The organism is Neobacillus niacini NBRC 15566 (genome assembly GCF_001591505.1).
In the GTDB taxonomy this organism is placed as follows: domain Bacteria; phylum Bacillota; class Bacilli; order Bacillales; family Cytobacillaceae; genus Neobacillus; species Neobacillus niacini.
In genome coordinates, this window is sequence record NZ_BCVA01000023.1 from 1 (window position 1) to 57671 (window position 57671).

Below are 57671 nucleotides of genomic sequence, written 5' to 3' on the forward strand. Positions count from 1 at the left end.
TGGTAGTTGATTGTTGGCAAGCGACTGGCAAGTCTGGTCTCCTTGCTAACGATCAATATAAAAAATGGTCTGGTAGTTCAGTTGGTTAGAATGCCTGCCTGTCACGCAGGAGGTCGCGGGTTCGAGTCCCGTCCAGACCGCCATACATATGGCTCAGTAGCTCAGTCGGTAGAGCAAAGGACTGAAAATCCTTGTGTCGGCGGTTCGATTCCGTCCTGAGCCATTATAAAGGGGAAGCTTACAAATTGTAAGCTTCTTTTTTATTTGTAACAATTGTAATGCTTATGTAATAAAATATCCAAATATTTACAGCGTCTTATCGAAGTGTGTCTTTATTTGTAAAATATGGTCATAAACTAATACTTTTACAAAACATTGGTATAATAACTTTTACCTACTAATATAGGAGAAATATCATAGATTAGCACCTATCATTACAACTCCTATGAATGTAGTAAAATGTCAGGTATTATACAATTTTGTTACATTATCAAGACTAATCGCTATTTTTTTAAAAATTATGGTAAAGTTATAAAGTAGAAAAAGAGGGAAATTTCTTTTGTAGTGATAAAGTACTAGATTTAGAGAGTTGTTTCCGTAATTTAGGAGGATTCCAATGTTATTTTTTAATAAAGGAAGTAAATCAAGTAAATTCGTGAAAAAACAATCCTTGAAAACTGCTGTTATGACAGCGTTTACCGCTTCCGCACTATTAATTAGCAGTGTTTCAGCTAGTGCTGCAGGATCAATTAAGTTAACAACGGTGTACCATGTATACCATAATCAACAATATATAGGCACTGTTTCGAATAAAGAGGTTGTTGAAAAAATTGTCGAAGAAAAAGCAGATCAGTTTCAAGAATCCACTAAGGATTTAAACCTAGAATTTGGCTCTGATATTGAGTACATAAAAGAACAGGTTTTTCATTCAACAGCAAATGATACAAAAACGATTCAAGACCTTGAGAGTGTTATCCAGCTCCAAGCTGAAGCTTCCTCCATCGTCATCGATGGACAGGCGGTTGCTTTCTTAGAAAACCAAGAAACTGCAGAAGATGTTATTAATCGGCTTAAACTTAATTATGTAACTCAAGCTCAACTAGATGAATTAGAAGCTAGAAAATCTGCACCTATAACAGAGTTACCCGCATTGAAGGAAAATGAAACTCGTATATTAGACGTAAGAGTATCTAAAAATGTTTCATTTGATTCAGAAAAAGTAACGCCAGACAAAATTATGTCTGCTGAAGAAGCAGCTACCTTTTTACAAAAGGGGACGTTAGAAGAAAAGAAATATGCTGCCCAACCTGGTGATGTTCTAGGGACGATTGCCAATAATCATGGCTTAACTTTAGCAGAATTTCTTGCATTGAATCCAGGTCTTACAGAGGGGTCTGTTGTAAATATTGGCCAAGAGGTTAATGTGACAGCTTTAAAGCCATATCTTGAGATTATTGTTGAGAAAGAAGAAAATCGAAAAGAAGCTATTCCGTTCGCAAATCAAGTAGTAGAAGATGGTAATATGCCAAAAGGCGAAACAAAAGTACAGCAAGAAGGTAAGAATGGAGAACGTTCTGTAAATTATCGTGTTTCAACACAAAATGGTGCAACCATCAGCAGTGTAGTCACAAGTGAGACGGTACTTGCAGAGCCCGTTAATCACATTGTTGTAAAAGGTACAAAGGTGATTCCTTCACGTGGTAGTGGCAATCTTGCATGGCCAACTGTTGGAGGTTATATATCCAGCCAGCAAGGTCAAAGATGGGGCAGAGCCCACAAAGGAATTGATATCGCTAGACCTAGCAATCGAACCATAAAGGCAGCTGATAATGGTAAGGTCGTATCTGCGGGCTTTGATAACGGCGGCTATGGTAACAAAATTGTTATTGATCACCAAAATGGTCTGCGCACCGTATATGCTCACCTGGCATCCATTAATGTTAGTGTTGGACAAACGGTTTCACAAGGCTCAGCTATTGGTGTAATGGGCTCAACTGGAAACTCAACTGGAGTACATTTGCATTTTGAAGTGTACAAAAATGGGGCCCTTCAAAATCCATTAAATTATGTTCATCAATAATTAAACAATACAAAAGAGTCTCTACTAGTACTAGAGGCTCTTTTGGTGTTAAATACTACTAATAGATGAATTACAGTTGAAACCATGGTAAAGTAAATTAGAGTAGAAATGCCATTTAACTGATTCAATAGATTATTTAAAAACAAAGGAGCAATGGGTATGGAAAAGAAAATTCTCGTAGTGGATGATGAAAAACCGATTGCGGATATTTTGCAGTTTAACTTAAAAAAAGAAGGTTACGATGTGTACAGTGCTTATGATGGAAATGAAGCACTGGCCATGGTAGAAGAAGTACAGCCAGACTTAATTCTCTTAGATATTATGCTGCCATTAAAGGATGGAATGGAAGTTTGCCGTGAAGTCCGTAAGAAATACGATATGCCGATTATTATGCTGACAGCAAAAGACTCAGAAATCGATAAAGTATTAGGTCTCGAGCTTGGTGCAGATGATTATGTGACAAAGCCTTTCAGCACAAGAGAACTAATTGCAAGGGTAAAGGCAAATTTACGCCGTCATCAAGTGGTTGTCTCTCAAGCAGATGAAGAAGTCGAAACAAATGAAATTGAAATTGGCTCCCTTACGATTCATCCAAATGCATATGTCGTTTCAAAACGCGGTGAAACAATAGAATTAACACATCGTGAATTTGAATTGCTCTACTATTTGGCTAAACATATCGGTCAGGTTATGACAAGGGAACACCTGCTGCAAACCGTTTGGGGCTATGATTATTACGGTGATGTCCGAACAGTAGACGTAACGGTTCGCCGTCTGCGTGAAAAAATCGAAGATAATCCAAGCCATCCTACATGGATCGTTACCCGCAGAGGAGTGGGCTACTATTTGCGTAACCCTGATCAGGAGTAATGCCCCACATGAATAAGGTTAGTTTTTTTCGCTCTATACACGTAAAATTTGTCATTATCTATGTCCTGCTTATTTTAGTGGCGATGCAAATCATCGGCGTTTATTTTGTCAGGCAGTTAGAAGATACATTAAGGACAAATTTTCAAAATTCCTTAAAGGAACGTGTTAATTTACTTGCCTATAATGTAGTCGAAGAGATGGAAAAGAAAAGAACGCCTGAAGACCCTACTCTTGAAGAAGAAATCAGAAAAATACTGCGTGATTTTGAATCGGCAGATATATCTGAAGTGAGTGTAATAGAGGGTAAGACTCGAAAGATTATTGGGACATCAGATCCGAATCAGGGTGTCGTAGGACAACGTACCACGGAACTCCTCATTACCCAATCCCTTAATTTAGAGGAAGATCAAAGTAATATTCGAATTGAGCCCCATAACCTTCATCGTATTTGGGTACTATCTACTCCAATTAAGTCGGGGGATAAAGTAATTGGTGCCATCTATCTTGTGGCAAAAATAGAAAATGTTTTTACCCAAATGAAAACCATTAATGGGATATTTGCCACAGGCACTGGTATTGCCTTAGCGATTACAGCGATATTAGGAATACTTCTCGCCCAGACGATCACCAGACCAATTGTTGATATGCGAAAGCAGGCATTGGCGATGGCAAAGGGGAACTTCTCGCGTAAAGTCAAAGTATACGGTCAGGATGAAATCGGTACTTTAGCGATGACCTTTAACAATTTAACAAAAAAATTGCAGGAAGCACAGGCAATGACCGAAGGAGAAAGAAGAAAGCTTTCTTCTGTTTTATCGTATATGACAGATGGTGTTATTGCGACTGATCGTAAAGGCAGAGTGATCTTAATTAATGATCCAGCGGCAGAAATGCTGAATGTTTCACGTGAAACAGTTCTCTCACAGCCAATCGTTTCTTTATTAGGGCTAACGGATACCAATACATTTGAAGATTTATTAGAGGAAAAAGAATCATTAATTCTTGATTATAGTACGAAAAAGGAACCTTATATCCTCCGTGCCAATTTCTCAGTCATTCAAAAAGAGACGGGTTTTGTTAATGGTTTGATTGCCGTCCTTCATGATATAACGGATCAGGAGAAAATTGATGCGGAAAGAAGAGAGTTTGTGGCCAATGTATCACATGAGTTACGAACTCCGCTTACAACGATGAGAAGTTACTTAGAGGCATTGGCAGACGGTGCATGGAAGGATGAAGAAATTGCGCCCAATTTCCTGGAAGTAACGAGGACGGAAACAGAAAGAATGATTCGATTAGTCAATGACCTCCTTCAACTCTCTAAATTGGATAGCACGGATTATCGACTTAACAAGGAATGGGTTAACTTTGTCGATTTTTATCATCGAATCATCGACCGGTTCGAAATGGCCAAGCAGCAAAATGTAAGCTTCAAAAGGCAGCTGCCGGACCATGCTATTTTTGTAGAAATAGATGAGGATAAAATGACACAAGTTCTTTACAATATCATCTCAAATGCAATGAAATATTCTCCCGAAGGCGGACAAATTACTTTTTCGATTAAAGAGGAAGAAGAAAAAATTATTGTCAGTGTTTCGGATCAAGGTGTAGGGATTCCAAAGGAGAATATCAGCAAAATCTTTGATCGTTTTTATCGTGTTGATAAAGCAAGAACGAGAAAGTTAGGCGGTACAGGATTAGGCTTGGCCATTGCAAAAGAAATGGTAAATGTTCATGGCGGTATGATTTGGGCTGCCAGTGAAGAGGGAAAAGGAACGGAAATTTCTTTTTCACTGCCATATGAGCAAACGGAAGAGGATGAATGGTCATGAAATATGAAAATAGTAAATCAGCGATCTTAACCTTTCTCGTTCTGGTTAGTATTGTTTTAACTTGGAATCTTTGGACGTACCAGCCCAATTTTGACATTATGAAAAATAATAATTATGTGGAAGAAGTAACGTTAAAAGAAAAACTCGATCTTCACCAAATTATTAGTCCGGACCTTGTTCTTTTTCATCGAGATGACCAGCATTTTGGGACCACAAATGCAGTAGATCTTGATAAAATTATGAGTGAAATAAGAGAATGGTCTATCTATGATGTAAAAGATTATTCGGAAAATGTAAGGGACATTAAAGAATTAGTTCATGGAAATGGAAATGCTGAACTTGTATTTCCAGCAGATGTGCCTATCGAAATCTACCGAAGTGTATTAAAATTTGAGGAGAAGAAAATTCCTGCTTTCAATTTTAATCGAATTGTTATTAATGTTGAGAATTCAGAAAAGGCAAACGGTACGGTGTACTTTGTTTCTTCTGATTATCAGCAAGTTTATATTAGTCATATTTCACCAAGTTTATTAAACGATTTTAACCGTAATTTTTTTAGAAATGCTGAGCAGTACCAGCCTTATTTCTCCTTTGACGCTTCAGAACAACGGAAGGTCTTTATCCCTGATGGAAAGCTGGAAATGATGGAATTCACCTATTTACCTGTGGTGTTAAACTCAGAGGCGTTCAAAGAGGCATTGTTTAGTGACCCCAATTTCGTACAAAGGGGCACTGTCTTAGGGGTAGAAGAGTTTAGTGACGTCTCCAGTAAGATGACAGTGAATAATGATACCAATATGCTGCTCTATGTGAACCCTACAGGAGGGCCCAATTATGTGGACAACTCTTATGATTTATTAAAGAGGAGTATTGATTTCATTAATGGACATGGAGGCTGGACAGATCCTTATCGTTATGTAGCAAAGGATGAAAAAAGAAAATCTGTTAAATTCCGTTTATATAGTATCGATGGCTATCCCGTCTTCAATGAAAGCGGGATGTCAGAAATTGAAGAAGTATGGGGCAGAGATGAAATTACGAAATACGTTAGACCTAATATATCTTTAGAGCTTCCATTAACTACAGAAATGGTAAAGGTAACCCTTCCATCCGGTACTTCTGCATTGGAATTTCTCAAAAGCCGAAAGAATTTTAAACCGGAATTACTAGAACAACTCGTTTTAGGATATCGGATGTCAAAGGACACAAGCGAAAATAAACTGATTCTCCTAGAGCCGGCTTGGTTTTATCGATATAACCAAACATGGGGACAAATCACGAAGGAAGACCTGGGGGGATTGCTGCGTGGATTGGAGTAAAATAAAAACAATCTTTATCATCACGTTTTTGATTTTAGACGTCTATCTCTTGTTTCAATTTATGAAGATCCGGGACGCTAATAAATACGAATACATTACACCAACCTCCATTGAAGAAATGCTAGAGGTAGATGAAATCAGCTATAAGGAACTGCCAAAAGGTCCATTTAAGGATCAGTATCTAAGTGCAAAGCCAAAGTTGTTTACGAAGGATGATACGACTAAACTAAAGGGACAAACCACGTCTCTTAAGGAACCTAGCACGTCTCTGCATGTCAAATTAGATAAACCAATTCCTTTAAACGCAAAATTTGAGGCAGCTGATATTACTGCTTTTATAAAGGATAATGTGTTGTATGGTGACCACTATCAATTTTGGAAGAAGGATGATAAGAAAAACATCATCACCTACTTTCAACATTATGAGAATATGACGTTATATGAAAATTTAAGCGGCATGCTTACATTTCATATTGACGACAATAACCAAATTGTATCTTATGAACAAACGTATTTAGAGGATATTGAAAAAATGACAGAAAAGGAGGAAATCCTCCCTCCTTTAAAGGCATTAGAAACCTTACACCAAAAAGGTGTGCTGAAGCCAAAAAGTAAAATTACAAAGGTTGAACTGGGCTATTCCTCATTAATTCAGCTTTCAGCTTCACAAGCGTTAGCGCCAACATGGCGTTTTGTGGTGGATGATCATGAAAGTCTGTTTGTCAATGCATTAGAAGGACAGATTATAGAATTTAACAGCGATGAAAATAGGGATGTGGAGTGAAATCAAATGTCATTACGTTATAGCATTTTAGCGAGCGGAAGTACGGGGAATTCGCTTTATGTTGAATCAGACGAGCATTCCTTTTTAGTAGATGCCGGTTTTAGCGGGAAACAAATGGAGGCATTTTTTCAGCATATAGATCGTGATATAAGTAAATTATCAGGAATATTTGTTACTCATGAACACAGCGACCATATAAAAGGGATTGGCGTGTTAGCACGTAAATATAAGCTGCCAGTTTATGCAAATGAAAATACATGGCGTGCAATGGAGCGGTTAGTCGGGGATATCCCTACTGAACAAAAAATGATTTTTAGCACAGAAAGTGTAAAAAGCTTTGGGGCAATAGATATTGAATCTTTTGGAGTATCGCATGACGCGGCAGAACCCATGTTTTATGTATTCCACCACTCGGGTAAGAAATTGGTCTTGATTACAGATACGGGCTATGTGAGCGACAGGATGAAAGGAATCATTTCAAATGCAGATGCCTATATTTTTGAATCCAATCATGATGTTCAAATGTTAAGAATGGGTAGATATCCTTGGAATATAAAACGAAGGATTCTAAGCGATCTTGGACACGTTTCAAATGAGGATGCGGCGATTGCTATGAGTGAGGTCATCGGAGACAATACCAAACGAGTGTACCTTGCCCACTTAAGTCTCGACAACAATATGAAAGACTTAGCAAGAATGTCAGTAGCCCAGACACTTCAGAGTCAGGGGCTAATCGTCGGTGAGGGGTTTGATCTCTATGACACGGACCCTAAAGTACCTACTATTTTAACTGCAGTTTAAAGAATAGCTGAAGCGCCTAGGCGTTGAAGCTAGACCATTTAAAGAACAAAGATACCTCAATGTTGGTATCTTTGTTCTTTTTTTTATAAAATAGTTTTGGACAGAGTATAATTGTAACTATAAGCCAAAATATTAATTAGTTGCTTATGAAAGGGAGACGTGGTGAAAATGGGTTACTATGATGATCATTCACAAGGGCGTAACCAAAAGATGAATAGGAACAGAGGCAGTTTTCTACTTGCAAGCATTGTTGGTGCGATACTTGGGGCAATGCTAGTTGTTATTTCAATTCCGGCATTATCGAATCAAGGTTTCCTTCCTTACAATGTACAGCCCAATCAAAGTGAATCTGCAGGGACAAATGATAATCAAGATAATTTTATTCAGCAGCAAGTGTCATACGATGTAAATACGGATACGACAAAAGCCATTGATAAGGCTGCCGATGCGGTAGTTGGGATTAATAATATACAAACATCAAATTTTTGGTACGACGAGGGCGGAGACAACCAAGGACCTGCGGGTACCGGGTCAGGTGTCGTTTATAAAAAAGCAGGAAATAAAGCTTTCGTTGTAACCAACCAGCATGTAGTTGAAGGAGCTACACAGTTAGAGGTAACCTTAAATGATGGCACGAAGATACCTGCTAAACTTCTCGGTGGAGATGTTTGGACGGACTTAGCTGTTCTTGAAATTGACGCAGCTAAAATTAATAAAATTGCTGAATTCGGTAACTCGGATGCCTTAAAGATGGGTGAGCCGGTAATGGCGATTGGAAATCCATTAGGTGCTACCTTTTCAGGATCGGTTACACAAGGCATTATCTCAGGGATTAATCGGACAATCCCGGTTGATATTAACCAAGATGGAATTATGGATTGGCAGGCAGAGGTATTGCAAACAGATGCAGCTATTAATCCTGGTAACAGCGGTGGTGCCTTAATTAATATTGCTGGACAACTTATAGGGATTAACTCAATGAAAATTGCCCAAAATGCTGTTGAGGGGATTGGATTATCTATCCCGATTAATTACGCAAGACCCATCATTAATGACTTAGAACAATTTGGCGTGGTCAAACGGCCATATATGGGAGTCGACTTAAAGTCAGTGGCTGAAATTCCTGGTTACTATCAAGAAGAAGCATTAAAATTACCAAGGGATATTACTTATGGAGTTGCTCTTCGTCAAGTTGTACCGAATTCACCGGCTGCACAGGCTGGGTTACAAGAGCTGGATGTCATTGTAGAGATGGATGGAAAAACCATACATGACGTAATTGATCTCAGAAAGCATCTATATCAAGAGACAAAAATTGGCGATCAAATGAAAATCAAATATTATCGAGAAGGAAAACTGCAAACGACCACGATTACCTTAGCGGAAGACAGGTCGTAAATGGGAAAGCAGAAAGGTGTAATCGCACCTTTCTGCTTTTTTATGGTATAGTGGTTGATTGTATGAAGTAGTTTGGATAGTAAATAATAAGAGAAAAAGTATACGGGAAGGAGACGTTAAATTGATCTATTGCTGTGAGGAACATGTAGATTTGGCATTGGATAGCGTTGTGAATGAATTTGAAACGTTTCCAGTTTTATCAAAAACAACTGGGGATAACTTATCAACAGGTTGTGAATATTGCCAAAATAGAGCTGTATATATTGTGGCGAACAAATGATTCCATACAAGATGTGGATAAAAAATGTGGACATGTGGATAACTTTTGTGGATAAGTTGTTTGTAAACTGTTTGTAACATCAAAAAAGAGGGTTGTGGATTGTGAATATCTCAATAATCACGGTTGGCAAATTAAAAGAAAAATATTTAAAAATGGGAATTGATGAATATTTAAAACGATTGAATGCATATGCGAAAGTGGAGGTCATTGAAGTAGCGGATGAAAAAGCACCTGAAGAATTAAGTGAGTCTGAAATGGTTCAGGTTAAGCAAAAAGAGGGAGAGAGAATTTTAGCTAAGATTAGCCAGGATACATATGTAATAGCCCTAGCTATTCATGGGAAAATGCAATCTTCTGAGGAGCTTGCCGATACATTAGATAAACTAGCCACTTACGGAAAAAGTAAGATTGCTTTTATTATCGGAGGGTCATTAGGGTTAAGTGAAGAGGTATTAAAAAGAGCAAATGAACATCTATCTTTTTCAAAAATGACTTTCCCCCATCAATTGATGAAGTTGATTCTTATAGAGCAGATTTATCGAGCATATCGGATAAATCGGGGGGAACCTTACCATAAGTAAATGAGGTTTTTTCAATCAAAAGGAAGGACCCACATTATGATTATCCGTAACATTGACTATTTTAGTTGTTCTATTCCTAAAGACCTATAATTTTTCAAAAATGGGACTAGAACCTTTATGAAAATTTAAAAAAGTTACCGACAATTAGGGATAATAATAAACTTAGTATATTTGTAGAAATTTTAGTTTATTTGACATAAAATGAAGGATATAGTAGAAAAATATAAAAGTTTGGAAAAGGGAGTTTTTCATGAATAAAATTGCACTCGTCATTGGGGGATGCAGGGGTATTGGCAGGGCTATAAGTTTGGAACTTTCGAACCAAGGCTTTTATACTTATGCTACCAGCAGGAATCCAATGCATGTAAAGGCTATGAATGGGGTTACTCCTATTTATTTAGATCTTACAAATCAGGAATCGATAGATAATGCATTTGCCGAGATTGAAAAAAATCACGGAAAACTTGATATTCTAGTGAATAATGCAGGCATGAGTATACCTAAACCATTTGAAGATGTCAATGCAACTGAATTAGAAAGTGTTTTCAGGACAAATGTTTTTGGCCCCTTTTTATGCACTCAAAGGGCTTTTCCGATGCTAAAACGTGGTGGCGGGAGAATTATAAATATCACATCTATTTTAACTAAAAGGGCCCTCCCGCAAAATTCAATCTATACAGCCTCCAAACTAGCGTTAAAGGGATTTGGAGATGTACTTTCTGAGGAATGGTTCAAGTATAAAATACTCACTACGAATCTTGTATTAGGTGCTACATACACAGACCTGTGGAAGGATGTTCACGATGTATCTCCTAAAGATATGTTGAATGTTCAAGATGTTTCTCGTGCTGCAGCCTTTATCGCTGCTTCACCACTAGATGTAAGAATCGACGAAATGATGCTTACTCCTCCAAAAGGAATTGTCTAGACACTTTTAAAAGATTGAGGTGAATAAAAATAATGGTTCATTTAAGTAGACTAGTAACTTTTTCTGCTAGCCATTTTTATCGTGTACAGCATTGGTCTGATGAAGAGAATAAGAGAGTATTTGGATTATGCAGTAACATCCATGGTCATGGTCATGATTATGTAGTTGAGATCATGGTGAAGGGGAAGGTCAATCCGAAAACAGGGATTGTAATCAATACAACGGAAATAAAGGATATTGCTCGTCAATTTATTGGAAATGAACTAGATGGAAAATTTCTCAATCATGAACATCCTTATTTTAAGGATCATCAACCAACTACAGAAAATCTCGTCAACTATATATGGTCTTTGCTAGAACCACACTTGCATTCGTGTGAATTGCATAAGATTCGATTATATGAAAACGATATACTATTTTCAGAGAAGGGAAGGGACAACATGATTCATTTAACAAGAAAATATCATTTTTCTGCTGCGCATCGACTGCATAGTAATAAGTTATCAGAAGAAGAGAATCAATCCTTGTTTGGTAAGTGTAATAATCCTCACGGCCATGGCCATAATTATTATCTCGAAGTGACAGTAAAGGGCCAACCCGATCCTACGACAGGAATGATCATAAACCTAAGTGACTTAGACAGTATAGTTGAACAATTGGTCTTGGAGAAATTTGATCATAAGCATCTGAATTTAGATACAGAGGAATTTAAGGATTTGAATCCGACAGCAGATAATATGGTTGTAGTAATATGGAATCTTCTGGCTCCGTTTCTGCCGAAATTACATAAAATTGGCCTCTGGGAAACAGAAAAAAATTACTTTGAATACTATGGTCCTGGTGATGAATAAATTGGAGAGACCACATGTCATTAAAAACTAAATTATCTATTATTTTCTCTCTAGTCGTAACAGTTATCTTGGTTCTAAACAATTCACTCTATTATACCTTCACCAAAAAATTATTGCGTGATGACCAGGAAAAGCAGGTAGAGTTATTAGCCAAGGAAATTAGTATTACAATTGAAAATTCACAGTATGGATCACAAATTGTCGAGGATTTAATTGGGGAAAAATTAAGAATTGCTGCCATTGCTGCTCAAAATAAGCTGCCCAGCAAATTAGAGGATGTTACAAATGAGGAATTAGAGGAAATCTCTAAAGAACTTGGTGTATCGTATATTACGCTTCTTGAAAGACAGAAAGAAGATATTAAGGGTGTAAAGTCCTCGGATCCGAATGAACGTGATATGAGCACCAAAGATTGGGGATATTGGTATACAGCTTTTAATCAATTGTTTGATAAAAAGGAAGTGACGATAGCGGAAGGGCAAAAACTTCCCAACTATTGGTCTGGACCCTTTAATACTTCTTATACCGATCCTAATCATGTCGATAAATGGGGTTACTATCATGATGGTTCCACGGATTATATCATTAATCCCTATGTCCGGGATAATCAAATTATTGATTATAGTAAACAAGTAGGACCTGAATCTAGTATTAATAAAATATTGGAAAACTCTAGTGCACTTTTGGAAATCACGGGTTTCAACCCTCGAACATTTGGAAAACCACCTATATATACAGAAATAAATGGGCAAAAGTATATTGATTATGTTAATGAAGATGTCCAATTTGGAAGCTACACGTACAAGGATAAACAGAATGATACCGCTAATGTACAAAAAGCCGTGTCAACAGGGAAAATGGTAACCGTTGAAACCGAAGTTAATGGAAAGCATGTTTTAAAAAGCTTCATTCCCATTCAATCAACTACTCCTTATGTAATAAGCGTGGTAACTGATTACCAGTTTATCACGGATATTTTAAACCAGCAGTTATTTAATAACATCATTATTTCAATTGCTGTTTTAATTTTCGTTTTAATTTTAAGTAATCTTTTAGCCAGTTACATAGTGAAACCTATTAATCACGTACTTCATAAAGTAAATGAGATTGCAGCTGGGAACTTTGGGGCTCAAGTGGATATTAGGCGCAGAGATGAATTGGGAGTTCTAGCCAAACAAGTAAATGCAATGTCACTTAACCTAGAAAGCTATACAAAGGAATTAACAGAAAAAAATGTTGAGATTGAATACCACGCGTTTCATGATTTCCTCACTGGTTTACCCAATTTACGTTCATTCACGCATCAATTCGAAAATATTATCGGGCAATCGCAACAAAACCAAAACCCTATCGCTGTTTTGTTTGTTGACTTAGATCGATTTAAATTTATCAATGATATGTTTGGACATGCTGCAGGGGATTACCTACTAAAGGAGATTGCGGCTCGAATTTCAGAGAATATAAAGGATATCGATATTGTATCTCGTATCGGAGGAGACGAATTTATCATTTTAATGCCTCATTGTTCAAGAGAGGAGGCAGCCATTAAAGCACAAGTTATCATTAATCAAGTCTCTAAACCTTTTATCTTTGAAGGAAATGACCTGTATGTAACACCAAGCATTGGGATTAGCTTATATCCTTATGATGGGAATAATGCAAATGATCTCCTAAAGAATGCAGATGTAGCGATGTATCGTGCGAAAGAACAGGGTAGAAATACCCACTACTTCTATACACCAGATATGAATGATTTAATAGATCGTCGTCTCAAATTGGAAAAAGGGTTACGCAAAGCATTAGAACGTTCAGAGTTTGAATTGTTCTACCAACCGCAAATTGACTTGAAAACCGGAAAGCCAGTGGGGAATGAAGCCCTCATCCGTTGGGTCCATCCTGAGTTGGGACCGATATCACCTATGGAATTCATTCCGTTATCTGAAGAAAATGGCCTTATCGTTCCCATTGGTGAATGGGTATTAGAACAAGCGTGTGAGCAAAATGTGCTATGGCAGCAAGCGGGTTTTCCTCCTATGCGCGTTTCTGTGAACCTATCCGCTCGTCAGTTCCAGCAAAAAAATCTCGTGGAACGGGTAACAACCATTATTAAAAAAACAGGTCTGGATCCGCAATATCTTGAGCTGGAAATAACCGAAAGCATTGCAATGTATAATGAAGAATATGTAATTTCAAAACTAAATGCATTAAAAGATATTGGGATTAAGATAGCCATTGATGACTTTGGGACCGGTTATTCTTCCTTGAGTTATCTTAAGAAATTCCCAATTGATACATTAAAGATTGATAAATCCTTTATGAGAGATTCTGACCTTGAAATCTGTTCGACAATCATCGCGATGGCTCGCAACATGAAATTAAATGTGATTGCAGAAGGGGTAGAAACCAAAGAGCAAGTTGAGTTCCTTAAAGATCAGAAGTGTAATGAGGCACAAGGGTATTTCTTTAGTAAGCCTCAATCGAAAGCGGCTATAGAAGCTTTCCTTAGGACGATTTAGCTATTGTTACGGCGAATGAATAGCTCATAAGAAAACACCTCCTTTCAATCGAAAATATATTTGTCGGTTAAGGAGGTGTTTTTCGATGTTAGAAATGATATGAATTTAATAGCTTATTTTAAAAAGGAGAGAAAAATGATAAACGAACAGCTTATTTCATTAATAAATAAATACCCCGATTTGGCACAAGGTCCCATAAATGAACATCAATATGATCAAACCAGTCAAATTATCCATGGAATAAAAAAATTAATTCAGTTATGTGGTGATGACCCTGAACGGGATGGGTTGATTGAGACCCCTTATCGTGTATTAAAGGCATATCTTGAATATACAGAAGGAAATCATGAGAACCCTATGCTTCATTTGGAGAAAACATTTGATGTCAATCATCAAGAATTAATATTAGTAAGAGATATTGAATTTCACTCCTTATGTGAACATCATTTCGCGCCATTTTTTGGTGTTGCCCATATTGGCTATATACCAAAAACTAAGATTACAGGTCTATCCAAAATTGCAAGGATGGTAGAAGGTTATGCCAAGAGATTTCAAGTTCAAGAACGCCTTACAAATCAGCTGGCGGATGCAATGGAGATAGTATTGGAACCACAAGGTACGATGGTCGTTATAGAGGCAAAACATATGTGTATGTGTGGGAGAGGTATTAAAAAAACAAGTGCCTCTACTACAACAACAGCTGTACGTGGCTATTTTGCAGACCGTGCAGATGCGCGTTCAGAATTTTTATCATTATTGAATCGGTAGATAAAGGTGATCAACGATAAATTTAGGTAATAATGGTATGGTGTTTAACATTGCGAAGTTTTTATAATTTTTATTCTATCTAGGATTTCTTTTTATTTTGTCAGTAGTTTCATACCTGGGAAGGTCTATTTAAGATTGGGAGACTTTGTCAAAAACCTTATTTAGATATGTTACGGTGAACCGTATCATAAGTAAATGAGGTTTTTGTTAGATAATGATTAGGAGGTCAAAAAATGAAAAGAGCTTATTTAGCTAGCCCGTTTTTTAATGATAAAGAAATTGGATTTGTAGAACAGGTTGAGAAGATTTTAAAAGAAAAGGGCTTGAAGATATTCTCGCCAATGAGAAAGCCAACGGACAAACAAGCCGAGTTCGGTTCACGTCAATGGTCAATTGAAACATTCATGGATGATTTAAAATATATTAATTGGGCTGAAATTGTTGTGGGTATCTACCATGGCAACTATTCGGACAGTGGAACAGCCTGGGAACTGGGTTACGCTTATGCTACGAACAAGCCTGTAATTTTAATTCATCTTGGTGAAAATAGTAATCTAATGGTGCATGAAGGTTCACATGCAAATATTACTTTGGATGAACTTAAAGATTATGACTTTGAACAACTACCTAGTTCTTTTTATTCAGGTGAAATGCGCTAATGACTAAACCTCATTTTCATTAGACACGGTGAACCGTATCACAAGTAAATGAGGTTATTATAGTAAAACCTTTAGTTAAAACTGGCTCAGCAGCTTAGAATATTCTAAGCTGTTTTTGTTTCTAATCCGATAATGTCCGTATAAAAAATATCGATTGAAGGATCAATAGCCTGTCCATCAAAAAATTGAGTGTCTTACCTACTTTACCTGTCCAATACAATTAAGATTCCTTTTCATATGATATAAAAGGATTCCTATTTGTTGCAAAGCTAATCATAAGATAAATTCAAGGCTAGATGAGGAAATAAATCAGCTCATTTATTATAATTTCTAAAATATAGAATGGATTTAGACACGGGGGGAGGAATATGAAACAACCTAATAAAAATTCTAAGCATAGATCCATTGGCAAATGGCTGTTCAATGAAATTGAACTTAACGACAAACTTCTTTTTGATAAGTTTATGAAGGAAAGCGAATGTCCAGCCACCGTCTGGTCCTCTAACTTTGCTTACCTATGGGCATCTTCACAGTCTAGAAACAGGAAAACGGTTTGGAAAATCATTGATGGTATGTTAGTACCGTTTTTTTATAATGTTAAACATCAATATCTTTCTCTTGTTTGTCTGCCTTTTGGAAAAGGAAATGCAGAGCATGTCGTTACAGTTCTATATAAATGCATGGTTTACTGCTATGAGTTGAACAAATTAACGGGAAATCAGATATATAGCAGAGTACGTACTATTAACGAAGCCCAAATGCAATTTTTACAATCCTCCAAGAAATTTAATCAATATTTCGACCCTAAAAAATTAATGGGGATTGAGAGGCATTATAGTATACAAAAACTCATCAACTTGGCCGGAAAAGAATTCGCATACGTCCGCAGAAAAATCAATAAGTTCCATCGTAAATATCCTCAAGCTATTATTCGAAAATATGCAGCGGATACAGACTATCAGAAATTAGTGAAATTTAATAGAAATTGGACAAACAATCATGATAAATCTCTATTTGATGGTACGTACTTTAAGGAAATCTTAAAGTACCCAGATGAGTTGGACCACACTGTAATAGTTGTTGAAATTGATAATCAAATTGTTGGTATGACATCAGGGGGGTGTTTGCCAACGGGACAATCTTGGTCATGCTTAAGGAAAGGTGACCAAAAGGTTGAAGGACTATCGGAGCTGCTTTTATGTGAATTGGTAAAAGAATGCTATAAGGTCAATTCTTCTATTGAATATATGAACGACGGCAGCGATCTGGGGGAAAAAGGGTTACGTTTCTTTAAAGAACGGTTTAGACCAGAATTAAATTTAAACCGGTACCGGGTTTATCTTAAAAATTTTAATTACCGCTAAACTGGTTTTCAAATCAACAGCACCCTCTAATTTAATGATAGGGTGCTGTTTGTTCTTAATATTCACCTTTAATTACAAAAAACGAACCACGTATGGTTCCGGCCAATTTAGACTTTTGCCTGGCAAACTTAAACTTCGCTTCTAATTCTTTTGGGACCTCCATCCCCTCGGAAAGCTTAAAACCAACAGCTCGTTTTGGCTTTGGTCCATCAACCGTATACAGGACGTTGACCTCAAGACCATCTTCATAAAATACGTAGGTCCATTTGATATTTTCCACTTGAAAACGGGACGTTTCTAAAGGTGTAGCCGCGAACTCAATATCACGTTCTTCTTTTAAAATGCGATTCACATAATCAAGGATCTCGGGGGACTCACTAGCTGGAACAACCGTGAATTCATGCTTATATTTGTTCATAAAGTAACGGGCTTCATTCGCACGTAAACCAGCAAGTGTTTCTGCTACTGGTGAAGACTCTAAACCAATAGTAGACACAGTTTTAAAATCAACTGTATAAGACATTTCCTTTCCTCCTTTTATTTCTTAACAACAGGAATCCACACTTCACCATATACTAGGCCGTTGCGCTTCCCCATCTCAACGGATGTATTTGGCCCGCCAACATAAGCGAAATCCTTTGCTTCTGGCAAGACTTGACCAAAGGCAATACCAGTGAGCATATTACTCAACGCTTCAGACGTTTCTGCTTCGCCTTTTACAACCAGATAATCTCCTTTAGGAAATTGAATCACTCGGGATGCTTCAGGTAATGTTGCCTCTGTCATGACGCCAGCATAATGCATCATCTTGTTATTCACTGCTTCATTCACTACAAAAATGTAGTCATTTGTGGCAACGGCTTTTAACTTGTCAAGCCTTCCATCTTGTGTGACTGCTGACCAAAAGTCTGACTTTTCCTTGTTTATACCAACATAGTCTGTGTAGTGGCTTTTAAGCTCAGTTCCAATACCTAAAACGGTAAAGCTATCTTTTTCTTCTAGAGTAAAATTTGTCATATACAAACCATCCTTTTTATAAAATTTGTCAAATGATTTATCTTTTCACTTGATGAGTTTATAATAGTCTTTAATCATGTCAAAAAATGATACTGTTTAGGAGAACCTGATGAAAAAAGTTGAACGGATCAATATTATCATGCGGTATATCAATAACCGATCCCACTTTACCATTTCTGAGATCATGCAGGAATTTAATATCTCTCGTTCGACCGCTATTCGAGATATTCGAGAAATTGAAGCAATGGGGATGCCTCTCGTTGCTGAAGTTGGAAGGGATGGGGGTTATTTTGTCATGAGCAACTCTGTCCTGCCGACTGTCCGCTTTACCGATAATGAGATCAAGGCTCTTTTTATTGCGTTTATGGCTACACGTAATCAACAACTTCCTTATCTAAAGAGTCGTCAGTCTTTAGCAGAAAAATTACTGGGTCTCATTTCGAAAAACCAACAAGATGACCTTGTTCTTTTAAATCAACTCTTGATTTTTGAAGGGACCAATCCCCATAATCCCGATTTGCTTGAGCTGTCAGACCTGCCACATCCCATGTTAGAAAAACTTATCCAACTCCTTCTTTTAGATCGCCATTTATTGATTACCATTGAAGAAGAGAAGAGAACAATGTCTTATCCTATTTATCTCTTGAACCTTTATCATCAAAAAGGTCTTTGGCTGATTGAAGGCTTTTACTTAGAGGAAGAAAAAGTGCGGATTATCCCTGTAAACAATCTCACCAATGTCATTCTGAATTCTGATAAAAAGAGATTAAGTAAGAAAAAAATTTTAGAAAAACTAAGTAAGCAGAAAGAAGCAATCAACTTTGTCCTTGAACTGGGGCCAAAGGCGATTGCACAGTTCAGAAAATACCATCCCTTAAAGGTATCCATTTCCTATACGGACCCTTATCAAACCACAGCCATTTTAAAAACTTTCATCAATGTTACTATTTCAGAAGAATTGACTGAAATGACAAATTGGCTTCTTTTCTTAGGTGAAGATATCAAGGTCAGAGAAGTGCCAGAAGAAGTCTTAGAAGGTTTACAAGATAGATTATTCTTATACTGCCCATAAGCACGGCCAGTTAAAACTCATTTTGATACACAAAGGTTTAACCTCATTTAGATGTGTTACGGTGAACCTTATCATAAATAGAAGCAGTTTTAAAAAAAAGTTCAAATTCGGACAAGAATGAGCATAAAAAGCAAGGACTTGTCTGAAGTCGTGTGAACTTCGGACAAGGATGAGCATAAAAGGCAAGGTCATGTCTGAAGTTATGTGAACTTCGGACAAGGAAGGGCATAAAAAGCAGGGTAGAGTCCGAAGTCGTGTGGACTTCGGACAAGGATGAGTATAAAAGGCAAGGTCATGTCTGAAGTCGTGTGAACTTCGGACAAGGTAGAGCTAAAAATGCCAGGTCATGTCTAAATTGGTGTGGACTTCGGACAGGGATGAGTATAAAAGGCAAGGTCTTGTCTGAAGTCGTGTGAACTTCGGACAAGGAAGGGTATAAAAAGCAGGGTAGAGTCCGAAGTCGTGTGGACTTCGGACATGAATGAGCATAAAAAGCTAGGTCATGTCTGAAGTCGTGTGAACTTCAGACAAGGTAGAGCTAAAAAAGCCAGGTCAAGTCCGAAGTCGTGTGAACTTCAGACAAAGGTGGGCATAAAAAGCCAAGTCATGTCTGAAGTCGTGTGAACTTCGGACAGGGAAGAAACAGTTTCGGGAAAAATACCAATCTGTTATATAAAATAAGAGTCACTTGTTTTTCCAAAGGAGGTAAGGTTTTTCTTTAATACCCTGCCGATATACCTTTCTTCTTGAATAACTTCTGCCTTCCGGTCAAATTGCACCTCACCCCTCATAGCCCTTTTCTAGGTTGAAATAATAGAACTTTTCTCCTTGTGTTAACTCTATCCGCGTGTTTAAAGATCGCATTTCCAATAATTCATCTAATTCTCGTCGGCTTCTAAGTATCATTGGCCACTTACTTTCTAAGCCTATTTTATATAATAATCGGACAGACGCGTGTGAATTTTCCGTTAAATTTTAATAGGCAATTATTATAGTAAACTGCTGCTTACACAGGTGCGGTACACCTACCATAAATAGAAGCAGTTTTTATCTACATTGGATTTTCTCTTATTAAAATAAAGCTACTTTCACCCCCGATTTTTGTCGATTACTTCGACATTATTGGGGGGTGACAGGCACTGTCTTTCATAAATCATATCTTCAGCAAAGTCGAAGGGTTCTCATGTTTCACTCACCAAAATATATATACTAATAGATATTTTAAATCATGGTTTTGGATAATTATGTGTCTATTCACCGTATCTGTAGTACCACCAAAATATTTGCAGGAAAGTCCACTTCTATGTTGTAAGTAGAGGCCTATGGTTGTTACATTTTAAATAAGAATATACTTTTTAAGCCGAAACTATTGTGGAAAGAGGGAAAAGGATGATTATTGGATTAGTAGTATTAGCAGGTTTGCTCTTAATAGGTCTTATATACGAACAAGTTTCGCGGCGCAGTGATGGGAAAAGACTCCCTACCGGTGAAATGATCGATGTTGGCGGCTATCGTCTCCATCTAACAGATTCTGGTCAAGGTGGGCCCACGGTCATCATTATTCATGGTGCGGGTGATAGCTCTTATTCATGGATACATATTCGTAAAGAATTATCTAAGTTTACTAGAGTTATTACTTATGACCGTGCAGGTATGGGCTCAAGTGATCCCGGCCCCGTGCCAACTCCGGAACAAACCATCAAAGAACTTAAGACCCTACTAGACAAGACTGGTGTTCCTGGACCATATGTACTTGTGGGTCATTCCCTAGGAGGGCTGATTGCCCGACTCTATGCTTTAAAATATCCTAATCAGGTGGCTGGCTTAGTATTCTTAGATTCGTCACATGAATTTTTAAAGGATGATGCCAAGTTTAAGCAGGGTTTTGCCATCATCGGTTTGATGCTGAAGATACTAAGACTGATGTCTCCATTTGGTATTCCTCGATTCTTTGGTAATATTCTAGGCATTATACCGATGTTTATTAATGAACTTTCCTATTACAAACAGCAGCTTAGTGCGGAGGAATACAAGCTATGGAAAGAGATAGTTTACAGTGTTTTTGCCAAAAGGACAGCGGAGGCGGAATTCAAAGGTGCATGGGCACACTTAAATAAAGCTACGAATCAATTAAATAACGGTATGGAAGAACCACAGTTTGGTGACCTTCCAATCGCTGTTGTAAGCAACCCAGGATTTGGTGCTCAATGGACCGAGATGCAAAAAGAACTGGCCTCCCGTTCCACTAACCATATCCATAAGATTAGTGATCGAAAAGGACACAGTCTGCAAATGCCACGGCCCGAATATGTTATGGAAGCAGTCCATCACGTAGTTAAACAAGCACAGGAACGTGGCGGTCAAACTCTAGCTGGATCATATCAGGAACATAAATCTTAAATATAGTTTGTAAATGGGTGAACCGTATCATATGTAAGTGAGGTTTACTTACTGTATAAACCAATTGTATTCAATACGAATAAATATTTTGTTTTTATGTAAATGAAAAAGAAATAGAAATAGACTACCTGTCTTTTTGGGACAGGTAGTCTATTTTAGTTACTTATTTCTAACTTTAACCGTAACTTCGGATACATTATTTGCTTTATCAGTTGCAGTTACAATTAAATCAGTGTTGTTACTTACTAGTTCGTTAAGCTGTAGGCTAAATACTCCAGTCTGACCAACAGTTATACTTCCTAACCATTTACCTTTTGTACCGTTGCTATTTTTTAAGTAAACATTAATGGTTGCACCAGGCTCAGCGAATCCTCCTGAAACAGTAGTTGTTTTTGTATTGCCTTGAATGGTTTCAGCAATCACATTTGTTAGGACCGTTTTCGTTTTATCGATGGTAAAGGTAACCGTTGTTTCATTTCCAGCTACATCTCTTACGATAAGTGTATATGTTCCTTCCGCAGAAACTGTTGTCCCTGAAATAAAAGTGTTACCATTTAAAGTCGCTGTTCCTTCGTTAAAGGTAGGAGTAACATCACTATTGTAATTTTGATTATTTACTACTCCACTGACTACTGGTGCTGTTTTATCGATTGTAAAGGTAACTGTTGTACTATTTCCAACAGCATCAATTACGACTAGCGTATAGCTGCCTTCCGCAGATACCGTGGAGGCAGAAGTAAATGATACTCCATTTAATGTAGCAGTACCATCATTGAAAGTAGGTACAACATTGGTATTATAGATAAAGCCACTGATTACATTGCTTACTGTTGGTGGTGTTTTATCAATATTTGAAATACTTACTGTTTTTTCAGTGACATTACCTGCTTCATCCGTTGCGATAAATACGAATGTATCATTTTGTTCGAACGTATGGGAAGTGGCATTTAATGTACCTTCATTCGTTGTAACTGTTACGACAACATCCTCGTTGGTTGGGTCTGCATTGTAAGGATCAACGGTAATGACTGGAGCAGTTTTATCAATATTGGTAATGGTGATCGTTTCTACAGTTTCATTGCCTGCTTCATCGGTGGCAATAAAGTCAAAAGATCCGTTCTCTGTAAAGGTGTGACGAGTTGTGTTCAGCGTTCCTTCATTTGTTTTAGCTGTTACAACCACATCCTTGTTCGTCGGTGAAGTATTGTAACTAAATACGGTAATAACTGGAGCAATCTTATCAATGTTGGTAATTTTTACTAGTTTCCTAGTTTCATTACCTGCACGGTCCGTTGCAATAAACTCAAATTCTCTATTTTCCGTAAAAGTATAACTTTCCTCATTAAGTGTGCCTGGTTCGTCCATACTTACAGCTACAGTAATATCCTGATTCGTTGGATTAGTAGTATAATTCTCAACGATAATCTCTGGTGCTACTTTGTCAATATTGGAAATTGTAACTGGAAGCTCTGTTACATTCCCCGCACGATCTGTTGCAATAAAGGTAAATGTGCCATTTTCAGTAAAGGTATGGCTAGTTTTATTGAGTGTACCTTCTTCATTCATAGTTACTTCAACGGTAATGTCTTGGTTTGTCCATTCTTTATTAAAAGGCTTAACTGTAATCTCAGGTTTAACTTTATCAATATTAGTAATTTGAACAGTATGACGAGTTACATTTCCAGCAAGGTCTTCTGCAACAAATTCAAAGCTTCCGTTTTCGGTAAATGTGTGGCTCGTCTTATTAAGTGTGCCTTCCTCATTCATACTGGCAGTAACAGTAATATCCTGGTTCGTCCAGGCGGGTGAATACTCACTTATTGAAATGACAGGTGCTACCTTATCAATATTATCCACTTTTACTTTAGCAGTGCCTGTGTTTCCAGCCCGATCCACAAAAAGAAACTCAAACTCTCCATTTTCCGTAAAAGTGATACTAGGAGAACCTTCGTTGTTAAGGATGGTGATCTCTTCACTTGGATCAATTGTAACAACTACATCTTGGTTTGTCGGCCCTGTAGTTGAATAATTCACTTCAGCTGTCGGAGCCACTTTATCAATGTTCGCTACATTTATTTCTACCTCGCCTGTGTTGCCTGCTTTATCTTTGAACTTTAAGGTAAAGAGAGTATCTTCTGTAATAGTAAGATTAAATGATAAATCATCTACTTCTTTAAAATTAACTGTTTTCGGTAAAGCATCAAGATTTGTAAATTCTACCGGTTCAGTCATTCCTAACGTTACAGTTACATCCTTATTTGTCCAATTAGTAGTAGAATAAGTAAGTTCACCAACTGGCGCTGTTTTATCAATATTTTCAACTGATACAAACACAGATCCAGGGTTTCCAGCTCTATCAACAAATTTCAACTCAAAGCTGCCATTCTCAGTAAAGGTTAGAGTTTTTGCTTCCTTGTCGAAAGGAATCGTTGCTGGTAATTCATCAAGATTTGTATAAGTGACCTCTTCTTTAGCTAAAATGGTTGCAACCACATCCTTATTAATAGGAGAAGTGGTAGAGTACTCGACTGAAGCTTCAGGTGCTACCTTATCAATTTTATCTATCGTTACTGTTCTCTCAGATGTATTTCCAGCTAAATCGGTTGCCGTAAACGTAAAGCTTCCATTTTCTTCAAAGGTATGACTCGCAGCATTAAGAGTACCCTCTTCATTGATACTCGCAAATACGGTTATACTCTGATTGGTCCAATCAGTATTGTAATCATTAAAGGTAATATTTGGTGGAGTTAAATCAACAGTCGTACTAACTGGGGTTGCACCAGTGTGAAAGGCACCTGCATTTTTGCCATTTGAGTAAACCGTAAAGGCTTCTACTGAGATCTGCTCATCCTTTTTTTCGGAAAGGTTTTCCGCTTTTAATTGGTGGACATATTCGAATGTCCAAAGCTTATCCGTAACTTTCGTAGTCTTAGCACTTACAACTTCTCCATTTACTTTCAACTCTAATTTTGGTCCATCAATTACTACGGTACCGCTTAATAGAATTGTACTAGCATTATCAACGCGTGCAGGAATGGGGTTTAACGTGGTAACACCGGTAACTTTGTTTAATTCCGTCCTTCCTGTAGAGACTTCTGTCGATTTTGCAGGGCTAGGTGCCGCTTGAATCGACGGAGCAACGGGAGTGAAGACTAAAGCACTGGCAAGGACAACAATGCCTGTTTTACTAATCTGTTTTTTCTTCATTAACAACTTCTCCTCTTAAGTAAAATGTATTATTAAATAAGAGGGCCGGTTACACTATTAGCTCCATATAACCCAAGTGTCCAAATAAAGGTCATACTTCAAAGCTTCCCTGGGCTAAAGTAGGAAAGGAGAGGCATGGAAGATAATGCCGACTTTCTACCTTACAAGTAACGATGGGTATAATGTACTATTTAAATTCTTTATATCGAACATCGTTCTATGATGTTATTATAATTTAAACGATAGTCTATAGGTATAAATACCCTTCGACAACTAATAGTAAAATACGACAAAATCACCAATAAAAAGGGATTTAATTCATGGCTTTGTTATTATTCATTGTTGATTTTGGAGTAGGGTTGAGAATTCATAAGCGGAGAATTTCCGGCTATTGTATATTAGGAAGCTTAGGAAGCAGATATAAGCGGAGATATTCAGGTTAACTGCTTTAAAAAAGACACTATCCAAGGATTTGGATACAATAAGCGGAAAAACTCCGGCTATCTTTAAGGAAATATGGGTATTTCCCAATTTAAGCGGAAATTAGCCGCTTATTTTCCAAACACATTGAAAGTCAACATTCAGTTTTAAAAGAGCCATTTCATTTAGCGAAGATTATGCAGGTTTAGTTTTTCATTAATTATCCTTATTCACCTTGAAAAAAATTCCATTTTAAATGGTATTTTATTATTAAGGAGTAACTTTTTGGCGTATTAAAAGGCAATTCTCCTTTTAATGACATAACTTCCCGGCTCCATAAGTACCAGAACTGTTCGGTATTATCCATGGGTTCGCTTTGGATAAAATAACCGCCTTCCCGTTCGTCGTCATCATCCTCATATTCTCGCTCTTCATAGTATTCATCGTCATCGTCGCTATGATTTTCTGTTTCATAGTGTTCATAATCATTGTCATCATCTGCCCAAACAATATTAAAAGAAGCAATTGAACCTATGAAAAGAATGAAGACTAAAATGGCCATCCATTTTTTCATTCCATTTCCTCCTTTCAATTCTTGGATTCAGTATAATCAGGAAGTCTGGAATGAAACTGAAAAATGCAATAAAGTATGTAGTTAATTCCAAAACTTTAAAAAAAGTTCGATGTCCTTTTTTACAGCTAAAAAACCTGCAGACTAGTCTACAGGCTTTTTGGTTCAATTATTTAATAGTTTTTGAATCACAAGGTGTGTTAGATTTGGTACTACTTCAAATGAGTAAGTCATTTCCAGTCTTTCAAGTTTCTTGTGAGCATCTAAACCGTAAGGGCCGATATTGATTACTGGTACATTGATATCGCGAATGTCTTGATATTCTACAAAGTGCTTGGTGCCCCAGCCAGGATTGTTGTTCGATACGGCACTGATACCGGCTTCGTCATCACTAAGAGCTACAAAACTCATATCAGAGATATAAGGGAAAAAGTTACGTGTCACAATCGGATATGGATAGTATGGCTGGAATTCTTCCACTGCTTCATCCAATGAGGTAATTAAAGCAAGCTCGTCCGTTGTTTTCCCTGTCAACTCAATTCGTGGAGAGTACAGGGAGGAGTAAAACAGAACAATGGCTGGATTTTTATCCTTCATCCATTTCCAAGCTTCCTCTACCACTTTTGCCGCAAACATGCGCGTATCCAGTTCTGTATTTTTCAAAAGCTTTTCTTTAAATTGACTCATATGTGCCGTAAACGTTTCGCCATTCTCGTCGATCAATAATTGTTCCATTTCCTCGTATGTCATTACTCTAGGCTTCCAAGGATGTTGTACATATGGTTCGCCGCTTATTGTGCTGTATTGTTTATACCTTTCCTCGAAGGAAGTCAGGGCATTGGTAAAAGCAATCGTTGCTTGTTCCCTTAATTTTTCAAGCACGTCCTTTGGAGACCAGGAATGAATAAAGAAATTGTAATAAACATAAGCAGCTAAGGCAGTTTGAACGGTATAAGACGGCTTCAAATCCGTTTGCTTTAACGAAACAGGAGGCACGGTCGTCTCACCAAACGCTTCATTACAAAGCTCCGGATTATAATTGATTTGCCTGGTGAGCTCGGCTGCAATAAAGTTGGGATCAAGTCCCTCAAAGGCTGAACCTACATGCGTTTCTGCTCCTGTAATAAAGAAAGATGGCAGCAGCTTTCCGACGGTCCCCTTGTAGATATAGCGATTTTCGTCGCCTTCATATCTTGGTGAAACGAAATCCGCATTAATAGCGGCAACATAGTCAAAACCATGTTCACTTCTCCAGCGTTTCAATGTTTTCAAAGCGGATAGAACACCGTGTGAACTATCTTCCTCATCACATTCCGATAAGAGGACAATGTTTCCCTCTAATTCTTCAGGACGCTGAGAATAATAGTTTAAGAGATATAAGTGACTGGCAACTCCGCTCTTCATATCAAGGACGCCGCGGCCAAATAACCAATCCCCCGAATCTAAATGTTCTTTAGCAGCATCTGGCAGCTGTTCAGTTTTTAGTGATTCCATAAGTTCATCTGGAAAGCAGGCCTGGTCTTTTAAGTGGTTAAAATCATCAATTCCAACCGTGTCAATATGACCCATCAAAATCACTGTGCGGTTGCTATTTCCCTTTGTTCCTTTAACAAAAGCAAGAACATTATAACGCTCTTGATCATCATTAAGTGTTTGTTCTAAAACGAGTTGGCTAGGGTTTTGTGAAAAATAGGGCATAGAGGAAATCATAGAATATAAAGACTGAGCAATGGCCTTTTCGCCACTGGTATTGACGATACTTTCAATGTTTACGAGCTGTTTCGTGAATGTCAGCACATCCTCACGACATTGCAACATAGTTCTGACCTTCTTTTCTAGTAAATTAGTATTTTAAAAAAATGTATCTCAGAAGATAAAACCCGTCAAGTCTTTTAATTTGGGGATAAATTCCATTAAGAACATTATTGCAATTGTGGGAATATTTTTATATAATAGAATTGCTTCGTTAAACTAAATATAAATCCTCATTTTAAGCATTAGATGGGGTAGAGGTCGCGTTTGTTATTAGTATCCTATTTGAGATTCAGTGAAATCTATGAAAATAGGAAAAAGGATCAATCGCCGAAGCTTCTGAAATCACTTCTTTCAGAAAGCTGGGTCTGCACTCGAATAGGGGCAGAACTGTCACAGTTCCTTGGAATTGTGGAGAACTATCTTCACCAGTGCTAATCGATGAGGGTGTGCAGAACACCGTCATATTCATCCAGACGGTGTTTTTTTATTAACAAGGGGGAATATTTATGAAAAAATTTGCATTTTTATTAGCAGCAATGATGTTGATTTTATCTGCTTGCGGCACTGAGAAGACAGATGGGGAAAAGGCAGAAAAGGCAAACGGGGGAAAGCATGAGTTAGTGAAAAAAGGTGCGTTAACATTCTCGATGACAGGACAATATCCACCGTTAAACTTTAAGAAGGACGATAAATTGACTGGATTTGATGTTGAAATTGGAACAGAAATTGCTAAGAGGATCGGACTTGAAGCAAACCCTGTAACGAATCCATGGGAAACCATTATCCAAGGTTTGAAGGCAAAGAAATATGATGCCATTATTGGAAGTATGACTGCTACACCTGAGCGTGATAAGCAAGTTGATTTCACTAATCCATATTATCTATCCGGTGCACAGATCTTTGTAGCGGAAGGCAATACGGATATTCAATCAAAGGATGATTTGAAGGGTAAATCGATTGGGGTCATTCAAGCCAGCACATGGAAGGATATGGCTGAAGAATTATCTGATCAAGTAAAAGGCTATCCAACAGACGTAAACGCACTTCAAGATTTGGAGCTTGGCCGTTTAGATGCCGTAATCACGGATAAAATTGTCGGTGTTAGTGCACAAAATGAAAAAGGCCTAAAAATTAAGGAAATTGGCGATTTATTGAATGAAGACCGTGTAAGTGTAGCCGTTGCTGAAGGAAACAAAGAGCTTGCTGATCAAATCAACGAAGCCATCCAATCTATGATTGATGATGGTACGTATGAAAAAATCAGTATGAAATGGTTTAATACAAACATTATGGAATAGTAAGATTGAAAAAAATACTTTCGTGTAAGCACCTAATGTGGGTGCTTGCACTTTTTTAAAGAAGGAGGTACACATTGTGGTTTTTATTGAAAATATCATGAGTATTTTTAGTGAACATGGAATTGCTTTTTTGAAAGCTTCTTGGATGACGATCTCCATAACGGCAATCTCGCTATTATTTGCGATGGTGATTGGCTTAATTTTTGCGGGCTTTAAGATTTCCTCTAGTAAAATACTCAATTGGATTGCGGATATCTACATTGGTATTATTCGTGGAACGCCTCTCATTGTTCAGATTATGTTCCTTTATTATGGACTTGCCAATATCGTGAACCTAGACAGCTTCACGGCAGGAGCTCTGGCATTAGGTGTTCATACTGGAGCCTACATTGCTGAAATTTTTAGAGGAGCTGTGCAATCCATTGATCGTGGACAGATGGAAGCGGCTAGGTCACTCGGAATGCCCTACTCTCTCGCGATGAGGAGAATTATTTTCCCACAAGCTTTCAAAAGAGCAATTCCATCTTTAGCAAATCAGTTTATTATTGGCTTAAAGGATTCTTCCCTTGTTGCCTATATTGCCGTAACAGATCTATATAACACAGCTCTTAGTGTCCAAGGTGAAAACTATATGCCTTTTGAAACGTATTTTGTTGTAGGGGTTTATTATTTGATCATTGTCTTGATTTTCACATGGGTTGCAAATCGAATTGAAAAGAAAATGGATGTCAGCAAACCTAAGGAGGGCGTAATTGCATGATTGAAATTAGCAATCTTTCAAAATCCTTTGGGAAGCTCGAAGTATTAAAAGATATAAACTTACGTGTACACGAGAAAGAAGTAGTTGTTCTGATTGGTGCCAGTGGTTCTGGTAAAAGTACGCTGCTTCGCTGCCTGAATTTTTTAGAAGTGGCAGAACGCGGTGACATTGTTATCGATTCCGAAAATATAGACCTAGCAAAAACAAACTTAAATAAGGTAAGAGAAAAGGTAGGGATGGTGTTTCAGCATTTCAATCTTTTCCCACATAAAACAGTCATAGAAAATATTATCGAAGCACCGATTTTTGTAAGAAAAGAAACGAAGGAAAGAGCGAGTTCAAAAGCAATGGCGCTTCTGAAAAAGGTAGGCTTAGAGGATAAAGCGAATTACTATCCTGAACAATTATCGGGCGGACAAAAACAGCGGGTGGCAATTGCGAGAGCATTAGCAATGGAACCAAAAGTGATGCTTTTTGATGAGCCGACTTCAGCATTGGATCCTGAGCTTGTTGGTGAAGTGCTGCAGGTAATGAAGGATCTGGCACGTGACGGGATGACGATGGTGATTGTCACACATGAAATGGGATTTGCGAAAGAAGTGGCGGACAGGGTCATTATGCTTGCAGACGGAAATATCATTGAAGAAGGACATCCAAATGATATCTTTGCCAATCCCATACATGAACGTACGAAAAGGTTTTTAAACCAAATATTATAGAATGTAACAAAACCTGCCTTTGGAGTATGCTAGGCAGGTTTTTTATCTTTTTATTAAATATGAAATTTTTATTTTAAGTCAACAAGAATAAAGGTTTCATCATCGCTCTTAAAATCTACCTTTTTTTCATTATTTAGACACTGTAAAATTTCCTGTTTCAGTTGAAATAAAGGTAATGAGACTGTTTTCCTTACTAATGGAGCTAAATAGTTTGAAATAAGTGGATCAACACCATCTGTATAAAGGAGCAGTCTGCCTCCCTTTTTGTATGTAAAGGTATTTGTTTTAAATACAACACCCTCAAATGTTCCAAGCGGCGGGGCTGTAGAAGATAATTCATATTGTGTTCCATTAGGATCCTGCCATAAAGCAGGCGGATGACCCGCATTAGCATAATCAATTTTTTGTCTTTCAGTATCGATTAATAAATAGATAGCGGTAGAATAATGCCTAGCCTCCTCATTGTTATCAAACAATTTGTGAAGGTGGCTATCTAATTCTTTCATTACAAGATCAACAGGAACTCCTGCTGAAATTAATCTTTGAAACAGAGAATGAAGAGTCATTGTGATTAAAGCGGAAGAAATTCCATGGCCCATCACATCAAGCAAAATGATTCCATAGCGATTTTGGTCAATTTGATAAATCCCGTAGATATCACCGGATAATTCACCAGAGGCATTATAGAATACTTCCATTTGAACCTTATCATTGTTAATCGGATCGGTTAATGATGTTTCTTGAATGATTCTAGCCAGCTCTAACTCTTTCTGTGTTTCTATTTTATATTTTTGATTTTGTTGGTTCAGTTCAAGTAATTCTTGTTTTTGGATTTCCAGCTTCTTAAGGGTAGTCTCTAATTCAGTGATCGCTTTATGCTTTGCTTTTAACGCTGCTTCGGTTTCCTTTTTTGCTAAAAGCAATTCATTTTCAAACTCGTTTCTTTTACGCATTGGTATAATAATACATTCCAATACTGTTCTCTCATTTACTTTCCTTAGCAGAGCGTTGATAAGAACGGGAATTTCTTCTCCGTTACCGGCCTCGAGTGAAATATACATTTCCTCTACCCGCTGTTCAAGTTTAACAAGTGGAAAAAAATAAAACTGTGAAAACAGACGGGCTGGGACAGTGAGGATAGAATTGACATGTTGTCCTATTAAGGAATCATGGCTGTAATTGAGTATCTTGAGCAAAGTTTGATTCATTTCTAAAATAAAACCATCTTCTGACAGCGTGAGAAATCCACAAGGTGCATGATTCAACTGTTCGTCCATTAAAGAGGAACTCCTCTACCCACTGGGCTGCCTTCTACAGATACAGAGGCTTCGTTCAGATATTGGGTGATTAGGCGAATAGTCTCCTCGGGATGACTCATATGCGGGCAATGTCCAGTTGCCTCCATTATTTTTAACATACTATTAGGAAGTTGACGATGAATATACTCTCCTACTTCTAATGGAGCAATAATATCATTTGAACACTGTAAAATAAGTGCTGGTACTGTTACCTTTTTTAAATCGGAGCGGTTATCGGCAAAAAAAGCAGCCTCTGCAAATTCCCGTGCAATAATAGGGTCAGTGGTACAAAATCGTTCTTCCAGTTGAAGTTTAACCTCTGGCAGCTCAGGATTATTGGTTACCACCTGGGAAAAAACATTTGCCCAACCTATGTAATTTTTCTCCATCATATCAATTAAGCCTAAAAGTTCCTCTCTTTCAAAGCCGCCGTAGTAATTCGGAGGATCATTTAGGTAGCATGGAGAAGGTCCGATCATAACGAGATGAGAGAAGTACTCAGGATGACTCAATGATGCCAGCATACCAATCATGCTCCCAACAGAGTGGCCAACAAATACGGTGTCTCTTAAATCTAAGGCTGTGCAAACATCAAGTACATCTTGTGCGTAGCCAAGAAGACTACTATATCGTTTCGAATCATAAGCATGTATGTCGGAACGACCTAAACCTACGTAATCGAATAAAATGACTTGGTAATCTTTTTCAAATGCCTCGGCAACTGCCTTCCAAACAGTTTGGTCACAGCCAAAGCCAGGGGCAAAAATGATTGATTGTTTACCTTTACCTTTAATCTTCACATTATTCCGAAATATAATGTCCTGATCCATCCTGATGCTCCTTTCTATTATTATATCTATCTATCATATCACTTATATCCAAAAAATGGGGTTTTCTCTTATAGTACTTAAGACCTTTTAATTAGTGTTATATTAAACTTGTTTTTCATCAATCTAATGTTATTGCATATTTTAAAAGCGTAGCGAGTGCTTGATTTAATAATGAACAGCTGTATTACTAACAAAGAAAGTGATCTTTCAGCTGCAATGGCGTTTAAATTTGTCGCTGGAGCAAAATGATAATTTTACAATAAGGGTAATGATAACTAATAAAAAAACAAAATATTACAAAAAATTACAAAATTAGAGGTAGATTTAGGAAATTAGACCTTGTATAATGATGACAGATAGTTAAATAGACTTAGGGCAACCTATCTGAAAGGATACGGACGCAAAGCTAAAGGGGCTAAAGTAAATACATGCTATGCCAGCCAGTTGCGAAAATGAAAAGGCCCTTTCTTTTAAACCATGGGTCTTTTTTTGTTGTCTAAATTAGAAGAAAAAGGTTGAGAGGAGTGCTATGATGAAAAAAGTTTTCTCGATTTTATTTTCTGCTGCCCTATTCTTATGGGCAGGGTCACCTGCTTTCGCGGCTGAAGAAGATAATGTTCAAAAAGCAATTGAATTAATCGAAAAGACAAACATGGAAATCGATGAAAAAATTGCAAAAGCAGTGAAAAAGGCTGATAAATTGCAGGCTGATTACCTTCTTGATGTACGTAAAATTGAAGAGGGAGATCAAGTAGTCAAATTAAAAGGGGAAAAAGAAAAAGTTTTGTCTGACTTAGCAGCAGCTCAAAACGATACGAAAAAGCAAGAGGAACAAAACAAAAAATTAAATGAAATAAATACAAAACTTGAAATTGAACAAGCAAAAATTGATAGTAAAATGATAGAGATCAACGACGACATATTGAAAGCCACCCTTCAGCTAGTAACAGCAGAAGAAAAGGATTCAAAAAAAATAGAAGAAAAGATTAGTAAACTAAATGAGAAGTTAAATGAGAGGTCGGAAAAGTATCAAGAAAAAACACAAAAGTATACGAGCGACCTTGAAGACGTCATCACTGACGTTTATGATGAAACTCTTAAGATGTCAGCAGAAACCATTAAAAAAGCTGCTGAAAAGGGTGTTCAAGCTGAATGTCACTGGAAGCTGGTGCGTTTTGCTGATAAATGGGTATGGATTGATCCGATAAGAGTAGTGGGCTGTTAATTTTAAACTAACAATCCAACATAAATGTATTGTACAATAAAAACGAGTTCTAAATTGAACTCGTTTTTATCTGTTGTAAGGTGGGATACCATGAAGGGCTTTTCGATTGGAAAAAAGGGTTCTTTTCTAGAAACAGTGAAATTTGAAAATAATTTAGAGTTTAATTTAGTTTCTCGTGGGGATGGTGTCGAAATATTACATCAAACCATTGAAGAGGGAAAATTATTCTACATCTATCCCAGCGATAACGTAAATGCATTGGAGTTTTATTTTATATTATCCGGCCAAGTCGTTTGTGAGTTTGATAATAGTAAGCATATTTTAAGTCCGGAAGATTATTTTACTGCAAGAGGACTGGATGAACCAATTTATTTTACTGCCCTTTCGAAAGTAAGCCTGCTATGTGTTTTTACGGAACAAACCTTTGTTCATATTAGTAAGGACATATCCTCCCTTATGGAAATTACGAAACAAGTAGAATTAAAAGATAGATATACTCATAAGCATAGTGATCGAGTGGCAAAGTACTCTGTAAAAATAGCTAAAAAGTTACAACTAGGAAAAGAACAATTAGAGAATTTAACCGTGGCAGCTGTGCTCCATGACATTGGCAAAATTCATGTACCAATTGAGATTTTAAATAAACCTGGACATTTAACGGATGAAGAATTTAGAATACTCAAGAAACACCCTGTAGATGGTGCAGAGATGGTAAGGAGTTCTTATTATAAAGAACTTGCGCCCATTATTGAACAGCATCATGAAAGGTTAAATGGCACTGGCTACCCATATGGATTAAGAGGAAATGATATTCTTTTGGAGGCAAGAATCATTGCTGTAAGTGATACATTCGATGCTATGACAGAAGATCGAGCATATAGAAAAGCGTTTAAAGAACAGATTGCAATAGATGAACTTAAGAAACTAGCTGGCTCTCATTATGATAAGGAAGTAGTGTGGGCGTTCGAACAAATATTAAAAGAAGAAGGAAGAATTAACTAATCTATTGATAATTTTTCTATTGGACGAGCAATTTTCAATTTCTACTTTTTGTGAAGTTCCTTTTAAAGATGGAACTCTTATTTGAAATGTCAAAGATGAGGAGAGTAAATGGAGTAATCCATTTACTCTCTTTTGTCTTTAAGGAGGAAATAACATGTTTAATAATGTCCGTCTGCTTTATGTTTTTGCATTTTTATCAAGTATCCTTTTCATCCTTTGTTTAAGAAAGGACGTTCCTGCAAGTATAGTGCTAAATCTGGACAATTGCCTTCCACTATTTCCGTTACAATAATCTTAGCCAGCATTTGGCTGTAAACCGTCCCATTATCACCAAAGGCAAAAAGAAAATAGCTATTAGGATATTCTTTATACTTTCCGATAATTGGAATTCCATCCGATGTACCTCCATAAAATGCAGATACGTAATAATCAGGCTGTACTTTAATAGTGGGAAACATTTTATTAAATTCTTCAATTAGTTTATTCTTTTTGTGAATGAGTTTACTATCACGGTCTTCAGGGTAGGTAGTGTTATCATCAAGTCCGCCTATAATAATCCGGTTATCTCTAGTTGTACGCATAAATAAATAGGGACGTGCGGTTTCCCAAATGAGTGTCCTATTATACCATACCGAGAAATCTTCGACTGGATTGGTGGTTGCTGTATAGGTACTGACAAAGGAGGCCATTTTCTCTTTTTTGATGTCGATTCCTTCATAACCTGCTGCAAAGATGATATAACGTGCTTGTATAGAACATCCAGTCTTTGTAGAAACAATCATCCTTCCTAGTTCTTCATCATAATGGTGACCGTTCATTTCGGTATTTTCAAATATAGTGATTCCTTTTTGTGCTGCGTAATCCAATAGTGCATGGGTGAATCTGAACGGGTTAATTTCTGCATCATTGTATGAGTAAATAGCGGCGTCCCTGCTAAACGGATATTTTCCTTCAATCTCTTCCTTTGTTAAAAAGGCAAGTTCACAGTGCTGCTGTTTTAAAAATTCATATTCCTTTTTTAGACCTTCAACGTCTTCTGGACAGCTGGCGGAATATAAGGTATCCCTCCTGTTGAATTCACAATCAATATTAACATTTTTTGAGGCTGCTTCTATTTCATTAATGGCTTCCTTTAGTAATTGTAAATGTCTTTTTATGTAATCTGCTCCAAAAGTGTTGATCAAATTTGTAAACATCTTTTCACCAGAGTATTGAATGAGAGCTGTATTCGTACTGGTACTGCCGCTGCCAATTGTTGACTTTTCAATTAGAACCACATCTAAATTAGAATTAGCAAGATAATATGCACACTGTGCCCCGGAGCTCCCTCCCCCAATAATTAATACATCACAAGAAAAATCCTCATCCAAAGAGGGGTAGGATGGAGGATCAGGAAAAGTAGTGGGCCAATAATAGGTTCCAGATTGTAAATTCATTTATATCCCCCTGTTAAAAAGTATAATGATAATATATCCAATCTTATTTTATGCATGCAAAAAGCGGCATTCAGATTGATCATCATAAACATTTTTAAAAAAGGAGGCCATCTGTATTCGAATGAAGAACGGAACAGGATAATCTTCAGGTGGTAAAACTTTGGAAGGTCCCCCAATTTTCTTGCCTTGCCAACTGGGGATAAACGGACAGAAAGTTAATGATGATGGGTGCTTGATCTAAATGAGGATAGGTGTTGAATAGAAATCGATCGCCGTATCTTATAGCAGTTAATGCAAGTGGTAATTCACGTCTAAATATTTCATTGCGTTTTGCTGAGACAGATGGGGTAAATTGTCCTTGATCTACGTGTAAATAAACATAAAAACACAAAAAACTCCCGTGACTTTTCCATTCGCCTAAAACTTCATCTCTCATAGAGTTAATTTTTTCCCAAGCATACTTCATTCCGATATTTAAAAATAGTTGTCCAGTTATATCAGAATGAGTGAGTGTATAGCGCCTTGGGATTAATGGTTCCGTATAAGAAACTCCGTCCACGTATTCCACAGATAGTTTTTCGGGATAAAAAGTACTCAAGTAATCAACCCCCATTTTTATCACGATATTGGAAACTGACCGTTTGTAAATTTCTTATATATCTTAATAAAGGCAGCTCCACGACAGATCAGAGCTACCTCATTATTAATTTTCTCATGTTATTCCTTATCATTAAGGTATATTCTAGATTTTCCCCTCGTATGCCATATGTTGTACCCTCGTATGATTCTCTAATGCTGTTGAAAGAACGCCATCTGTCATTTTATAAACTTTGTCACAATAGTCGACAAGCCGAATATCGTGAGTCACGACAATGGTCGTTGTTTTTTTCTGCTTCGTTACTTTTTTCAATAGTTCCATCACTTCATAGGCACGGTCTGAATCAAGGGAGGCTGTGGGCTCATCTGCCAAAATAATCGAAGGATTGCTATACAGAGCTTTAGCTATAGCAACGCGCTGGCGTTCTCCCCCGGATAAGTCGGAGGGATATTTCATAAGTAAGTCTGCAATCCCTAAGTCCTCGTATAGTTGATTTCGCTCCACTTTTGACATATTACCTTTTTTTACTTTATCTAATAGTTTCAGTTGATTGGCCACTGAGAGGAAAGGGATTAGGTTCGAAGCTTGTAATACAAATCCAATTTCTCTGAGCCGGATTTGGGAGCGTGCTTTTTCATTTAAAGTGGTTAGATTCTCCCCGTTAATGATAACATCACCTGAGGTGGGTGATAATAATCCCCCTACAATCGTGAGAAAGGTACTTTTTCCAGATCCCGATGGACCAATAATGGCAATCAATTCCCCTCGGTTGGCAAGGAAATCTGTTTCCTTTAAGGCCTCCACCTTCTTATGGCCGCTTCCAAAACTCTTCTTTACTTGATGTAACTCTAACACTGCCATGGTTTATCCTCCTATCGCTTTCAGTGGATCAATTCGAACAATTGTCAGGACTGAGAAAAAGGCACCAGCAGTTGCAACAGCCATTAGTATGAATCCATAGAGCACCATCACGGTCACATCAAATGAAACAGGAACAGCTGCTGGTAAAAAAGCTCCTGAAACAAGTGCGAAGGCGAATCCTAACGCTGTCCCAATGGACGCTAAAATAAAGGTTTGTGCCACAACAGACCAAGATAAATAATAACTGGAAATACCTTGGGCCTTCATCACGCCGAACATGCTGATCTTCTGCACAGTCAATACATACAAGAAAATAGCTACAATGATGGATGATATTCCAAAGAGGAAATAAATCATGAAATTTAGAGTAAGTTTCTGTTCGGTATAACCAGGTAAATTTTGAATAAATGTTTCAATTTCAATGGAGGTTAGTTCATCATTTTGAGTGAGATTTGAGAGAGAATCATTTTGAACAACAATTCCATTGATTTGATCTTTATTCTGTTTTGCTGCGTCACCAAATTTAACTTGGTGAAAGGTTGCTAGGTTAGTATATAGTACAGGTGCAGCGTTAAATCGAGCTTGGTCGGTAAAACCGACAATCTTTAAAAGCTGGTCACTGGAGGACAAGGATAATTCATCACCTAGTTTGAATCCCTCTTCTTTAAGTGAATCGTCCGCAATAACCTCATTTGCTTTCTTAAAATCCCTTCCTTCTGTCACATCAGGCATTAGAAATTCTTCTCTGTTAATACCAAAGAGAGAGATGTTTTGCTTGGAGTCCCCATTGCTGGCAATCACGTTTAACTGACCGATGACAGCTGTTTCATCTGCTTTAATGTCGTTTAGTTGATCGATTGACATGAATGATTGATACAAGCTTTTATCTGACTCCTCGGTAAGGATAATAGCGGTTGCATTCCATTTGTCAACCGCTTCTCTATTCAAATTGGCGAGACCAGTTGCAAGCCCAGAGAGAAAGAACACTAGATAAGAAACAAGCATTAAAATTCCTGTAATTAAGGTGAAACGAAGTTTATTTTTTTTAATTTCCTGCCATGCTAAAAACACCATGTCACTCCCTTTCGAATGTAAGATATTAAATGTTTACTTAATTATTAATGCATTTAACCTGAATTGTTTATTGTTTGTATAATGTTATGTAATAAACATTATACAAATGTTCATGGTTTTAATCAAACATAATGTTATTTGTATAACGTTTATAATGATAACGTTGTACCAACTACAGGTATTCGTTATACTAATGATGTCTATGAGGTTGTGGAGAAGGTAGTAAGGGGATGAAATAAATGATTCAATCCGATGAAAATGGATTATTTGCCATTCATCAAGTTGCAGATATAACCGGCTTATCGAAACAAGTGATTCGAAAATGGGAAGAACGTTATGGAATTATTCAACCAAAGCGAATGGATAATGGTTATAGAATATATAGTCAACAGGATGTCAAAACGCTTCTAAAAGTAAAATTACTCTCAGAACAAGGCCACTCACTTAAACAAGCTGCATTACTTGTAAAAGAGGTAAGGGAAGAGCCTGAGATTTTGATACAAAAAGAAAAATCCCCCTACTATGAGCAGTGGAATGAATATGTCTTTCAGCTTCTTGAAAAAGGCATGCACTGTGATGAAATAGAATTAAATTTTATCTTAAAACAAGCTTATCATCATCTAGGGTTAGAGCACTTTTTAACCGATATTGTCATTCCTTTTTTAAAAGAGGTAGGGAAAAAGTGGGAGAATCACGAGTGGGATGAATATCAGGAATCTGTATCTAGCTTGGTGGTAAGAGATTTCTTAGTCCAAATTCGACGAAATTATCAATATCGGGAACAAGCTCCATTTGTTCTCGGAGCATGTCTGCCATATGAACAACATGAAGTACCGCTCCACCTAATCTTATTACGTTTCATGATGAAAGGATGGAAAACTCAGTTGATGGGGCCTTCCCCCGCTCCAGGAGCGATTGAATCATTGGTATGTAAATTAAAGCCAGATGTGGTTTTGTTATCGGCTACAACTTCTATACCATTTGAAACGGACCCTCAATTGCTGCAGAGATTAGATCAATTTGCTGAAGAGCAAATGGACGTGGCCTTCTACCTTGGCGGTCAAGGGGCAGCTGCCTATCTCTCCGATTATAAACCACGGGCCATTCGTGTAACCAATTCCGTTGAAGACATTTTAAATAGTAATAACTAAGGCTATGATAGTAATAAATGGATAAATTCGGGGTGAGAAAATGCCTGAACATATCGAAGTAATGTTAAGGTCCATTACTTCTTTCAGTTTATTACTAATTGGAGCAAGGATATTAGGTAAACAAACGATATCACAAATGACAATGTTTGATTTTGTGGCATCCATTTCGTTAGGCGCCATTTCAGCTAATTTAGCCTTTAATACTTCTGTTAAGATGCACCATACGATTATTGCTTTTACGATCTATGTAGCAATTATTTTTTTAATGGCAATTATCTCATTAAAAAACAGAAAAGGGAGAAAGTTTCTAGCTGGAGATCCTACAATTGTAATTCAGAATGGAAAAGTATTAGAAGGTAACATGAATAAAATGCGATATACACTGGATTATTTAAATCAACAACTAAGGGAAAAAGATGTTTTTAACATCGAAGAGGTACTTTTTGCAATCGTTGAGACGAATGGGATGTTAACGGTATTAAAAAAGCCGCAATTTAGAAATGTAACTAGACAGGACTTAATGATAGCCGTAACGCAAGAGCAGAGACTGCCTATTGAACTTATTATGGATGGAGAAATAATAAAAGAAAATCTAGAACAAAATAATCTATCGTATTCATGGCTAGAATCGGAGCTAAAAAAGCGTAATTTAACAAAACAAGAGGTTGTTTATGCAGTAATGGCTGCCAATGGGAATATGTATGTTGATACTTTTAAAGATCATATCCATTCCCCCATTGATACTGAATAATTCATTGGCTTACACGGTAGAAAAGCCCCCAAAATGTTGGGAGCTTTTCACATCATCTTAATACTTTAAACGCTTCTGCAACTTTCCGTGCAAAGTTTAATGGCGGTTCAACAGATTGAAAGTGAATATAAAGAATGTTTGGTTTTGTGTAAAGCCAATGATTATGAATGGCACTAATGAATATACCATTTCTAACTAGTATATTTATAAATCCCGGAATTTCCTCCTCGAGTACGACTGTTTCCCCAAGGTTAAGTGCGTTACCTTCGTAATCCAAGGACTCAAATGATACTTCTGCGTGAAGTTCACTTCGACTTGGACGACCTTGAATGGTAACATCTAGATTACGCTCAATTTCTACCGAGCAAACGCCATTTTTAACTTTTGGTTTTTTGTTTAGGATTTGGCTAAATTGCTGGCAAAGTGTATGGACATTATTCATAAAAAAAATCCCCTTTATTACAATTTATCTAATTTATGCTTTGGCAAAAATTAAGTAACTTGTATGGTATGGGGATTTTTTTATCGTTTAATAAGAGGGAACCACCCTTAAAAGTGCTAAAAATATAAACCAATCAAATTTGAAATAGCCACACAACGAACGGTCCTAAAAAGGAGCCAATAATTGCGCATAAGGTCATGGTTACAGAACTCATGGAAAAGGCAAGTTCGCCATATTCAGCAGCTTTTGAAGTTCCTATGGCATGTGAGGCACTTCCAAGCCCAATTCCTCTCCCAATGGGGCTATGCACCTGTGCGAATTTAAAAATCATGGGCGCTGCCATGACGCCAAATATGCCGGCAATCATTACGCTGATTACTGCTATTGAGGCGTTTCCTCCCAATCCTCTAGCCACTTCAATTGCAACAGGCGTTGTAATGGATTTAGGGATAATGGAAAGAACTAACGGGTGGGACATTCCAAATATCTTAGCTAAGATGCTGACACTCATCATCCCAGTGATAGCACCGATCAAAACCCCGCCCAATATCGGAAACAAATGAGTCATTAAAAAGTGACGTTGTTTATACAAAGGATAAGCAAGTGCCACAACGGCCGGTTCCAAAAGAGAGTTAATCCAATGTCCTCCGATCATATAGCTTTTATAAGGAATATCAAGCACTACGAGGATGATGACAATCAGGACGGTAGCGGTTAAAACCGGAATGAAAAATGAATATGAGAAACGGTTGTATAATCGGGTCATTGCGAAGAAGGCAAGGACAGTCAATAAAATCATCCAGATTGGGAATAGTGCTTGTTGCATTCCTGTTCATCCTTTCTATTTTTCGCTTTCTTTTCAAAGAATTGGCTTGCCCTTCCTGCTATTGCAATGGTAATTACGGTGCTTAATAGAATGACTATAAAGAGCATTGCACCTTGAACCGAAAGCAAGGAAGAGTAATTCATGATACCAACAGTAGCCGGAATAAAAAACAAAGTTAATATACTTAATAGAAAACCTGCTCCCTGCTCAATAAACTTTACTGGGATAATTTTCAAACACAAACAAACGAAAAGTAATATAAGTGCGATAATACTACCTGGAATCATCAGGTGAAAAAGGTTTTGAATCGCCTTTCCAATGAAGGAAAAAATATATAAAATACCAATTTGCAAAACAATGATTAGGAATTTCATATGCACAGGGTCCCTCAAATGAGAGACTACAACTTACCTTCTTTCTATAAAGTCTACTATTCAAGAACTTTTTTCATTATACACCCATTGATTGCACAGGTGCTTTCTATATGTTTCCATTGACGAATGTTGGTTTTATACTGTATTATATAAAAATAATTTAATAAGACCTCACTTTTTATATAGTGAGGTAGAGGCGCGATATTTAACAGTCTTTAGTGGAGCTTGAGAAGCCGTGATGCTAAGGAGAAGGAAATGTCGCCGAAGTTTGTAATATTCTCGGTATTACATGCTGGGTCTGCAGTTAAGAGCTGCAGGACTGTCTCAATAAACTCCCCAGTTTATTGAGTTGTGCTATCTCATTTGGGATAAAGAGAGGACTTAAGGGCAACTATGTATAGTGCGACCTGAGTATACCTCAGGTCGTTTTTTGTCGTAATTTAGAGGAAAAAACAGGAGGAGAGACATTATGAAAAACAAGTTTTCATTATTCATAGTTTTATTGGTTTCAACTATTCTTCTATTAGCAGGTTGTGGGACAAGTAACAGTTCTGATTCTGGATCATCTGAAGATAATACATTTAAGGTTGGTCTTGAAGCGGGATATGCTCCTTTTAACTGGACTCAAAACGATGATTCTAATGGTGGAGTTAAAATCGATGGCTCTGCAGAATATGCAGGCGGATATGATGTAGAAATTGCAAAAAAGGTAGCTGAAGGCTTAGGAAAGGAATTAGTGATTGTCAAAACAGAGTGGGATGGCCTGGTACCAGCTTTAACATCCGGCAAAATTGACGCCATCATCGCTGGTATGTCACCTACTGCAGAACGTAAAGAATCAATTGACTTCTCGGATAATTATTATACATCCAACCTAGTAATGGTTGTGAAAAAAGGAAGCAAGTATGAAGGCGCTACGTCCATTCAAGATTTCAAAGGAGCAAAAGTTACAGCTCAATTAAATACATTCCATTATTCAGTGATTGACCAAATTAAAGGTGTAGAAAAGAAAACAGCAATGGATAACTTCCCAGCAATGAGGGTGGCTCTTGAATCAGGGATAATTGACGGATACGTTTCAGAGCGTCCAGAAGGTGTTAGTGCTTCAGCTGCTAATGATAACTATGTAATGGTTGAATTTGAGGATGGATTTAAAACATCACCAGATGATACAGCAATCGCTGTTGGTGTTAAAAAAGGCAGCAAGACTACAGATAAAATCAATGAAATTTTAAAAGGTATCTCAGAAGAAGAACGCACAAGCATTATGGATAATGCTATTAAAAATCAACCAGCAGCACAGTAATAGTGAGAAACCGGCTGTATTAATCATACAGTCGGTTTTATACAGTAAAGGAGGATAAAAGATGAGTCTTGAGTGGGTCATTAAAATAATTTCAGAAAACTGGCCTATGTTCCTTCGTGGCGCTGGTTTAACACTTTTGATTGCTCTTATAGGGACGGTTATTGGAGCAGTAATTGGATTATTAGCAGGAGTAATAAGAACAATACCAATGCCTGAACGAGGGGCAAAAAAACTACTTTTAAACGTAATTAACGCAATTCTATCTATCTATATTGAATTCTTCCGTGGAACACCAATGATTGTACAAGCAATGGTAATCTATTATGGTTCTGCGCTAGCATTTGGTATCGACATGAATGTTTTTGCTGCAGCTATTATTGTTGTATCCATCAATACAGGAGCCTATATGGCGGAAATTGTCCGTGGTGGAATTGTTTCAATTGAAAAGGGACAGTTCGAGGCAGCACATGCGATCGGCATGACTCATGTCCAAACAATGTGGAATGTGGTATTACCCCAGGTGATTCGCAATATTCTGCCGGCAACAGGAAACCAATTTGTTATTAATATTAAAGATACATCGGTTCTGAATGTGATTTCTGTTACAGAATTATATTTCGTGACAAAATCGATTTCAGGAAATAACTTTAGATATTTTGAATCCTTTTTCGTAGCATGTATGATTTATTTTGTGATGACCTTTATTGTAACAAGAATATTGTTATATATTGAAAAGAAATTAGATGGTGCTGACAACTATACGATGATTAGTAACGATACACTACAAAAATAAATGAGGAAGGAGGAGTGAATATGGAAAAGATCATTGACATTCAACATTTAAACAAATCCTTTGGAACACATGAAGTTTTAAAAGACATTGACTTTTCGGTGAGTAAGGGAGAAGTAGTCACCATTATCGGTTCTTCGGGCTCTGGTAAATCAACCCTTCTTCGTTGTATTAATCTTTTAGAAAAACCAAGCGGCGGACAAATTATTTATCACGGTGAAAATATATTAGACGAAAAGCATGATGTAGCAGACTACCGGAAGCATTTAGGGATGGTGTTCCAACAATTTAATTTATTTAACAATCATAATGTTCTTAACAACTGTGTGGTAGGACAAATAAAAGTATTAAAGCGCTCTAAGGAAGAAGCCGAAAGAGTAGCGATGAAGTACTTGAAGGTTGTTGGAATGGACAAATATATTAACGCGAAGCCGCATCAGCTATCCGGCGGGCAAAAGCAGCGTGTGGCAATCGCAAGGGCACTTTCCATGGAACCTGATGTAATGTTATTTGATGAACCAACATCCGCACTTGACCCAGAAATGGTAGGAGAGGTTCTAAAAGTTATGAAGGAATTGGCTGAATCAGGTCTTACGATGTTAATCGTAACCCATGAAATGGAATTTGCAAGAGAAGTTTCTGATCGAGTGGTATTTATGGACAAGGGAGTTATTGCGGAAGAAGGAAGTCCAGAACAGATTTTTAATAACCCAACACAAGAGCGTACGAGAGAATTCCTGAAACGGACATTAAAATAATCACCATTATATTTTCTAATAAGTGAAACTCCGGATGAGATAAGTGCGGATTCATTAACCCGTTCATGAGGACATTTCTTTGTTTTGAATCTGTTATTTGGGCCTCATGATACATTCATGAGGCTCATTTCTAATAATGGATCTACTAATTGGTCTTCATGAAACGTCCATGAGGACATTTTTTAGTTTTGAATCAGATTTTTGGGTCTCATGGTGCATCCATGAGACCCATTTCCATTAATGAATTTACTGATTTGGCTTCATAAAGCGTCCATGAGGCCAATTTCCACTTATGGATCTATCATTCATATATACATGCACAAGAATGGAGCCAGTATTGAAATCTGGCTCCATTTTTATGGCTTTATATATTTAAATAATACGAGCAGTTACCATGCCAGAGATTAGTTTGATTTTCTCCTCTAATGCTGGAATGACATCACCATTTACCTTATTATCGATGTCAATCATGGTATATGCATAGTTCCCTCGGCTTCTGTTAACCATATCCGCAATGTTTAATTGATAACTAGATATAGCGGATGTAATCTGTCCGACCATATTTGGAACATTGTGGTGGAATGCCAATACTCTCTGCTTTCCTGTATAAGGAAGGGAAGCATTTGGGAAATTTACTGAGTTTTTGATGTTTCCTGTTTCTAAAAATTCCTTCACCTGACGGGCAGCCATAATCGCACAATTCTCCTCAGATTCTTGTGAAGAGGCACCTAGGTGGGGAATCGGAACTGTATTTTTCATTTTCAGAACCTTTTCATTCGGGAAGTCTGTAATATATTTCCCAACTTTCCCGCTTTCGAGAGCAGCCGCCATGTGTGTCTCATTTACAAGCTCACCGCGTGAGAAATTTAAAATATGAACACCCGGCTTCATGATGCTGAATGTTGCTTCGTTAAACATTTCCTTTGTATCCTCAGTAAACGGTACGTGTACAGTGATGTAATCAGATTCTGCGAACAACTGTTCAATTGTTATGGCCCGCTGTACATTGCGTGACAAATTCCAAGCTGTATCGACGGAGATAAACGGGTCAAACCCGATTACATCCATATCTAAATCTAGCGCGTCATTCGCTACAAGCGCACCAATTGCTCCTAAACCAATGACTCCTAACGTTTTTCCTTTAATTTCTTTTCCGACAAACTGTTTTTTTCCAGCCTCTACTAGCTTCGGAATTTGGTCGCCTTCAGCTTCCAATGCCTTTGCCCAAGCAATACCGTCAAAAAGATTGCGTGATGAAGAGATTAAAGAGGTTAGAACCATTTCTTTTACGGCATTGGCATTTGCACCAGGGGTATTAAACACAACGATTCCTTGCTCTGTGCATTTTTCTACCGGAATATTATTTACACCTGCACCAGCTCTTGCAATTGCTTTTAAATTATTGCCGATTTCTAATGAGTGCATATTAAAGCTGCGAACAAGGATGGCATCGGGATCTTCGCTGCCGTTGTCAATCTGAAAATTGCCTTTAGTGAATACCTTTAGTCCACTTTCTGCAATATTATTAAGTGTTTTGATTGTTTTTACCTTTTCTAAAGTGATAGTGCTCATAATATCCCTCCTATTAATAAACAGAAAGAGGTAAGGGATATAATCCCCTACCTCTGCCCAGGCGAACGGCTGCGACACCATATGCTCCCTCGCGGTTATCCGCGTTTCGCCAGTTACACATGGTCTTTTTATTTATTTTATATTATCATAATTGTCTGTAGATTTCTACTCTTTATGAGGTCATTTTTAAAATGGATGACGTTTCCAGTGAACTCAAGTATAATTTTAGAATAAAAGGCTAATAGGACGTGAGTATAGGTTGAAAAAGGTAACAATAGAAAGCTTGGTTCAAAGGTTTTCTTTAAAAGTACTGGCTGGGGAAAACCATCTGCAGAAGGTCATTACACAGCCCCGGGTGCATCGTCCAGGATTGGAATTTGTGGGCCACTTTGACTTTTTTCCGACGGAACAAGTACAAATTTTAGGGAAAAAGGAAATTACCTACTTACATAAGTTGAGCAGAGAGGAACGTAAAATTCGGATTGGCAATATTGTTCACTACCATCCGCCATGTTTTATCGTAACGGCTGGTGAAGAAGGACTTACTTATCTAATTCACCATTGTACAGAACAGGGTATTCCCTTGTTAGTGACAAAACAGCCTGAGACAACTTCAGAGTTTATCCCTAAATTGGATGCGTTCTTGGTGAAGGAATTAGCACCAGAGATATCTGTTCATGGAGTTTGTATGAATGTATCAGGCATAGGTATCCTACTTCGCGGTAATTCGGGGGTCGGAAAAAGTGAAACGGCCCACACATTAATTCGCCGTGGCCACCGGCTGGTATCGGATGATATCGTGGTCCTAAAGAAACTGAGTACGCAAACTATTTTGGGTACCCATGATGGAAAATCAAAAGAGTTTTTGGCTCTTCGTAGTATAGGACTGCTTAATGTCGTCCGTTTATATGGTCGTAAGGCTTTCCAGGATGAAACACGGATATCCCTTGATATTCACTTAACGAAGTGGGAAAAAGACGCTTTATATAATGATTTAGAACAGGAGTATCATTATACTGACTATATGGGTGTTAAAATTCCTTGCATGGAAATCCAACTGCAGCCTGGACGTGATGTGGCTGGTTTAATAGAGGCTGCTGCAAATAATTGGTACTTAAAGCAGCAAGGATACAGCGCAGTCGAAGAATTCATGAGCCGAGTTGAGGCTGATATAAAGAATTCTGGAAGGGATTAACTATTCGATTTATCTCTTAACGGTATAAATAGTTTGACTTAAGTAGAGAGTGAGTATAGACTGAATATTAAGTTAATGAGAAGACCACTAGGGGAGCCATTTTATGGCTGAGACAAGAGTTATCTTGGACCCTTTGAACCTGATCTAGTTCATACTAGCGTAGGAAAGTGGAGTCTGTGTATGAATATATAAAATTACTATTCTGCCGCTCCATTTTTGGAGCGGCTTTTTCGTGTTTATAAATGCAGCCGCTCCTTTCTAATGTCTTCCAATAAACAATAAGGGAGAGAAATATGATGAGTTTTTCAGCAGAATTGAGAAAAGAAGCAAATCCGATTTTTAATGCGATTTTTGAACATCCTTTCGTCCAAGGGATTGCAAAGGGGGATTTAAAAAGCGAACAATTAATTCATTATGTTAAACAGGACTTTGAATATTTGAATTCCTTTATACGAATCTATGGAATCGCGGTTTCCAAGTGTGAGAATCGTGAAGATATGGAAATGTTTAATAAGCAGATTTCATTTATATTAAACAGTGAAATTCATCCACATCATAACTTTTGTCAGGTAGCTGGTGTTCCCTATGAGGTATTACATGGATATCCGTTATCCCCATCAGCACATCAATATATACGTCATATGCTTACAGTTGCACACGAAGGAACATTAGGGGAAATTTTAGCTGTGTTATTGCCATGTCCGTGGACATACTGGGAGATTGGGAAGAAATTATTAACGGAAGTGAATCCTGATCGCTCTCATCCTTATTATGATTGGATTCGTTTTTATGGCAGTATAACGGATTCAATAACGATTAAATTTTGTGCCCGCCTAGATGAATGGGCAAAAAATGCACCAGAGAGAGAAAAGGAAAAGATGAAGGAACATTTCTTAATTAGCTGTCAACTTGAATATATGTTTTGGGATATGGCTTATAAACTTGAAGAATGGCCTGTGAAAATGGAGGCAGTGAAAGGCTAAAATAGAAAATAAAAGAGGTAACTACTACCTCCTTCCAATAAAAATTTGTTTAATAGGTAAAAGACGCTTCCAAAGGAGGCGTCTTTTTTGTGATGAATAAAATTTATAAAGATATTTAATAAATTGGTTATTGTAATTTTTATAATATCTGATTATAATACAAGACATAACAAATAAAAAAGCGTTTTCAAAAAGGAGGTTACACAAATTAAACTGGCAGGAATGCAAGATCAAATCTTTTAAGAAAATAAAGGAATTAGGAATCTTACCATCTTGACTTGGAGGAACTCTTTATGAGTAATGTGACTCTTACGCGAAAACTTGGATTTTGGGCAGCACTTGCCATTGCGGTTGGAACGACTGTTGGTTCGGGAATTTTTGTATCTTCTGGTGATGTGGCAAAAGCTGCTGGTACACCTACTATCTCTATTCTAGCTTGGATTATTGGCGGAATCATTGCCATTCCACAAGTCATGGTGCTCGCGGAATTAGCGACAGCATATCCTCAAAACGGTAGCGGCTATGTTTACCTAAATAAAGCAGGCTGGAGGCCTTTAGGCTTTCTATATGGTTGGGCTACGTTCTGGGCTTTAGATCCACCATCGATTGCCATTATGGCGTTGGCGATTGTTTCCTATGTAGCGTCCTTTTTGCCATTTTTCAATGGTATGGCTGGAAAATTACTTGCCATTGCAATCATTCTAATCATTACTTCCATTCATTATCGAAGTGTAAAAGAAGGCGGCAAATTCCAAGTCATTATTACGGCTGTGAAAATCATTCCTTTTTTAATTGTCATCGGATTGGGGCTTATGTATTTAAACCCAGGAAACTTTTCCTATGTACCGGCGTCCGGTGAGGTGAAAACAAGTTTAATCGGTGGTGTTTCTGCTACTACTTGGGCCTATACGGGAATGGCGGCAATTTGTTTTATGGCTGGGGAATTCAAAAATCCAGGAAAGGTCCTGCCGCGAGCTCTCATTAGCTCAGTTTTAATAGTCTTGGCGTTATATACATTGCTTGCTGTTTGTATTATAGGTTTAATGCCTTTTGAAAAATTAATTAATTCAAGTGCCGCGGTATCTGACGCTGTCAAGTATATCCCGGGACTCTCTGATGTTGCTTCCTCATTTGTTGCTGTTACAGCGATTATTGTCATACTGGGATCGTTGAGCTCATGCATTATGTTCCAGCCTCGTCTTGAATATGCAATGGCAAAGGATGGTCTATTCTTTCAACGTTTTGCGAAGGTTCATCCGAAATATGAAACACCAAGTTTTTCTATTATAGTTCAAGTTGTATATGCCTGTATTCTTGTGATGTTTAGTAATTTAACAGCATTGCTGGGATATTTTACGCTTATACAGTTGCTCATTAATATTATGGATTTTGCTGCAGTTTATAAATGCCGTAAACGCGAGGATTATAAGCCGGTTTATCGTATGCCTGTATGGAGATTAACCACCATTCTAGCTATTCTTGGTGCATCTTGGCTTGCATGGGGAACGTTCACTTGGGCCCCTATCGAAGGAATGATTGCTGCATTTATAGTAATTGCGACAGGTCTGCCTGTATATTACTACTGGGAAAAGAAATACGGATCGAAAAACAAAAGTAATCTAGTTGCATAATCGATAGAAAATAGGAAGTTAGTTCGTTTTTTATTAAATTTATAAAATTATAAAGTAGTTATATAGTTAGGGAGGAAAATGTTGATGTTAAAATATGATGAAGAATTATTTCTAAGACTCGTAGAAAAAGAAGGCCTTGCTTTTCGCGGGCAAATTGAAGATATTGTTGATGGAATATGCAAAAGAGGCTACAGCAATATTTTCCTGATTGGTGCTGGCGGAACCATTGCGATGATGTATCCTTATGAATATATATTAAAATCGAATTCTACTATTGATGTTCATGCGGAAATTGCTGCTGAATTCATGGTGATGAATAATAGGCATTTTAGCAAGGATTCCGTTTGTATCTTTACATCCGTATCGGGAACAACGAAAGAAACAGTTGAAGCAGCAGAGTTTTGTAAGGCAGCGGGTGCAACTACAATTGCATTAGTAGCGGAGCCGAACACGCCGTTAACTCAAATTGTGGACCACTGTATCACAACTGGATCTGAAACACATTCTTTTGATACGTTCTTCATGCTTCTGTATATGTTCGTATTCCGTTTCATGTATAACAATAACGAGTTCCCGCAATATGAGCAGTTTACAAAAGAGGTGGCATTATTACCGCAAGCCATTTTAAATGCTGTGAAAGCCTTCGATAAAAGTGCTGAGGAATTTGCGATTAAACACAAGGACACGGACTATCACATGATGGTTGGCTCCGGCAATTTATGGGGGAATACATATTCCTATGCTATGTGTATTTTAGAAGAGATGCAATGGATTCATGCGAGGTCGATACATGCAGCAGAATTTTTCCACGGTACACTTGAATTGGTGGTCGAAGATACGAGTGTTATTTTACTAAAGGGTGAAGATGAAACACGACCATTAATGGACCGTGTGGAAAGATTCGCTGAAAAGATTACAAACCAGCTCACTGTAATTGATACAAAGGATTTTAAGATGGAAGGGATTAGTGAAGAGTTTAGAAAACACTTTGCTGTCAGTATCAATTGGTCTGTCTTAAGTCGAATCAGCGTATATCTTGAGCGGGAAAGAAATCATCCCTTAACGCTAAGAAGATATTACCGACAAATGGAGTATTAAAATGCCTGTGAGCACTACTTACTTAGTAGTGCTCGTTCCTTAATGTTCAAGAGAGAGGGGAATAAAGATGAGGATTGCAACAGTCGGAGATAATTGTATGGATGTCTATCAAACAAGCGGGAATGCCTATCCTGGTGGGAATCCTGTCAATGTAGCCGTTTATTTAACAGAATTAGGTGCTGATTCCTCTTATATTGGCTGGGTTGGCTGTGATTCTTATGGTGAACGAATGAGTAAAGAGATTTTAAAAAAGGGTGTTGATATTACTCATCTATCAAAGAAGGACGGAAAAACGGCTGTTACCTATGTCGAATTGGTCAATAATGATCGTGTTTTTGGAGAATATGATGAAGGTGTGATGGCTGACTTCATCTTAACACAGGACGAACTTGACTTTATTGGAACACATCAACTAATACATGCTGGTGTTTGGGGGCATGTAGAAGAGTATTATTCTCATTTTAAAGAAATGGGATTACAGACATCCTTTGATTTTTCTAACCAATTAGATCATAGACTTGTCAAAACCCTGCCACAGTACGTGGATTATTCATTCTTTTCCTATACGCAGGATGATCCTTTTATTCGCCAATTTTTAAAGGATGTAAAGAATAATGGCTCAAAAATTACTATAGCGACTTTAGGTGAGAATGGATCACTTGCTTATGATGGTGAACAATTCTATAAAAGCGGTGTAGTAGCAGTAGATGTGGTAGATACAATGGGAGCGGGAGATTCTTTTATATCTGGGTTTATTTATGGAAAATTGAAAGGTTTTTCTACTGCCAAATGTTTAGAGTTGGGAGCCGAAACGGCAGCGAAGACGATTCAATACTTTGGTGCTTGGTGACTGTTGTAGTCAATCAATGTATAATGATTAGTATAATTGTCAAATGACGGATAAGGATGGATTTAGTATGAGTTTAAATCCTTCAACCCCACAGCCATTATACATGCAAGTTAGGCAAATGTTGAAGAATGATATCCAAACTGGAAAATATAAACCGGACGAGCAGATTCCAACTGAAGCAGAACTTTGTGAAATCTATAACGTAAGCCGTATTACGATACGTAAGGCAATTGAGGAATTGGTAAAGGAAGGAGCCCTGACACGAATTCCCCGTAGAGGCACCTTTGTTACATCAAAAAAGTTCCATAATGAATTACTATCTGTAAGCGGATTTTCAGAATTTAGCCATCAGTTGGGTATGATACCTAATTCTCGAATTTTACGAAGTGAGGTTATTCCTGCACCTGAAGATGTTGCGAAGCACCTATTAATTGTTGAAGGTAGTCCTGTTCTAGCACTTGAACGGCTTATGTATGTAAATGACCGTCCTCTTTTCTACGATATCGCGCATTATTCATTGATTCGGTTTCCAGATTTAGAAAAGAAAATCGCAAGGAACGAATCAACTTATAAAGTCCTTTCAGAAGATTATCATACTGAAATAGTTAGTAATGATAAGATTATTGATGTTATTGGTGCGACAAATGACTATGCGAAATTACTAGAATGTGATATTGGAGCCAATCTTTTTAGAATCTTAAAAATTGCATTTAATGCTAATGACGACCCTGTACATCTCTCTACTTTTATGTGTGAGACAAGTAAAGTCAATTTGACGGTTCATCGGGCAAGATAGGTTAGTTAAATAACCACTAATAAAATTTATAGTAGATAAAAGAGAGGGAGAAATACCAGTTGGTATTTCTCCCTCTATATTTATATCGTACGGAGATTTTACTCTTCCCCTACATCTGCCCATTTATATTCGTATGTTGCACCAAATGGGTTCACGAACACTCCTTGGACTTTTGGAGAAACTAATTGTGCTCTAGAAGCCTGGTATACAGGAGCAATTACCGCATCTTCAAATAGCAATTTTTCAGCTTTTAAGAAGTTTTCATAACGTGCGTCATTATCTGTAGCAAATTTTGTAGCTGTTTCACTAACTAATTTGTCATATTCTGCGCTTGAATATCCAGTCATGTTGTTTCCGCCATCTGTAATAAACAAGTTCATGTAAGTAAATGGATCAAGGAAGTCAGGGCCCCATCTTGTAAGCTGAAGTTGATATTCCATAGATTTATCTAATTCAAGACGCTGCTTTTTTGGAATTTGTTTGATGTTAATCTTTAATCCTTCTAAATTTGTTGAGAGTTGGTTTGCAACGTATTCAACTAAGTTTTTAGTTGTTTTGTCATCATCTGCAAGAAACTCGAGTTCAACGGAGTCAGTACCCAGCTCTTCTAATCCCTTTGCCCAGAACTCCTTTGCTTTCTCAAGATCATACGTGACAAGATCTCCACTTACTTTTCGGAAATCGTCACCTGTTTTAGGCATTGGTGTAAAGTCTTTTGGAACCAAGCCGTTTGCAGCGATAGAGCCGTTATTTAAAATTTCTCCTACTAAAGCTTCCTTGTCAAAAGCTCTGCTGAGTGCTGCACGAATATTTTTATTGGCTAATGCTTCAGATTTTGTTTGATTAAACTTTAAGAAATACACAAATGTATCTGCTGATACTACATAATCGTCATTTGTTGAGTATTGGTCAACAAGATCAGATGTTAAATCCATTCGATCAACAGTACCTTCTTCATATAAGTCTAGAGCTGTTTGTGGATCTTTAACAACTTTGAAAGTTAGTTTATCCATTTTAACTGTTTTATTATCCCAATAATCTTTGTTCTTTACCAAATCCCATGAATCACTAGTACTAGTCCAGTTGTTCATAGTGTAAGGACCATTTGCCAATAAGTTTTCTGAACTAGTGGCAAAACTATCGCCTTTTTCTTCCACAAACTTTTTGTTTAATGGGAGGAATGTTCCAAATGTCGTTAATGTTTCAAAGTATGGTGTTGGATTTTCTAATTCAACAACTAGTGTATAATCGCCATCAGCTTTAACCCCTAATTGATCAACAGTTGCTTCACCTTTGTTAACTTTCTCAGCATTTTTGATTACTCCGTTCATCATATACGGCCCATATTCAGATGCTGTCTTTGGATCAACGGCACGCTGCCATGAGTATACAAAGTCATGGGCGGTTACTGGGTCACCATTGGACCATTTTGCATCCTCGCGTAATGTAAAGGTCCAAGTTAGACCATCTTCACTTACCTTATGCTCGGTAGCGATCCCTGGTGTAGTTTGTGTTTTTTCATCTAGTCGATATAAACCTTCCATTGTTGCAGCTAAATAGATAAAGGAAGACTCATCTGTAGCTAATGATGGATCCATTGAAGGAATAGCTTCTGGGTTTAAAAAGTTAAGGACCTTTTCCCCTTTTTCCTCCTCTTTCACATCTGTCCCTGCAGGTTCCTTGGCCTCATCGCCGGAACACGCAGCTAGTACACTTAGTACCAAGCCAAATGTTAAAAGCAATAACCAATGTTTGACCTTCATTCGTTTTTCCCCCTAAATAGAATTTGAGTCTGAATATTATATATGTACTGAAAATTTAGACTCTAATATTAATTATACTTATTAACTTGTTTACTTGTAAAGTTTTGGGTGATTTTTGCTGCGTTTTTTACTAAGCTTTCTTTCTACTAACTTCAAAAATCGTTGAATTATTATCGCTAATGTTTAATTTTTGGTATATGCAAAAATAGTGGAATTTTGTCAATAAAAGAAGAAAAGTATTTTGATAATTTTCAATTTTTAATCTTTAATTATCTCCATATAGTTAGTATGATGAATACGTCTACGAAGAATAAGGAGGAAAAAAACATGAATCAAGGCTTTAACTTTTATGAAATGTGGAAGGATTATTATTCACAAACCAGTAAATTGTTTGATGAAAAAATCAGCAAGGATTTCCCCTCTGAAGGGATGGGACAAGTTTTGGAGATGAATCTCCAATTTAAAAAAATGATTGATGAGTCAACATTGAAGTACCTAGAGTTTATGAACATACCCACTCGTAATGACATTGCTAACCTTTCATCATTGATTGTGAATGTGGATGCAAAGGTTGATGATCTAGAAGAAAGATTAGAAGAGAAGTTAGATAATGAAGCCATTCAGGGTTCCTTTAGTAAGGAATTGTCGAATTTAAAAAAAGACATGAAGAATTTAGATAATAAGTTAAATCAAATTCTTATCTTATTAAAATCAAAAGAAGAAACAAAGTAGAATTACGCTATTCATTTACATGGAAAAAAGAAATCTAATCGATAAATAGAAAGGGTGGGCAAAATGGCAGATTTAAGAGATAAAGTAGCGATCGTAACAGGAGGCAGCAGGGGAATCGGTGCAGCGATTGCATTGGAACTGGCGAAAAATGGTGCAAAGGTTGTCATCAATTATAATATCCGTAAAGAATTAGCGGATAAAGTTGTCGCTGAAATAAATGAATTTGGCGGAGAGGCCTATGCGGTTCAAGCGGATGTTTCCGAAAGCAATGAAGCTTCATACCTTGTACATGAAACGATTAAGCATTATGGCAAGTTAGATATTTTAATTAATAATGCAGGGATTACAAGGGACAGCACGTTTAAAAAGTTGAATGAAGAAGACTGGAGAAAAGTAATTGATGTAAATCTAAACAGTGTTTACAACAATACATCCGCAGCATTACCTTATCTTCTTGAATCAGATGCTGGCCGCATTATTAACATCTCATCCATTATTGGGCAAGCTGGAGGGTTTGGACAAACCAACTATGCTGCAGCAAAAGCAGGATTAATCGGGTACACAAAATCCCTTGCTCTTGAACTTGCTAAAAGTAATGTAACTGTTAATGCTATTTGCCCAGGATTTATTGGAACGGAAATGGTGCAAGCGATTCCTGAAAAAGTGCTTGCAGGAATTGTCGAAAAAGTTCCTCAAAAGCGCCTAGGTAAACCGGAAGAAATTGCTCGTGGGGTTGTTTTCCTATGTAAAGATGGTGACTATATAACTGGACAACAGTTAAATATTAACGGTGGTCTCTACATGTAAGTGTCATGAAGGGAAAATTTTTTAATATGTTAATAGAGTAATTAAATGATGTAAGGAGTGAACTGTCATTAGCGTTCTTATGCCAACAAATTGGAATGAGTTGATCGAATTTACACCGCAACAATATAAAGAGATGTTTCAACGTGCATTAAGGGCAAATCAAGTGTTAACGACCGATGCCCAGCCGGAAGTAGCACCTACACCGAAAGAACTTATTTGGACTAGAAATAAAACCAAGCTTTATCGGTATATATCGGAAAGCCCAAAAAAACATAAAATTCCTCTTCTTTTGGTTTATGCCCTAATTAATAAACCATATGTATTAGATTTAACAAAAGGCGGCAGTTTAGTAGAATATTTGGTTAATCGCGGGTTTGATGTCTATCTACTTGACTGGGGTGAACCGGGTTATGAAGATCGAAATATGAAGCTAGATGATTACATTATGGATTATATACCACGTGCAGTTCGTAAGGTACTGAGAAAGTCCAATGTGGATGAAGTCTCAATCCTTGGATACTGTATGGGGGGGACAATGACGTCTATATTTGCAGCTCTGCACCCAGAGTTGCCAATCCGCAATCTTATCTTTATGACGAGTCCCTTTGATTTTAAAAACACAGGTTCTTATGGTGCCATGTTAGATGAACGCTATTTTAACATTGATAAAGTAGTAGATACATTAGGTGTGATCCCACCTGAAATGATTGACTTTGGAAACAAAATGATTAATCCGATGGCAACGAACTTTGGCCCATTTATTAGTCTTTATGAACGTGCCGATAATGAGAAATTTATAAAGAGCTTTAAATTACTACAAAAATGGCTTAACGACGGCATTCAATTTCCAGGTGAAGCCTATCGTCAGTGGATTAGAGACTTTTATCAAAATAACGAATTGATAAAAGGAGAAATGGTGATTCGCGGGAAGAAGGTAAACCTTGAAAATATTAAGGCAAATGTCCTTAATTTAGCAGGTAAAAATGATCTTATCGCCCAGCCGCACCAAGTAGAAGCATTGATGAATGCCATTTCCAGCGAAGATAAACAATATAAATGTTTACCAGTCGGGCATACATCCATAACATTTGGCAGCCAAGCTGTAAAAATAACCTATCCAACGATTGCAGACTGGTTAGAAGAACGGTCTAACTAATAAATTGCGGTAAATGAGCAGTGTCCCAGGATGTCCTTGGGGCACTCCTTTTATTTCCTTATTATAATAACAAGATAGAAATAGTGGTAAAGATAATTATATTAAATTTTCAGAAA

At 37.4% G+C, this 57671-nt stretch carries 53 protein-coding genes, 2 tRNA genes and 6 riboswitches; of the genes, 38 read left to right on the forward strand and 17 right to left on the reverse strand.

Going from position 1 to position 57671, the window contains the following annotated elements:
• Nucleotides 1–66: 66 nt before the first annotated feature.
• The 17 genes from BANA01_RS16540 (at nucleotide 67) to BANA01_RS16615 (ending at nucleotide 17031) form a co-directional block, all read left to right on the forward strand.
• Nucleotides 67–143 (forward strand) — tRNA-Asp (locus BANA01_RS16540).
• Between the two features lie 7 nt (nucleotides 144–150).
• Nucleotides 151–223: transfer RNA gene (locus BANA01_RS16545), tRNA-Phe, on the forward strand.
• Between the two features lie 393 nt (nucleotides 224–616).
• Nucleotides 617–2080, forward strand: coding sequence for a M23 family metallopeptidase (locus tag BANA01_RS16550; protein ID WP_063253922.1), 1464 nt, complete (start codon nucleotides 617–619; stop codon nucleotides 2078–2080).
• 159 nt (nucleotides 2081–2239) lie between these two features.
• Entirely contained in the window at nucleotides 2240–2950 is a 711-nt protein-coding gene (gene yycF / locus BANA01_RS16555) for a response regulator YycF (RefSeq protein WP_063253923.1), read from the forward strand.
• An 8-nt stretch (nucleotides 2951–2958) separates the two neighbouring features.
• A complete protein-coding gene (walK, locus tag BANA01_RS16560) occupies nucleotides 2959–4782 on the forward strand; it encodes a cell wall metabolism sensor histidine kinase WalK (protein ID WP_063253924.1) in 1824 nt (607 codons plus the stop codon).
• Entirely contained in the window at nucleotides 4779–6101 is a 1323-nt protein-coding gene (locus BANA01_RS16565; protein ID WP_063253925.1) for a YycH family regulatory protein, read from the forward strand. The genes walK and BANA01_RS16565 overlap by 4 nt, the downstream gene beginning before the upstream one ends.
• On the forward strand, nucleotides 6088–6885 hold the full coding sequence (locus tag BANA01_RS16570; protein WP_063253926.1) for a two-component system regulatory protein YycI: 798 nt from the start codon (nucleotides 6088–6090) through the stop codon (nucleotides 6883–6885). The genes BANA01_RS16565 and BANA01_RS16570 overlap by 14 nt, the downstream gene beginning before the upstream one ends.
• 6 nt (nucleotides 6886–6891) lie before the next feature.
• Nucleotides 6892–7686, forward strand: a complete 795-nt coding sequence (locus tag BANA01_RS16575; protein ID WP_063253927.1) for an MBL fold metallo-hydrolase — start codon at nucleotides 6892–6894, stop codon at nucleotides 7684–7686.
• A gap of 168 nt (nucleotides 7687–7854) precedes the next feature.
• A complete protein-coding gene (locus BANA01_RS16580) occupies nucleotides 7855–9084 on the forward strand; it encodes a S1C family serine protease (protein ID WP_063253928.1) in 1230 nt (409 codons plus the stop codon).
• Between the two features lie 121 nt (nucleotides 9085–9205).
• Nucleotides 9206–9364 carry a CxxH/CxxC protein gene (locus BANA01_RS29175; protein WP_082799560.1) on the forward strand — a complete coding sequence of 53 codons (159 nt, stop codon included), beginning with the start codon at nucleotides 9206–9208 and terminating at the stop codon, nucleotides 9362–9364.
• Between the two features lie 101 nt (nucleotides 9365–9465).
• Nucleotides 9466–9945: a 23S rRNA (pseudouridine(1915)-N(3))-methyltransferase RlmH gene (gene rlmH / locus BANA01_RS16585; protein WP_063253929.1), complete on the forward strand. Its 480-nt coding sequence runs from the start codon at nucleotides 9466–9468 to the stop codon at nucleotides 9943–9945.
• Nucleotides 9946–10195: 250 nt separating this feature from the next.
• Nucleotides 10196–10873, forward strand: a complete 678-nt coding sequence (locus BANA01_RS16590) for an SDR family oxidoreductase (RefSeq protein WP_063253931.1) — start codon at nucleotides 10196–10198, stop codon at nucleotides 10871–10873.
• A 32-nt stretch (nucleotides 10874–10905) separates the two neighbouring features.
• On the forward strand, nucleotides 10906–11724 hold the full coding sequence (locus BANA01_RS16595; protein WP_063253932.1) for a 6-carboxytetrahydropterin synthase: 819 nt from the start codon (nucleotides 10906–10908) through the stop codon (nucleotides 11722–11724).
• 14 nt (nucleotides 11725–11738) lie between these two features.
• Nucleotides 11739–14240, forward strand: a complete 2502-nt coding sequence (locus tag BANA01_RS16600) for a bifunctional diguanylate cyclase/phosphodiesterase (RefSeq protein WP_063253934.1) — start codon at nucleotides 11739–11741, stop codon at nucleotides 14238–14240.
• Nucleotides 14241–14375: 135 nt separating this feature from the next.
• A complete protein-coding gene (gene folE / locus BANA01_RS16605) occupies nucleotides 14376–15008 on the forward strand; it encodes a GTP cyclohydrolase I FolE (RefSeq protein WP_082799564.1) in 633 nt (210 codons plus the stop codon).
• Nucleotides 15009–15241: 233 nt separating this feature from the next.
• The gene (locus tag BANA01_RS16610; RefSeq protein ID WP_063253935.1) at nucleotides 15242–15667 is read left to right on the forward strand and encodes a nucleoside 2-deoxyribosyltransferase; all 426 of its coding nucleotides are present in this window, start codon (nucleotides 15242–15244) and stop codon (nucleotides 15665–15667) included.
• Between the two features lie 368 nt (nucleotides 15668–16035).
• A complete protein-coding gene (locus tag BANA01_RS16615; protein WP_063253937.1) occupies nucleotides 16036–17031 on the forward strand; it encodes a phosphatidylglycerol lysyltransferase domain-containing protein in 996 nt (331 codons plus the stop codon).
• A 55-nt stretch (nucleotides 17032–17086) separates the two neighbouring features.
• On the opposite strand, the gene BANA01_RS16620 is transcribed toward BANA01_RS16615, so the two are convergent.
• Both BANA01_RS16620 and BANA01_RS16625 read right to left on the reverse strand, forming a co-directional pair.
• The gene (locus BANA01_RS16620) at nucleotides 17087–17554 is read right to left on the reverse strand and encodes a hypothetical protein (protein ID WP_063253938.1); all 468 of its coding nucleotides are present in this window, start codon (nucleotides 17552–17554) and stop codon (nucleotides 17087–17089) included.
• 14 nt (nucleotides 17555–17568) lie between these two features.
• Entirely contained in the window at nucleotides 17569–18048 is a 480-nt protein-coding gene (locus tag BANA01_RS16625; protein WP_063253940.1) for a GyrI-like domain-containing protein, read from the reverse strand.
• A gap of 109 nt (nucleotides 18049–18157) precedes the next feature.
• Here BANA01_RS16625 and BANA01_RS16630 point away from each other — a divergent pair, with 109 nt between their 5' ends.
• Nucleotides 18158–19120 (forward strand): helix-turn-helix transcriptional regulator, encoded by a 963-nt coding sequence (locus BANA01_RS16630; protein WP_063253942.1) that lies wholly within the window; start codon nucleotides 18158–18160, stop codon nucleotides 19118–19120.
• A 668-nt stretch (nucleotides 19121–19788) separates the two neighbouring features.
• Here BANA01_RS16630 and BANA01_RS30650 read toward each other — a convergent pair.
• A complete protein-coding gene (locus tag BANA01_RS30650; protein ID WP_268875095.1) occupies nucleotides 19789–19911 on the reverse strand; it encodes a hypothetical protein in 123 nt (40 codons plus the stop codon).
• 598 nt (nucleotides 19912–20509) lie between these two features.
• Between BANA01_RS30650 and BANA01_RS16635 the strand changes: the two genes are divergently transcribed.
• On the forward strand, nucleotides 20510–21520 hold the full coding sequence (locus BANA01_RS16635; RefSeq protein WP_063253943.1) for an alpha/beta fold hydrolase: 1011 nt from the start codon (nucleotides 20510–20512) through the stop codon (nucleotides 21518–21520).
• Nucleotides 21521–21679: 159 nt separating this feature from the next.
• Here BANA01_RS16635 and BANA01_RS16640 read toward each other — a convergent pair whose 3' ends face one another.
• From BANA01_RS16640 to BANA01_RS16650, 3 genes are all read right to left on the reverse strand, one after another.
• Complete coding sequence (locus BANA01_RS16640; RefSeq protein ID WP_063253945.1) at nucleotides 21680–24727, reverse strand: Ig-like domain-containing protein; 3048 nt, start codon at nucleotides 24725–24727, stop codon at nucleotides 21680–21682.
• Between the two features lie 34 nt (nucleotides 24728–24761).
• Nucleotides 24762–24845: riboswitch (cyclic di-GMP riboswitch) on the reverse strand.
• A gap of 528 nt (nucleotides 24846–25373) precedes the next feature.
• The gene (locus tag BANA01_RS16645; RefSeq protein WP_063253947.1) at nucleotides 25374–25721 is read right to left on the reverse strand and encodes a hypothetical protein; all 348 of its coding nucleotides are present in this window, start codon (nucleotides 25719–25721) and stop codon (nucleotides 25374–25376) included.
• 162 nt (nucleotides 25722–25883) lie between these two features.
• Entirely contained in the window at nucleotides 25884–27536 is a 1653-nt protein-coding gene (locus tag BANA01_RS16650) for a M20/M25/M40 family metallo-hydrolase (RefSeq protein WP_063253949.1), read from the reverse strand.
• Nucleotides 27537–27717: 181 nt separating this feature from the next.
• Nucleotides 27718–27900: riboswitch (Lysine riboswitch) on the forward strand.
• Nucleotides 27901–27979: 79 nt separating this feature from the next.
• Here BANA01_RS16650 and BANA01_RS16655 point away from each other — a divergent pair.
• From BANA01_RS16655 to BANA01_RS16665, 3 genes are all read left to right on the forward strand, one after another.
• Complete coding sequence (locus tag BANA01_RS16655) at nucleotides 27980–28771, forward strand: ABC transporter substrate-binding protein (protein ID WP_063253951.1); 792 nt, start codon at nucleotides 27980–27982, stop codon at nucleotides 28769–28771.
• 97 nt (nucleotides 28772–28868) lie between these two features.
• Entirely contained in the window at nucleotides 28869–29531 is a 663-nt protein-coding gene (locus BANA01_RS16660) for an amino acid ABC transporter permease (protein WP_063254045.1), read from the forward strand.
• The gene (locus BANA01_RS16665; protein ID WP_063253953.1) at nucleotides 29528–30250 is read left to right on the forward strand and encodes an amino acid ABC transporter ATP-binding protein; all 723 of its coding nucleotides are present in this window, start codon (nucleotides 29528–29530) and stop codon (nucleotides 30248–30250) included. The genes BANA01_RS16660 and BANA01_RS16665 overlap by 4 nt, the downstream gene beginning before the upstream one ends.
• A gap of 68 nt (nucleotides 30251–30318) precedes the next feature.
• On the opposite strand, the gene BANA01_RS16670 is transcribed toward BANA01_RS16665, so the two are convergent.
• Together BANA01_RS16670 and BANA01_RS16675 are read right to left on the reverse strand one after the other, a co-directional pair.
• Entirely contained in the window at nucleotides 30319–31527 is a 1209-nt protein-coding gene (locus BANA01_RS16670) for a SpoIIE family protein phosphatase (RefSeq protein WP_063253955.1), read from the reverse strand.
• Nucleotides 31527–32378: an alpha/beta fold hydrolase gene (locus tag BANA01_RS16675; RefSeq protein ID WP_063253957.1), complete on the reverse strand. Its 852-nt coding sequence runs from the start codon at nucleotides 32376–32378 to the stop codon at nucleotides 31527–31529. The genes BANA01_RS16670 and BANA01_RS16675 overlap by 1 nt, the downstream gene beginning before the upstream one ends.
• A gap of 364 nt (nucleotides 32379–32742) precedes the next feature.
• Nucleotides 32743–32830, forward strand: a riboswitch (cyclic di-GMP riboswitch).
• An 80-nt stretch (nucleotides 32831–32910) separates the two neighbouring features.
• Here BANA01_RS16675 and BANA01_RS16680 point away from each other — a divergent pair.
• Both BANA01_RS16680 and BANA01_RS16685 read left to right on the forward strand, forming a co-directional pair.
• The gene (locus tag BANA01_RS16680) at nucleotides 32911–33603 is read left to right on the forward strand and encodes a hypothetical protein (RefSeq protein ID WP_157411817.1); all 693 of its coding nucleotides are present in this window, start codon (nucleotides 32911–32913) and stop codon (nucleotides 33601–33603) included.
• A gap of 90 nt (nucleotides 33604–33693) precedes the next feature.
• On the forward strand, nucleotides 33694–34605 hold the full coding sequence (locus BANA01_RS16685) for an HD-GYP domain-containing protein (RefSeq protein WP_063253960.1): 912 nt from the start codon (nucleotides 33694–33696) through the stop codon (nucleotides 34603–34605).
• 209 nt (nucleotides 34606–34814) lie between these two features.
• Here BANA01_RS16685 and BANA01_RS16690 read toward each other — a convergent pair whose 3' ends face one another.
• The 4 genes from BANA01_RS16690 to BANA01_RS16705 form a co-directional block, all read right to left on the reverse strand.
• Nucleotides 34815–36041, reverse strand: coding sequence for an NAD(P)/FAD-dependent oxidoreductase (locus BANA01_RS16690; RefSeq protein WP_063253961.1), 1227 nt, complete (start codon nucleotides 36039–36041; stop codon nucleotides 34815–34817).
• Between the two features lie 145 nt (nucleotides 36042–36186).
• A complete protein-coding gene (locus BANA01_RS16695) occupies nucleotides 36187–36639 on the reverse strand; it encodes a staygreen family protein (RefSeq protein WP_063253964.1) in 453 nt (150 codons plus the stop codon).
• A gap of 144 nt (nucleotides 36640–36783) precedes the next feature.
• Nucleotides 36784–37500 (reverse strand): ABC transporter ATP-binding protein, encoded by a 717-nt coding sequence (locus BANA01_RS16700; RefSeq protein WP_063253966.1) that lies wholly within the window; start codon nucleotides 37498–37500, stop codon nucleotides 36784–36786.
• Nucleotides 37501–37503: 3 nt separating this feature from the next.
• Complete coding sequence (locus BANA01_RS16705) at nucleotides 37504–38571, reverse strand: ABC transporter permease (RefSeq protein ID WP_063253968.1); 1068 nt, start codon at nucleotides 38569–38571, stop codon at nucleotides 37504–37506.
• A 242-nt stretch (nucleotides 38572–38813) separates the two neighbouring features.
• Here BANA01_RS16705 and BANA01_RS16710 point away from each other — a divergent pair, with 242 nt between their 5' ends.
• Both BANA01_RS16710 and BANA01_RS16715 read left to right on the forward strand, forming a co-directional pair.
• The gene (locus tag BANA01_RS16710) at nucleotides 38814–39725 is read left to right on the forward strand and encodes a MerR family transcriptional regulator (protein WP_063253970.1); all 912 of its coding nucleotides are present in this window, start codon (nucleotides 38814–38816) and stop codon (nucleotides 39723–39725) included.
• Between the two features lie 40 nt (nucleotides 39726–39765).
• A complete protein-coding gene (locus BANA01_RS16715; protein ID WP_063253973.1) occupies nucleotides 39766–40476 on the forward strand; it encodes a DUF421 domain-containing protein in 711 nt (236 codons plus the stop codon).
• Between the two features lie 52 nt (nucleotides 40477–40528).
• On the opposite strand, the gene BANA01_RS16720 is transcribed toward BANA01_RS16715, so the two are convergent.
• The 3 genes from BANA01_RS16720 to BANA01_RS16730 all read right to left on the reverse strand — a co-directional run bounded on the left by BANA01_RS16720 (nucleotide 40529) and on the right by BANA01_RS16730 (nucleotide 42118).
• Nucleotides 40529–40918 carry a DUF1259 domain-containing protein gene (locus BANA01_RS16720; RefSeq protein WP_063253975.1) on the reverse strand — a complete coding sequence of 130 codons (390 nt, stop codon included), beginning with the start codon at nucleotides 40916–40918 and terminating at the stop codon, nucleotides 40529–40531.
• A gap of 133 nt (nucleotides 40919–41051) precedes the next feature.
• Complete coding sequence (locus tag BANA01_RS16725; RefSeq protein WP_063253976.1) at nucleotides 41052–41744, reverse strand: LrgB family protein; 693 nt, start codon at nucleotides 41742–41744, stop codon at nucleotides 41052–41054.
• A complete protein-coding gene (locus tag BANA01_RS16730) occupies nucleotides 41714–42118 on the reverse strand; it encodes a CidA/LrgA family protein (protein ID WP_063253977.1) in 405 nt (134 codons plus the stop codon). Before BANA01_RS16730 ends, BANA01_RS16725 begins: the two co-directional genes overlap by 31 nt.
• Before the next feature lie 183 nt (nucleotides 42119–42301).
• A riboswitch (Lysine riboswitch) is annotated at nucleotides 42302–42483 on the forward strand.
• 104 nt (nucleotides 42484–42587) lie between these two features.
• Here BANA01_RS16730 and BANA01_RS16735 point away from each other — a divergent pair.
• The 3 genes from BANA01_RS16735 to BANA01_RS16745 all read left to right on the forward strand — a co-directional run bounded on the left by BANA01_RS16735 (nucleotide 42588) and on the right by BANA01_RS16745 (nucleotide 44972).
• Entirely contained in the window at nucleotides 42588–43424 is an 837-nt protein-coding gene (locus BANA01_RS16735; RefSeq protein ID WP_063253979.1) for a transporter substrate-binding domain-containing protein, read from the forward strand.
• A 61-nt stretch (nucleotides 43425–43485) separates the two neighbouring features.
• Nucleotides 43486–44217: an amino acid ABC transporter permease gene (locus tag BANA01_RS16740; protein ID WP_063253981.1), complete on the forward strand. Its 732-nt coding sequence runs from the start codon at nucleotides 43486–43488 to the stop codon at nucleotides 44215–44217.
• Between the two features lie 20 nt (nucleotides 44218–44237).
• Entirely contained in the window at nucleotides 44238–44972 is a 735-nt protein-coding gene (locus BANA01_RS16745; protein ID WP_063253983.1) for an amino acid ABC transporter ATP-binding protein, read from the forward strand.
• A gap of 372 nt (nucleotides 44973–45344) precedes the next feature.
• Here BANA01_RS16745 and BANA01_RS16750 read toward each other — a convergent pair whose 3' ends face one another.
• Complete coding sequence (locus BANA01_RS16750; protein WP_063253985.1) at nucleotides 45345–46544, reverse strand: phosphoglycerate dehydrogenase; 1200 nt, start codon at nucleotides 46542–46544, stop codon at nucleotides 45345–45347.
• A 48-nt stretch (nucleotides 46545–46592) separates the two neighbouring features.
• Nucleotides 46593–46671, reverse strand: a riboswitch (ZMP/ZTP riboswitch).
• 132 nt (nucleotides 46672–46803) lie between these two features.
• Here BANA01_RS16750 and hprK point away from each other — a divergent pair.
• From hprK to BANA01_RS16780, 6 genes are all read left to right on the forward strand, one after another.
• On the forward strand, nucleotides 46804–47739 hold the full coding sequence (gene hprK, locus BANA01_RS16755) for an HPr(Ser) kinase/phosphatase (protein ID WP_063253987.1): 936 nt from the start codon (nucleotides 46804–46806) through the stop codon (nucleotides 47737–47739).
• Nucleotides 47740–47818: 79 nt separating this feature from the next.
• A riboswitch (TPP riboswitch) is annotated at nucleotides 47819–47922 on the forward strand.
• Nucleotides 47923–48035: 113 nt separating this feature from the next.
• The gene (tenA, locus tag BANA01_RS16760) at nucleotides 48036–48722 is read left to right on the forward strand and encodes a thiaminase II (RefSeq protein WP_063253989.1); all 687 of its coding nucleotides are present in this window, start codon (nucleotides 48036–48038) and stop codon (nucleotides 48720–48722) included.
• Between the two features lie 293 nt (nucleotides 48723–49015).
• Nucleotides 49016–50353 (forward strand): amino acid permease, encoded by a 1338-nt coding sequence (locus tag BANA01_RS16765; RefSeq protein WP_063253991.1) that lies wholly within the window; start codon nucleotides 49016–49018, stop codon nucleotides 50351–50353.
• Nucleotides 50354–50437: 84 nt separating this feature from the next.
• On the forward strand, nucleotides 50438–51451 hold the full coding sequence (locus tag BANA01_RS16770) for an SIS domain-containing protein (RefSeq protein ID WP_063253993.1): 1014 nt from the start codon (nucleotides 50438–50440) through the stop codon (nucleotides 51449–51451).
• A gap of 67 nt (nucleotides 51452–51518) precedes the next feature.
• On the forward strand, nucleotides 51519–52301 hold the full coding sequence (gene frlD / locus BANA01_RS16775; RefSeq protein WP_063253994.1) for a fructoselysine 6-kinase: 783 nt from the start codon (nucleotides 51519–51521) through the stop codon (nucleotides 52299–52301).
• A gap of 67 nt (nucleotides 52302–52368) precedes the next feature.
• Complete coding sequence (locus BANA01_RS16780; protein WP_063253995.1) at nucleotides 52369–53097, forward strand: GntR family transcriptional regulator; 729 nt, start codon at nucleotides 52369–52371, stop codon at nucleotides 53095–53097.
• A 98-nt stretch (nucleotides 53098–53195) separates the two neighbouring features.
• Here BANA01_RS16780 and BANA01_RS16785 read toward each other — a convergent pair whose 3' ends face one another.
• Entirely contained in the window at nucleotides 53196–54860 is a 1665-nt protein-coding gene (locus BANA01_RS16785; protein ID WP_063253997.1) for a peptide ABC transporter substrate-binding protein, read from the reverse strand.
• A gap of 327 nt (nucleotides 54861–55187) precedes the next feature.
• Between BANA01_RS16785 and BANA01_RS16790 the strand changes: the two genes are divergently transcribed.
• The 3 genes from BANA01_RS16790 (at nucleotide 55188) to phaC (ending at nucleotide 57555) form a co-directional block, all read left to right on the forward strand.
• Nucleotides 55188–55592: a hypothetical protein gene (locus BANA01_RS16790; protein WP_063253998.1), complete on the forward strand. Its 405-nt coding sequence runs from the start codon at nucleotides 55188–55190 to the stop codon at nucleotides 55590–55592.
• A 63-nt stretch (nucleotides 55593–55655) separates the two neighbouring features.
• Nucleotides 55656–56399: a 3-oxoacyl-ACP reductase gene (locus tag BANA01_RS16795; RefSeq protein WP_063254000.1), complete on the forward strand. Its 744-nt coding sequence runs from the start codon at nucleotides 55656–55658 to the stop codon at nucleotides 56397–56399.
• 79 nt (nucleotides 56400–56478) lie between these two features.
• Nucleotides 56479–57555 (forward strand): class III poly(R)-hydroxyalkanoic acid synthase subunit PhaC, encoded by a 1077-nt coding sequence (phaC, locus tag BANA01_RS16800; RefSeq protein WP_063254002.1) that lies wholly within the window; start codon nucleotides 56479–56481, stop codon nucleotides 57553–57555.
• The last annotated feature ends 116 nt before the right edge of the window (nucleotides 57556–57671 follow it).

Coding starts and splice junctions, on each gene's coding strand:
- BANA01_RS16645 (WP_063253947.1), bottom strand. CDS start 25,721: ATGAAAAAATGGATGGCCATTTTAGTCTTCATTCTTTTCATAGGTTCA.
- yycF (WP_063253923.1), top strand. CDS start 2,240: ATGGAAAAGAAAATTCTCGTAGTGGATGATGAAAAACCGATTGCGGAT.
- BANA01_RS16625 (WP_063253940.1), bottom strand. CDS start 18,048: ATGACAAATTTTACTCTAGAAGAAAAAGATAGCTTTACCGTTTTAGGT.
- BANA01_RS16730 (WP_063253977.1), bottom strand. CDS start 42,118: ATGAAATTCCTAATCATTGTTTTGCAAATTGGTATTTTATATATTTTT.
- BANA01_RS16720 (WP_063253975.1), bottom strand. CDS start 40,918: ATGAATAATGTCCATACACTTTGCCAGCAATTTAGCCAAATCCTAAAC.
- BANA01_RS16670 (WP_063253955.1), bottom strand. CDS start 31,527: ATGGACGAACAGTTGAATCATGCACCTTGTGGATTTCTCACGCTGTCA.
- BANA01_RS16665 (WP_063253953.1), top strand. CDS start 29,528: ATGATTGAAATTAGCAATCTTTCAAAATCCTTTGGGAAGCTCGAAGTA.
- BANA01_RS16600 (WP_063253934.1), top strand. CDS start 11,739: ATGTCATTAAAAACTAAATTATCTATTATTTTCTCTCTAGTCGTAACA.
- BANA01_RS16690 (WP_063253961.1), bottom strand. CDS start 36,041: ATGAATTTACAATCTGGAACCTATTATTGGCCCACTACTTTTCCTGAT.
- BANA01_RS16740 (WP_063253981.1), top strand. CDS start 43,486: ATGAGTCTTGAGTGGGTCATTAAAATAATTTCAGAAAACTGGCCTATG.
- BANA01_RS16780 (WP_063253995.1), top strand. CDS start 52,369: ATGAGTTTAAATCCTTCAACCCCACAGCCATTATACATGCAAGTTAGG.
- BANA01_RS16565 (WP_063253925.1), top strand. CDS start 4,779: ATGAAATATGAAAATAGTAAATCAGCGATCTTAACCTTTCTCGTTCTG.
- BANA01_RS16675 (WP_063253957.1), bottom strand. CDS start 32,378: ATGGATCAGGACATTATATTTCGGAATAATGTGAAGATTAAAGGTAAA.
- BANA01_RS16655 (WP_063253951.1), top strand. CDS start 27,980: ATGAAAAAATTTGCATTTTTATTAGCAGCAATGATGTTGATTTTATCT.
- walK (WP_063253924.1), top strand. CDS start 2,959: ATGAATAAGGTTAGTTTTTTTCGCTCTATACACGTAAAATTTGTCATT.
- BANA01_RS16610 (WP_063253935.1), top strand. CDS start 15,242: ATGAAAAGAGCTTATTTAGCTAGCCCGTTTTTTAATGATAAAGAAATT.
- BANA01_RS16550 (WP_063253922.1), top strand. CDS start 617: ATGTTATTTTTTAATAAAGGAAGTAAATCAAGTAAATTCGTGAAAAAA.
- BANA01_RS16685 (WP_063253960.1), top strand. CDS start 33,694: ATGAAGGGCTTTTCGATTGGAAAAAAGGGTTCTTTTCTAGAAACAGTG.
- BANA01_RS16650 (WP_063253949.1), bottom strand. CDS start 27,536: ATGTTGCAATGTCGTGAGGATGTGCTGACATTCACGAAACAGCTCGTA.
- BANA01_RS16795 (WP_063254000.1), top strand. CDS start 55,656: ATGGCAGATTTAAGAGATAAAGTAGCGATCGTAACAGGAGGCAGCAGG.
- BANA01_RS16660 (WP_063254045.1), top strand. CDS start 28,869: ATGAGTATTTTTAGTGAACATGGAATTGCTTTTTTGAAAGCTTCTTGG.
- phaC (WP_063254002.1), top strand. CDS start 56,479: ATGCCAACAAATTGGAATGAGTTGATCGAATTTACACCGCAACAATAT.
- BANA01_RS16575 (WP_063253927.1), top strand. CDS start 6,892: ATGTCATTACGTTATAGCATTTTAGCGAGCGGAAGTACGGGGAATTCG.
- BANA01_RS16745 (WP_063253983.1), top strand. CDS start 44,238: ATGGAAAAGATCATTGACATTCAACATTTAAACAAATCCTTTGGAACA.
- frlD (WP_063253994.1), top strand. CDS start 51,519: ATGAGGATTGCAACAGTCGGAGATAATTGTATGGATGTCTATCAAACA.
- BANA01_RS16735 (WP_063253979.1), top strand. CDS start 42,588: ATGAAAAACAAGTTTTCATTATTCATAGTTTTATTGGTTTCAACTATT.
- folE (WP_082799564.1), top strand. CDS start 14,376: ATGATAAACGAACAGCTTATTTCATTAATAAATAAATACCCCGATTTG.
- BANA01_RS16595 (WP_063253932.1), top strand. CDS start 10,906: ATGGTTCATTTAAGTAGACTAGTAACTTTTTCTGCTAGCCATTTTTAT.
- BANA01_RS16580 (WP_063253928.1), top strand. CDS start 7,855: ATGGGTTACTATGATGATCATTCACAAGGGCGTAACCAAAAGATGAAT.
- BANA01_RS16620 (WP_063253938.1), bottom strand. CDS start 17,554: ATGTCTTATACAGTTGATTTTAAAACTGTGTCTACTATTGGTTTAGAG.
- BANA01_RS16765 (WP_063253991.1), top strand. CDS start 49,016: ATGAGTAATGTGACTCTTACGCGAAAACTTGGATTTTGGGCAGCACTT.
- BANA01_RS16630 (WP_063253942.1), top strand. CDS start 18,158: ATGAAAAAAGTTGAACGGATCAATATTATCATGCGGTATATCAATAAC.
- BANA01_RS16790 (WP_063253998.1), top strand. CDS start 55,188: ATGAATCAAGGCTTTAACTTTTATGAAATGTGGAAGGATTATTATTCA.
- BANA01_RS30650 (WP_268875095.1), bottom strand. CDS start 19,911: ATGAGGGGTGAGGTGCAATTTGACCGGAAGGCAGAAGTTATTCAAGAA.
- BANA01_RS16700 (WP_063253966.1), bottom strand. CDS start 37,500: ATGGCAGTGTTAGAGTTACATCAAGTAAAGAAGAGTTTTGGAAGCGGC.
- BANA01_RS16635 (WP_063253943.1), top strand. CDS start 20,510: ATGATTATTGGATTAGTAGTATTAGCAGGTTTGCTCTTAATAGGTCTT.
- BANA01_RS16710 (WP_063253970.1), top strand. CDS start 38,814: ATGATTCAATCCGATGAAAATGGATTATTTGCCATTCATCAAGTTGCA.
- BANA01_RS16640 (WP_063253945.1), bottom strand. CDS start 24,727: ATGAAGAAAAAACAGATTAGTAAAACAGGCATTGTTGTCCTTGCCAGT.
- BANA01_RS16615 (WP_063253937.1), top strand. CDS start 16,036: ATGAAACAACCTAATAAAAATTCTAAGCATAGATCCATTGGCAAATGG.
- tenA (WP_063253989.1), top strand. CDS start 48,036: ATGAGTTTTTCAGCAGAATTGAGAAAAGAAGCAAATCCGATTTTTAAT.
- BANA01_RS16590 (WP_063253931.1), top strand. CDS start 10,196: ATGAATAAAATTGCACTCGTCATTGGGGGATGCAGGGGTATTGGCAGG.
- BANA01_RS16750 (WP_063253985.1), bottom strand. CDS start 46,544: ATGAGCACTATCACTTTAGAAAAGGTAAAAACAATCAAAACACTTAAT.
- BANA01_RS16785 (WP_063253997.1), bottom strand. CDS start 54,860: ATGAAGGTCAAACATTGGTTATTGCTTTTAACATTTGGCTTGGTACTA.
- BANA01_RS16725 (WP_063253976.1), bottom strand. CDS start 41,744: ATGCAACAAGCACTATTCCCAATCTGGATGATTTTATTGACTGTCCTT.
- BANA01_RS16680 (WP_157411817.1), top strand. CDS start 32,911: ATGAAAAAAGTTTTCTCGATTTTATTTTCTGCTGCCCTATTCTTATGG.
- BANA01_RS16770 (WP_063253993.1), top strand. CDS start 50,438: ATGTTAAAATATGATGAAGAATTATTTCTAAGACTCGTAGAAAAAGAA.
- BANA01_RS16715 (WP_063253973.1), top strand. CDS start 39,766: ATGCCTGAACATATCGAAGTAATGTTAAGGTCCATTACTTCTTTCAGT.